A 57295-nucleotide genomic window follows, 5' to 3' on the forward strand; every position below is an offset into this window, starting at 1 on the left:
CACCCAGCAAAATCAACCATCTTGCCGCCAAGTGCGACGTGAAGGTCATACAAGGGCGTGCGCTTCGGTGTGGTCATTTCTTCAACCTTTCAATCAGCGGGACTGGTCGCGAACGACCATGACAGTGCAATGCGCATTGCGCACGACACGGGCCAGGTTCGGGCCAATCTCGTAGTTCGGGAAATCGCCCTTGGTCGATGCCATGACGATCAGATCAAAGCCTTCCTTGTAGGCAAGCTTCAGGATTTCGCGGTAAACACTGCCTTCTTCCACATGAACCGGCACGTCGGAAGCCTTGGCATGATCCAGAATCGCCTGAACCGCACCCCGCACGTGGTCTTTGGCGCCGGCACCATAGTTGGCGGGCAGGTTCGGCAGCTGGATGATCTCGGGGATGACGGCAACCGCATGCAGTTCGGCGCCGTAGAATTTGGCCTGCTCCAGCGCGACCGGCAGGGCCAGTTTCCACGAGCGGTCGTCGGTGTGATCAATGGGCAGCAGGATTTTCGTGGCCATCACGTCTCTCCTCGAGATATGGAATTCTATGTCTAAGGCGGGGGGCCGGGTTGGCCCCCCGTTTTGGTGGGGCCGAGCTTATTCGGCAGGTGTGCCGCCCGGCTCTTCGGACTTGCCGCCCGAGGCGAAGAACTCTTTCGTCAGTTTGAAGACGATCGGGCTCAGCAGCGCCAGGGCGATCAGGTTCGGGATGGCCATCATGGCGTTCAGCGTGTCTGCCAGCAGCCAGATGAAGCCCAGATCTGCAGTTGCCCCGAAGTAGATCATGACGATCCATAGAACGCGGTAGGGCATCAGAGATTTCACACCCAGCAGGAACTCGACACATTTCTCGCCGTAGAACGACCAGCCGAGGATGGTGGTGAAGGCAAAGATCGACAGAGCGATGGCGATCAGATACCCACCGATACCCGGAAGCGACAATTCGAACGCATGGCTGGTCAGCGCCGCACCGGATTCACCCGATGTCCATGCCCCCGACGCGATGATTGCCAAACCGGTGATCGAGCAGACGATGATGGTATCGATGAACGTCCCCAGCATCGCGATCAGACCCTGGTTGACCGGACCCTTGGTCTCAGCCGCTGCGTGTGCGATTGGCGCAGAACCCAGACCGGCCTCGTTCGAGAACACACCACGTGCCACGCCAAAGCGGATGGCGGCCCAGACGGCTGCACCCGCGAAACCACCTTCTGCGGCGGACGGGGTGAACGCATGGGTAAAGACCAGTGACAGCGCATGTCCGATGTTGCCAATGTTGATGAGCAGAACCAGCAGGCCTGCGATGATATAAGCAACGGCCATGAAGGGAACCAGCTTACCGGCAACGGCACCGATGCGGGTGATGCCGCCCAGGATGACAGCTGCGGTCAGAACCATCAGAACAACGCCCGTGACCGAGGTGTTGAGACCGAAATTGGATTCCAGGACCTGCGCCACACCGTTGGCCTGCACACCGTTGCCGATGCCGAAGGCAGCAACCGCGCCGAACAGGGCAAATGCAACACCCAGCCAGGCCCATTTCGCGCCCAGACCGTTTTTGATGTAGTACATCGGGCCCCCGACATAGTTGCCCAATTCGTCTTTCTCACGGTATTTCACCGCCAGAACGGCTTCGGCATATTTGGTGGCCATGCCCACCAGGGCGGTCATCCACATCCAGAACAAGGCGCCTGGACCGCCCAGGAAGACAGCAGTGGCCACACCGGCGATGTTGCCTGTACCGATGGTTGCCGACAGCGAGGTCATCAGCGCGTTGAACGGGCTGATCTGCCCTTCGCCCTGCCCTTCACGGCCTTTGAACAATAGGCTGAAGCCCGTGCCGATGCGCAGGATCGGCATGAATTTCAGCCCGACCTGTAGAAAGAAGCCGACGCCAAGAATGAGGACCAGCATCATCGGCCCCCACACGACGCCATTGATGGCCCCTACGATTGAATTCAACGCTTCCATGGTTTCCCTCCCATTTGCGTTTGGTTTATGCCCCGGTCGCGATGGCCCGCTGGCGGGCTTGCTTGAGGGCAGTGAAATCTTCGTCGGCGTGGAACGACGAACGGGTCAGCGGCGTGGCTGACACGTGCAAAAAGCCCTTGGAACGTGCGATCTGCTCCAGTTGGGCGAACTCCTCGGGCGACCAGAACCGGTCAATCGGATGGTGTTTCGGGGTCGGTTGCAGATACTGCCCGACCGTCAGAAAATCGACATGTGCCGCGCGCAGATCATCCATCACCTGACGCACGTCGTTCAGGGTTTCACCCAAGCCCACCATCAGCCCCGACTTGGTGAAAATCTCGGGGTTTGCTCGTTTGGCATCGTCCAGCAGCCGCAGCGAGGCATAATAGCGCGCGCCGGGGCGAACCGCCGGATACAGGTGCGGGACGGTTTCCAGGTTGTGGTTGAACACGTCCGGCGCGGCGTCAAAGACGATATTTGCGGCGTCGCCCTTGCCCAGGAAGTCGGGGGTCAGAACCTCGACCGTGGTGCCGGGGTTCTGATGGCGTACGGCGCGGATCGTCCGGGCGATATGCTCGGCCCCGCCATCGGCCAGATCATCCCGATCAACCGACGTGATCACCACGTGGCGCAGGCCCAGCTTCTTGACCGCCGCCGCAACCCGGCCGGGTTCGAACGCGTCGAGCGCATCGGGGCGGCCGGTGGCCACATTGCAGAACGAACAGCCCCGCGTGCAGATCTCGCCCATGATCATCATGGTTGCATGGCGTTTGGACCAGCATTCGCCGATATTGGGGCAGGCCGCTTCTTCGCAGACCGTTGCCAGATCGTGCTCGCGCATCAGACGCCGGGTTTCGTAATACGCGGCGCTGTCGCCTTTTTTCTTGCGAATCCATGCAGGCTTGCGCGGGATCACGCTGTCGGCCTTCTTGGCCTTTTCCGGGTGGCGTGGTCGAAGCTGGATGGTCATCTGGCTGTCCCTCGTTATGCGTGGATTGCGCGGCCCATGGCATCGAGGCAGGCTTCCTTGACCGCCTCGCCCATCGCCGGGTGCGCATGACAGGTTGCTGCAACCTCGGCGACGGTCGCGCTTTTGGTCATGGCCAGTACCAACTCGGCGATCAGATCGCCGCCATGGGCACCACAGATATGGGCTCCGAGGATCTCGCCGTCGGAACCGGCCAGAACCTTGACTGCGCCATCTGTCTCACCCGTCGAACGTGCCCGCGAGTTGGCCATGAAGGCGAATTTGCCGACAACGTATTCGACGCCGGCGTCTTTCAGCGCTTCTTCAGTCTGACCAACCGAAGCCACTTCGGGATCGGTGTAGACCACACCCGGCACGGTGTTGTAATCGACGTGACCGGCTTCGCCGGCCAGCATCTCGACACAGGCAACGCCGTCCTCTTCGGCCTTGTGGGCCAGCATCGGGCCGGGCACACAGTCGCCAATGGCATAGATGCCGGGCACAGACGTTTGGAATGCTTCATCGACTTCGATGAAACCACGCGGGTTCACGGCCACGCCCAATTCTTCCAGCCCAAGCCCGCGGGTGACGGGGCGGCGTCCGACGGCGATCAGAACCTTGTCGGCCTCGATCACCTCTTGCTTGTCCTTGCCGACGCGATCCACGGTCAGGGTCAGGCCAGCCGCGGTTTTCTCAACCGATTTGAGGGCACGACCCAGGTGGAACTTCAAACCGCGTTTAGACAGCGCCCGCTGCGCCAGCTTGGCGATCTCGCCATCGATGCCGGGCAGAACGCGATCCAGATATTCGACCACAGTGACCTTGGCGCCCAGACGTGCCCAGACCTGCCCCAGTTCCAGACCGATGACACCTGCACCGATCACCACCAGATGATCCGGAACGCTCTGCAACGCAATTGCGCCGGTCGAGCTCAGGACGTCCCGCTCATCAATTTCAATCCCCGGCAGAGAGGTCGGCTCGGATCCGGTCGCGATCAGGATGGTCTTTGTTTCGTATACGCTGTCGCCGACCTTGACCTGACCGGGGGCCGGAATGCTGGCCCAGCCTTCGATCAGATCGACGCCGTTCTTCTTGAACAGGAACGCGATGCCCTTGGTCAGATCACCGACGATCTTGTCCTTGCGCCCCATCATCGCGCCGACATCAATGCTGGCCCCCTCGACCGCAATGCCATGGGAGGAGAGATGTGCAAGCTCGGCAAATTTGGCCGAGGAGGTCAGCAACGCTTTGGAGGGGATGCATCCGACGTTCAGACAGGTACCGCCCAGTGCGCCGCGCCCTTCGACACAGGCCACCTTCAGCCCCAGCTGAGCCGCGCGGATCGCGGCAACATAGCCGCCCGGTCCACCCCCGATAACGATGAGGTCGTAGGTATTCATTTCACGTTCTTTCAGTAGATCGGGTAGTTTGCACAGAGCGCGCGAACCTGTTCGCGTGTTTCCTTTTCGACGGTTTCGTTCCCGTCAGGAGACTGCCCGAGCGCCTCCAGAACATCACCGATCAGATGGCCGATCTGCTTGAACTCTTCCGGGCCAAAGCCACGGCTGCACCCGGCGGCGGTGCCCAGACGGATGCCGCTGGTGATGGTGGGTTTTTCCGGATCTCCGGGAACGCTGTTCTTGTTGCAGGTAAAGCCGGCCCGCTCGAGCGCGGCTTCGGCGTCTTTGCCGGTCACGCCGATCGGGCGCAGGTCGACCAGCATCAGGTGGTTCTCGGTGCCGCCGGAAACGATGTCACATCCGCGCGCCATCATGACGTTTGCCAAGGCCGATGCGCTGTCAACGACACGCTGCATATATTCCTTGAATTCAGGCTTGAGTGCCTCGCCAAAGGCCACCGCCTTGCCTGCGATGACGTGCATCAGCGGGCCGCCCTGCAAGCCTGGGAATACGGCCGAGTTGATTTTTTTCGCCAGGGCTTCGTCATTGGTCAGGATGATGCCGCCACGAGGCCCGCGCAGGGTCTTGTGCGTGGTCGAGGTCACGACATGTGCGTGTCCTACAGGCGAAGGGTGCAGGCCGGTCGCCACCAACCCGGCGATATGAGCCATGTCGGCCAGCAGCCATGCGCCAACCTCGTCCGCGATTTCGCGGAACCTGGCAAAGTCGATTTTCTGCGAGTAGGCCGACGCACCTGCGATGATCATCCTGGGCTTTTCCGCCCGCGCCAATTCGGCGACCTGTTCATAATCGATCAGCCCTGCATCGGTCAGACCGTACTGTACGGGCCGGAACCATTTGCCGGACTGCGCCGGTTTTGCGCCGTGGGTCAGATGGCCACCGGCGTCCAGCGACATGCCCAGGATGGTATCGCCCGGGCTCAGCAACGCCAGCTTGACGGCTCCGTTGGCCTGTGCGCCTGAATGGGGCTGTACGTTGGCGTATTCACAGCCAAACAGTTTCTTGAGGCGTTCGATGGCCTCGACTTCGACCTCGTCAACATATTCGCAGCCGCCATAATAGCGGCGGCCCGGATAGCCTTCGGCGTATTTGTTGGTCAATACCGAGCCCTGCGCTTCGATCACGGCCTTCGAGACAATGTTCTCCGAGGCGATCAACTCGATCTGCTCCGCCTGACGCTCTCCCTCGCGTGAGATGGACGCGGCAATGACGGGATCTGCCTCAATCAGCGACGTTTTGAACATGGTCTCCTCCATTTGCCCCGAATCCTCAGTACGAAACTTTGTTTCCTATAGGGGAATTAATGCGCTTTAGGCAACAAAAATCTCTTATTCAAGAAGTTGCGTATATACCGGGAGGCATGTAACCTTTGATAAAACAGGGGGAATTCAATGGGCGACGAAAGCCGAAATGATGTTTCCGGACAGGAAGATCTGGGTGAAGGTGAGGCTCTGGGCCGCTCCATCCGCGATGCGCGGCGCGCAAAAGGGTGGACTCTGGAAGAAGCCGGCCGCGCTGCGGGTATCGGGCGCTCGACGCTGTCCAAGATCGAAAACAACCAGACAAAGCCAAGCTTTGACATTGTACGGCGTCTGACTCAGGCCCTGGATATGAGCACGCCGCAGTTGTTTCTTCAGTCGGGTCAATCCGGCATTTCAGGCCGCCGTGATTTTACTCCGAAAGGCGAGGGGGAAATCAAGGATACGCCCACTTACCTGCATGAACTGCTTTGCCCTGAACTGACCAGCAAGCGGATGCTGCCCTATATCGCGACAATCAAGGCGCGCGACCTGTCGGAATTCGAGACGTGGATCCGACATTCCGGAGAAGAATTCATGTATGTGCTCAGCGGTGAACTCATCTTCGTGTCTGAACACTACCGCCCTTTGCCAATGAAGGCCGGTGACTCGCTCTATTATGACAGCGGAATGGGGCATGGGTGTATTTCGACCAGCGAAGAAGACGCCAAGGTGCTGTGGGTCTCGCTGGAATAACCTCCGTGGTTTTCCTTGGTTCTTGAGGTAAGCGGGCATCGCCATGCGCATCCCCTTCAGCCGTCCTACAGGCTTCGGTGGCGAAACGCAGTCGGCGTCTGGCCGAATTCTGCCTTGAATGCCCGCGTCATGGCGCTGGCGTTTTCATATCCGCAACGACCGGCGATTTCGGCGATGGATTGTTCGGTATCTTCTGCCAGATTGCGTGCAAGGTTCAGCCGCAGCCGGCGATACAGCGCTTGCGGCGTGGTTTTGAGTTCCGCCTGAACACGCATTTCGATCCGCTTTTGCGAACACCCGATCTTGCGGGCCAATTCCCTGATCGAAAGAGGTGTTTCAAGGTTCGCCTGCATGACAGCCAGTGCGCGATTGACCAAAGTGTCTTCGGATTTCAGAGGCAAAGGGTAATGATCCTGCCCATTTCGGCTCATCAGAAGATACCCGACTTCCATGGACAAAAGAGGCCCGTGATCCCGGCGGATCAGGGCCGAGGCCAGATCGAACGCGGCCATCGCTCCGGAACAGGTCAGTCTGTTGCCATCGATGACAAAACGTTCCTGCACCGCATCCACGGCCGGAAAGCTTTCTTCGAACCGGGAAAGTTCGTCCCAGTGAATGGTTGCCCGGTGCTCATCCAGCAAACCGGCGCGGGCCAGCAGCCAGCTGCCGGTATCCAATCCGGCCACTTGCCGGTGTTTTTTGGCAGCATCCAGCACGGTACGGGTGGTCGATCGCGTGTCCAGCTTGCGATACCCATAAGACGGCATGACCACCAGAACATCGCCTTGCTGGTCAGAGATTGAACCATTCGGTGTAACGACAAGGCCGCTGGAACTTTGAACGGGGTCTCCGTCAATGGAACAGAAACACCACGAATACAAAACCTGCCTCGACAGGTTGTTCGCAGCCCTGAGCGGTTCGACCATGTTTGCAAGGCAATGGTTCGAAAACCCGTTGAAGAGCAGAATGTTGTATTGTCGCGTCAAAAAATTCGAATTTGGCATGATCAGGTATCAACTCTGCATGTCGTGACCATGAGTGATGGCGTTTGGTTGGTCAACCACCGATCCAGGGAACACGCGCCATGCAGTTTGGTCTGACAGAAGAACAGGAAATGATCGTCTCGACGGTCCGCAGCTTTGTTGAAAACGAAATCTACCCGCATGAAGACGCGGTCGAGCGCTCGGGAACCGTGCCTCCTGAGCTGGGCGAGCAGATCAAGCAGAAATGTATCGATCTGGGCTTTTATGCCTGCAACTTCCCCGAGGAAGTCGGTGGTGCGGGCCTGTCTCATCTGGATTTCACCTTGGTCGAGCGCGAGCTTGGCCGTGGATCAATGGCACTGACGCATTTCTTTGGGCGCCCGCAGAACATCCTGATGGCCTGCAACGACGAACAGCGCGAACGTTATCTTCTGCCTGCCGTACGTGGCGACAAGATGGACGCCCTGGCGATGACCGAACCGGATGCGGGGTCGGATGTGCGTGGTATGAAATGCCAGGCGGTGCGCGATGGCGGCGACTGGGTTGTCAACGGATCGAAGCATTTCATCTCGGGCGCGGAACATGCGGATTTCTTCATCGTTTTCATCGCGACCGGCGTGGACGAAACCCCCAAAGGACCTAAAAAGCGCATCACCACTTTCCTGGTGGATCGCGGTACGCCGGGGTTCGAAGTGCGCGAGGGCTACAACTCGGTCAGCCACAAGGGCTACAAGAACTACATCCTGTATTTCGACAACTGCCGTCTGCCCGACGCACAGGTTCTGGGCGAGGTCGATGGCGGCTTTGCCGTGATGAATGAATGGCTTTATGCAACCCGCCTGACGGTTGCGGCATTCTCGGTCGGGCGCGCACGGCGCTGCTTTGACTATGCGCTGAACTATGCGGCCGAGCGCAAGCAGTTCGGCCAGCCCATCGGCAAGTTTCAGGGCGTTGGCTTCCAGATCGCCGACATGATCACGGAAATTGATGCCGCCGATTGGCTGACACTCGCCGCCGCATGGCGTCTGGATCAAAACCTTCCATCGAACCGCGAGATCGCCTCGGCCAAGCTCTATGCCTCGGAAACGTTGGCGCGGGTTACGGATGCCACACTGCAAATCTTCGGCGGGATGGGCTTGATGGACGATTTCCCGATCGAACGGTTCTGGCGCGATGCCCGGGTCGAACGCATCTGGGACGGCACCAGCGAAATCCAGCGCCACATCATCAGCCGCGATCTTCTTCGTCCCCTGGGCGCCTGACCATGAACAAAGACCTGACCCGGCTGCTGCGCCCGAAAACCATCGCCGTCATCGGCGGCGGCGCGTGGTGCCAGCAGGTTATTCTGCAATCCGAACGCATGGGCTATGCCGGCCAAATCTGGCCGGTGCATCCCAAAGCGTCGGAAATTGCAGGCCACAGGGTTTTTGGCCACATCGAAGACCTGCCCGAAGCCCCGGATGCGGTTTTCATCGGTATCAACCGCCACGCCACCATCGAGGCCGTTCGTGTCCTGTCCAGTATGGGCGCAGGCGGGGCGGTGTGTTTTGCCTCGGGCTTTTCCGAGGCCGTTGCCGAAGATGACACCGGTGGGGACTTGCAGGATCAACTGATTGCCGCAGCCGGAGACATGCCCATTCTTGGCCCGAATTGCTATGGCTTCATCAACGCGCTGGACGGGGCGCTGTTGTGGCCGGACCAGCACGGGGCGACCCCGGTTGACAAGGGCGTGGCGATCCTGACGCAAAGCTCGAACATCTCGATCAACCTGACCATGCAGAAACGTGGGTTGCCGATCGCCTATATGATGGCCTGCGGAAACATGGCCCAGACCAGCCAGGCCGAAATCGCCTCGGCCTTGATCGACGATCCGCGCGTAACCGCGGTGGGTCTGCATATCGAAGGGTTCAAGGACATCCGGCAATGGGAGGCGCTGGCCGCCAAGGCCTATTCCAAAGGCATCCCGCTGGTCGCCCTCAAAGTGGGCGCATCGGAACAGGCGCAGGCGGCCACCATTTCGCATACCGCGTCTCTTGCGGGCAGCGATGCGGGCGCACAGGCCCTTTTGGACCGGCTCGGAATCCCGCGCCTGTCCGCGTTGCCCGACTTTCTTGAAACGCTGAAACTGTTGCACTGCTATGGACCGCTGCCGGGTGGCAGCATCGCTTCGATCAGTTGTTCAGGGGGTGAGGCCAGCCTGATCGCGGATATGGCCGTTGGTACGGGACTGCGTTTCCCGCAGTTGAGCGATGACAAAAGGGCGCGTCTGCGCGACGCGCTCGGCCCCATGGTCGCGCTGAACAACCCGCTGGATTATCACACTTATATCTGGCGCGACGAAGAGGCGATGGCACAGGCATGGTCGGGCATGACGGGTGAAGACATCGACCTGACGTTCTCGATCGTCGACTATCCGACGACGGATCCGACTGACTGGAGTTGCGCGACCCGCGCTGCGTTGAGAGTGCGTACCGAAACCGGTGCTCGGTTTGCGATTGTTGCGACGCTGCCTGAACTTCTGCCTGAAGACGTCGCGCAGGACCTGATGGCCGGTGGTGTCGTTCCGTTCATGGGTCTGCGCGAGGCACTGGCGGCCACCTGCGCGGCTGGTCAGATCTCGTCCCCGTCCGCGCATCCTGTCTGGTTGCCTGGAACGGCTGAGGCGACCCAAACCCTGACCGAAGGCGAGTCGAAGCAGGCGCTGGCTGAATGTGGCCTGCATATCCCCCGAACCTGCACGGTTTCTGGGCCAGCGGCAGCCCTCGCAGCAGCGCAGGATATGGAAGCCCCCTTTGCCGTGAAAGGTGTTGGGCTTGCGCATAAATCCGAACACGCCGCTGTTCGGCTGGGCATTCAAACCAAAGACGTGGCCAGTGTGGCCGCTGACATCGGCACCGAAGATATCCTGATCGAAGAGATGATCACCGGAACCGTTGTTGAATTGCTGGTCGGTGTCGTCCGTGACCCGGCGCATGGGTTTGTCCTGACATTGGGGGCGGGGGGCGTGCTGACTGAAATCCTGCGCGATACGGCGTCGGTGCTGGTGCCAAGCGCGCCCGAGGACATCCGTGCCGCGCTTGGCAAACTGAAAATCGCCCCGCTTTTGGCAGGCTATCGCGGCCAACGGGCGGCTGATATGGATGCAATCATCGCCGCAGTCGACGCCGTTCAGGCCTATGTCATGCAAAATGCCGACACGCTTGGCGAGGTCGAGATTAACCCGCTCCTGTGCACGCCGGACAAGGCCGTTGCCGTGGATGCACTGATAAGAAAGGCCTGAGATATGGACCCGATCAAAACCCGCCGCGACGGAGCGATCCTTGAGGTGACGCTGGACCGGCCCAAGGCCAACGCCATCGATCTTGTCACCAGCCGCAGGATGGGTGAGGTGTTCGCCGCGTTTCGCGACGATCCAGAGCTGCGCGTGGCCATTCTGACGGGCGGCGGAGAGAAGTTTTTTTGTCCGGGCTGGGACCTGAAAGCAGCGGCCGACGGGGATGCGGTAGACGGGGACTATGGCGTCGGAGGGTTCGGCGGCCTGCAAGAGCTGCGCGACCTGAACAAACCCGTGATCGCGGCCGTCAACGGCATCGCCTGTGGCGGCGGGCTGGAGCTGGCCCTGTCAGCCGATATGATCCTTGCCGCCGATCACGCCACGTTCGCCCTGCCGGAAATCCGCTCGGGGACTGTCGCGGACGCGGCCAGCGTCAAACTGCCCAAGCGCATCCCTTACCACATCGCGATGGAGTTGCTGCTTACCGGCCGTTGGTTCGACGCAGAGGAAGCCAATCGCTGGGGTCTGGTGAACGAGATCGTCGCCGCGGATCAACTGATGGACCGCGCCTGGGAGCTGGCCCGGCTGTTGGCCTCGGGACCGCCCCTGGTTTATGCCGCGATCAAGGAAATCGTACGCGATGCCGAAGATGCCAAGTTTCAGGATGCCATGAATCGCATCACCAAGCGCCAGCTCAGAACCGTGGACGTTCTCTATGCCAGCGAAGATCAACTGGAAGGCGCGCGCGCTTTCGCCGAGAAAAGAGACCCGGTCTGGAAAGGGAAGTGAACTCTGATCGCAGAACGTGAATTTGCCATTTACTGATCCGCACAGCACGTGCACAGTTAGGCATGCCGTATTTCGAACGAAAACCATATGTTAGTGCATCTCGGGCGGTCAGCCCGATTGCTCCGCAGCCTGACAATCAACCGATTTCTGATATAGCGCGCCGCGTGCTCGACAGGGAACGGGGCCCGCAGCAGCATCTGGACGGTCCGTTCAGGTGCCGCAAAACCTGTCATCCCGGCGGCACCGCCACCATTCTGCTGTCCTTTGAAGCACCGGAAGGCGCGGCCCCTGTTCAGATGCAGTTCGAACCGGGTGATCTGACCAATCCGAACGGCGACATTCTGCCGGCCAACCGCATCAATGTGATCCCGCCACAAATCCAGCTTGAACCGGGGGAAGCAACGGATGTTGCTGTTGCCGTCACTATACCCGATCTCACCGAACCCGGTGAATATCATGGCCGGATCGCCTGTACCGGAACGGACCAGACCTCGGTCGTGGTGATTTTCGAGGTGGCGGGCGCTCAGACCTGACGGGTCACGAGATAGTCCATGAACTGTCCCAGAAACGCGCGCGGCGCGTCTTCTGTACCCGCGAACACCCGCGCGAACTCACTCCGGGCCGAGGCCAGCAGATCATTTGCCGCGTCTTGCGCATAGCGGATGCTGCCGTAATGGTTCATGCGCTCCAGCACCCAGGCGACATCTTGCGTCGACCGGGCATCGCGTGGGTTTGACAGCATCTCGGCCAACCGTGCCTGTTCGGGCTCTTCCGCCTTCAGGCCAAGCTGGCCCAGCATCAGCGTGCGTTTGCCTTCATAGATGTCCCCGCCGATTTCCTTGCCGTAACTGTCCTGAGAGCCGACGAGATTCAAGACGTCGTCCTGAATCTGAAACGCTGCACCCAGGAAAAAGCCAAAGGCATTGAAATCATCCAGATTAAGCGCACCGGACTCGACATCATGTGGCCGTGCAATCAGGGCCCCGATGCGCATCGGGTGAATGAAACTGTACCAACAGGTCTTTTTCAGACACATCCTCAGATAATCTGATGCATCGACGTTCAAACGATTGTCGCGAATCCAGCCAAGTTCCAACGCCTGACCTTCGATGGATTGCTGCAACAGATGGTCGAACTCATCAACCACGCGCATACCGGTTTCCGGGCCCAACGGTCCCAGGTTCTGACGCAGCAGGCGCAGGGCCAGCGATTGCATCCCGTCGCCGGTATTGATCGCCAGGGGAACCCCAAGCCGCTTGTGCATACATTCGCGCCCGCGCCGGAAATCGCTTTGATCTTCGATGTCGTCATGGATCAGAAAGGCATTGTGCAGCAACTCAAGAACTGCGGCCGAGACCCTCGCATTCTCGCTGTTTCCACCGAAGGCTTCGCATGTCGCCAGTAACAGCGCAGGCCTCAGACCCTTGCCCGAGGTTTCGATGTAATCGCGCATCGGGCCATACAGATAGGCCTGAGGCTCACCCGTCGGCAACAGGCCCAACAGCGTTTCGCGCGCCTGATCCCCGTAGGAGGTCAGGGTTTTCAGAAAATCCTGTTTCGCCGCAGGATCCAAATGCGCGGTTCCGGGTTTCACAGGCTCAGCCCTTCTGGGTGATGATCACGCGACTTTTGTTTTCCCGCGCACCGGATCGTTCCGAACCGGCGCCAAAAGCAGAAAGCGGTGCATCCGAAACGGGCAAGGCCCTGGACAGGGCACCTGATTGACCGCTGTCCCGACCCAGATCATACGCGACATCTTCTGCCAACTCATCCCCCGGGATCGGCAGATCGGCAGTGGGCTCGTAATTCGCGATGAGGTCGAACAGCTCTTTCGGGGGGCAGATCATTCGAAGCGCTTCGGCAATGGCTGGCTCCTCGGTGATACCGCCGGGTTTTGAGTATTCCGTTGCCGGTTCTCCTATGGCGGCAAGGGGGCCATCACCGCCACGATCAACTCCTGCCGTGTCCTGACCCATTTTCAGCGCGGCTTCGACCGCGACCGCGAACCGGTTGTCCCACGGAAGGCCAGCCTGATAGCGGGCGTAATCATAGGCCCGCAGCGGTTTGAGGATGTCGGGCTCGTGCAGATCCCAAATCTGGCAGGGCTCTGCATCCGATCCACTGCGCTGAAGGATGGCGTTGACGGCACGGCGCGCGGCCTCGTTCGCCCCTTCCATCGTGGCAAGGTCGGTGAAAGTGCGCACGTAATCCGATGCCAGAAAGAAATTCGGGATCAATGTGGCCGCGTCCGGGCGCAAGCGCCAGCTGTTGATACGGTTGACCAGCAAGGGTTCGACATTGCTTTGACGCTTGGGGTCGTTCGGGTCTTGAACGATATCGGGATCGAGGAACCAGTAATGCATATCCTCGTCCCGCAGAACGGTTTGGCCATCCACGTTGATGCCGCGCTTGACCTGTTCCCAAACCTCGCTTGCAATCTCTTCCCGGCTGCAATTTCGCGCTGTCTTCCCGTTCAGACCGGGTTTGTCCCATTCGGAAATGTCGATCGACAGCAGGCCTTTGGTCTTTCCTTCAGCCCAGTTGTCGAAATCAATCTGGTGCCAGAACTGTTTTTGCGACACAGCCGTCAAAGCCCATGGGCTGTCGATGAAAATGACGTGGCCATGGGTCAGTTCAACTTCCTTGGTCAGATAGAACTGAATGCCGTTCATCCATTGCACGTCATTGGCCAGCAAGGGCAACTTGGCAAGTGCGGGGTCAACCGCCATCATTTCCGGGGTCACAAGCGGTGCCATGCGTTCAATCGGCATGGCGCTGATGAACCAGTCCCCCGTGACCTGCTTTTCTTTACCATCCTGTTCGACTGTCGCGCCGATAATCCGCCCGTTCCGGCACTCGATTCCGGTGACTTTGGAGTCAAAATTGTACACGACCCCCTTGCTTGTCAGATAATCCAGCCACGGTTGAATCCAGACAAGATTGGTGGGCCCGTTCAGCAGCCTGTTGCAGTGTGGCTCGGGCGTGGCGATGCCCAGCTGAAGCTGAATCGCAATGTCCCCCACTGTCTTCGTGCTTGCCGTCGTGGCCTTGGCGGCCACCAGCGAACGGGTCAGGCCGATGGCAAGGAACTTCTGATAGGCTTCCGAACGGTCCTGCGCGCCGATGAAATCCCACCAGCCGATCCGTTCATATTCGTCGAACCGGCGTTCCTTGCAAGAACTCGCGATCCGCCACATGCAGGCGACAAAATGTTCGACATCCTCATACGCAATCTGGTCCCTCGGCGACAGCGCGAAGGCAATGGTCTTGAAGGCATCCGCGACATCCTTGAGCGTGCGAGGAAACCGTTCCGGGACAATGATGCCGGGCTTGTCGAACTGGCTGACCAGAACCTGAGTGGTCGGGACCAGATTGTCAAAGCATGTGCCCTTGTCGTAATACGGCGTGCGGGCCATCGTGTCGGTGATATGCCGATAAAAGTTCGGAAAGAACCTGAACCCATGTTCGCCGGGCAGCCAGGGGCGTTTCACGCCGGGCGGATAACTGGCCCCATCCATCTTGGCCCATTTCTCCAGTGCCTTGATGTGTTTTGCTTTTGAGCCATGGTCCCCTTCACCCTTCATTACGGGGATGCTGCGGGCCTTGCCGCCGGGGATCAGCTGGCGTTCGTGGACTTCGACCTCGAACCCGCGTTCAATCAGTTCGTGCGCGGCGCTCATTCCGGCCACGCCGCCTCCAAGAATGACAACCTTGTCAGGCATCGGGAATTCCTTTCGCGGAATAGACGTCAAAGCGCAGGGTGATGTCTGACAGGCTGGCTTCGCCAATGCCAAAACCCTGCACCCGATTCATCCAGCTGAAATGCGGATTCGAAGTCAGGTAACGCGGCGCAAGCCGTACCGGAGCCGAAGCGGGCAGATTGCCCTTGGCCAAGGCCGCATATCCGTCCGGGCCGAAGTCACACACACCCGTATCTTCGAACAGGATCGGAGCATTCCCGGTGGACGGTCTGATAAGCGCCTTTGCATGAAGCAGCCCCACGCCATCGGGCCGAACGCGCATCCAGTCTCCTCCGATCGGTTCGATCACCCCTTTCAGATGCGGGCCTTCGACGGTGCCACCTTCTTTGATGGCGAAATGCAGCCAGATCCCATCCGGTGTTTCTCCCGACGGGTGAAAGCTGCTTTCGAACGGCACCACAAATTTGGCAACATGTTCCAGTACCGGCGACGTCACTGCGGTTTTTGTCGGTTCCGGTGCGGCAGGTTGAACTGCTTTTTCCGGCCCGGGATCATATTCGCGCCCTCCCGACGTCAGCACCGGACGCCAGGACAGGGTTTTTTCCTGTGTCACGGACGGCAAAATAGCTGCGAATTGTTGAAACCCGGTTTGCGGGTCTCGCAACACGGGCCACCCGCGAATGGCACGCTCGGGGCCGCCTTCTTCCGAACAGATCAGACGTAGCGAGTCATGCGACGACACGGATGGACCTGCTTCCACCAGTACCCGACTGAGACCGTCTGCGTTGATCGCCTCGGACCAACGCAGGGTAACGCCCCGATCTGTAAACTCGCGCACGACCCGATCTCCGGTCAACAGGTTATCGTGCGGACGGCCTCAGCTTCTTTGATCCTGAGATGGAACTTCTGCTGCACGCGGAAGACGTGCTCGCCCTCGGCAGAGGTTTGCAGGTACTTCACGGCGATATCCGAAGGCACGACGATTTCAACCGGTGCACCCAGCAGGGACACAAGCACTGCCTTGTTCGCGGGCAGGGTGCTGGAACGCAGCAACGGCCCGTCCAGGAACGGAAGAATGCTGTCACGCGGCAGCACCATCGAATTCGGCAGCGGAGTCGTGACCGCACGGAACAGACCATTGCCCATCACACAGGCATAAGGGCCCAGATAGCCATGCGTTTCCAGCTTGCTGATGCCCTCGACGACGGCCTCGAAAACCTCGGTTCCGGTATAGTTCTTTTTGGTCGCGGAATTGGTTTTGCCTTCGCCTGCTTCAAGCAATCCCGGATATTTGCCACCGCCGCTGATCGTATAGATCTGCGGCAATGAGTCGGGCGCGCCGCCAGCGTGTTTGGGGGCCTGTCCGGTGCCGGGTTGACCGTTGAAAATGATGTCATCCTCTACCCGTGCCACAACGGCGGCCGCTCGGCGGAACATGATCTGAGCAGCCGTCAGTTCCGGATCAGCCACCTGTGCGCCTTTCAGGTACACGTTCACCGATACGGTGGTAAGGCGCAGCGTGTCATAATCGTTCACGTCAAGCCGCTGCTTGGATGCACCAGATGAGTTGTCGACCAGATCCAGCTTGTTCAGCGGAACGGACTGCGTGTCAGCGGGCAGCGGTCCGTACAGGGGCAGGAAACTGGCGGCCACCCGGGCGCGCAGTGCCTCGTCATGAACGGCCTTGTTCACGGCGCTCCACTGATCTTCGTTCCAATCCAATGCATCGGTCATTGTAAATCCCTCTCGGTGCTGCTGCCCAATTCGGCGGGGCAGTCAATCTTGTTCATTTTGCTTCTTTCAATCTGTCCAGCAGATCACGGGCCCGCTGCTCCTGAACAACTCCACGGCAATCCCGGGCAAGCGAAAGCGCTTGTTCCGCCTCGCTGATTGCAGCGTCCAAGTCCCCTTTTGCGGCAAAAGCCTTTGCTCGCACACGGTGATATTCAGGTTTGTTCAACATCTCGCCGCGTTCCCAGCCGGGAATGCAGACGGCTTCGAGCCGGTCCAAAGCCTGATCAACATCTCCGTGATCAATCATCAACTCAGACAGAACAATCTGATTCTGTGGAAAAGTAAAGTTTCCACCAGATTTGGAGATCAGGTTCATGCATGCCTCGATGCGTTCCGGAACGCCTGCAATATCGCCTTTCCCGGCCTGCGCGAGACCCATATAGATGTCCTGCATCGCGTGAAGGTAAAGAAACCCTTCCTCATCCGCGACTTTTCTGGCTTCTTTCATCGTCACATCAAGCCGGTCCCATTCCCCCGCATAGGGCAGGAACATGCTGCAAGCGCCCATGACGTAGACAAGGTTGGGTGCGTGGTTCAGCGGCCTGCTGACCTCGATGGCTTCCAGGCGCGCGGCCTCGGCTTTTTCGAGCTTTCCCTGCTGCCACAGCAGGCATCCCTGAATGGCCAGCAATGACGCGGCCGTAGAAGACTGGGTCATGGGCATCATGGCCATATCCAGCTCGGGCGTGATCAGGGCGAATGCGCGCTCCAGCTGTTGTTCGCATTCCGCAAGTTCCCCGCGGAAGTAATGCGTAAAGCTCAGGGCCCGTGCCGCAAGCACATTGGCGACGGGGTCTTCGGTCATGCCGGCCATCATATCCAGCGCCTGTCCCATTTCCATCGCGCGGTTCATCTGACCGGCAACAAAGAAATGGGTCCAACGGCAGAAGGTTGCGGCGAAAAGCGTCTCGCCGTCGCCCAAAGTCTGGGCCAGTTCCATCGCCCGGGCGGCAGTTTCGCCGACCTGATCGGACGACCACCCGTAGATCGCCATATACGCGGGCAGAATATTCATCTGAACCCGAAGCTCGAAGCCATCGCGATCTGCGTTGGCCTTCATGGTTCCGATGTTGCGCAGGGCAGCCCGGAAAGCGGAAATCGCAGGCAGGTTCGCCAGCCGGGACAACGCCAGTTCACCTGCCGTGACCCAATTCGCAACGGCCTCATCCTTCAATCCGCCAAGATCGCAATGATGCGCGACGGTATCGGGGGCCGGACTGCCGAATGCATTGTGACCGTCCAGCAAGGCCCGGGCGATTTTCAGATGCACCTTCTGCCGGTCTTCCCGCAGCAACGAATTATAGGCCGTATCCTGAACCAGCGCGTGGTTGAACGTGTATGTGGCCGACCCTGAATCGCTGGTGATCAGCACGACGCCAGCCGCCATAAGCTGCATGAGGGCGCTTTCCACATCCATGTCTTCATGCGCCACAGCGTGGATCATCTGAGCGGTGAAACTGCGCCCGATAACCGATCCGAGCTGAGCGACTGGCTTGGCATGTTCCATTCGGTCAAGACGCGACATCAGCGAGTCCTGAAGGGTGGCCGGGACGCTTAGTGTATCCAGAACCTCGGCATTGATCGGGGCATCCTGGGGCAGCTGGTCCAGAACCGCCTTTGTCATTTCTTCGATATACAGCGGCACGCCATCCGCCTTCTCGATGATTTGCCTGATCAGGATGACAGGCAAGCTGTACGGCTCGGCCACGCGCCGGACCAGTTCGGATGCCTCGGTGTTGCCAAGCGGAGACAGATCAATGCGCGCGGCTCGGCTCTCGAAATGTTCCGGAGGTTCGTATTCAGGTCGGTGCGACAGAACCACCAGTACCGGAAAGTTGCTCAAGGCGGATGCAAGCGCATCCAGTACATCCAACGTGGTTGCATCGGCCCAATGAACGTCTTCGACCACCAGCAACAACGTGCCGCGCCTGTCACACAGGCTGCCCAGACTGCGCAGCATCACGTCAAGGGATTTGCGCGCCTTCTTCAACGGGTCGGATTCTGTCGGGGCGCCGGCCTCGACACCTGCCAGATCCAGAAGAACGGGCAAGTCCGCGTCACTCAGCCGTGAGGCCGATTGCACGAAGTCCGAAATCGCAGCCCGGATGCTGTCATTTGATTTATCGCCAGAAACGCGCCTCAGTTCCCCTACGATCGGGTGCAGGGGAAGACTGGTCAGGTGCGGGATGCACTGCAATGTAAAGGGTTTGACCCCTATTGATTCAGACAGTGACTTGATCAGCCTCGACTTGCCGATTCCCGCAGCCCCCCTGACAAGCGCCAGCCGGCCCGAGCCTTTCTGCGCTTCGTTCCAAAGCCGGGTCAGGGTTGAAAGATCGTCATGCCGGGCGACAAGATCGACCGCAGATTGACCCACCCGTGCGTCGAAGCGGCTGGAGGACATGATTTCCGACACCACGCGATAGACTTTGCGCTGATTGTCAAAGCCTTTCAGCTCGTGGCTGCCACGTGGTTCGAATTCAAAGGCACCCTGGGTCAGCCTCCAGGTTTCTGAAGAAATGATCACTTCACCCGGTTCGGCCAGCCCCTGAAGGCGGGATGCAAGATTCGCCGTTTCACCCACCAGAAAGTCCTGAGACCCCAGGCTTTTCGAAGAAACGACGCCCACGACAACCATGCCGGTCGCAATGCCTGCCCGCAGGTCGAGCTTTTCTCCAAACTCGTTTTCAAGGTTCTGAACGGCCTCGATGGTCTCCAATACGGCTCGTACGGCCCGTTCGGCATCATCTTCCATGGCCTTGGGGTATCCGAAATACACCATGATGCCGTCGCCCTGCCGATAGGCCAGATGGCAGCCGTGCTGTTTCAGGGTGCCGATCGCCGTATCCAGATACAGGTTCATGATCTGCATCAGGTCTTCCGGATCATATCGCTGAGCCAGCCGGGTCGACCCCACAAGATCGCAGAAAACCAAAGTCAGCTGCCGCCGCTCGGCCTTGGACTGGACTTCGGGCCGCTTCGACGCTTCCTGCGATTTCAGCCTGGCCTGCGCCTTTCGAAAGCGCTTCCTTTCACCAACCGTCAACCCGAGATCACGCAGTTCCGGATCCGTCAATTCGTCCAGAATCTCGTCGTCTACGCCCTCTCTCTGAAACAGAGTGGCATAGTCATTCAGATCTGCCAGATGAAGGACTTTTGAAATGCGTGGTGATGCCTCAAGGACTCGCGTCATTGTCTTGCGACTCCTTCCATAACTGTCCCCCTGTTTTCCCCTTAATACATATACATAATGTATATGTATAATCCAAAAGTAGAGAGGTATTCATGCTGAATCCATAGCAGGAACAGGCGGCACTGTTAACTTGTTACATTGATTGACCGGTTTACTTCAGAATTTCCACGTCGTCACGCGCATTTCCTTGGAAATCATAAGGTTCAAGTCTCAAGTTGACTTTGTTGGCAAGGTTTCAGGGCGGCCGAACGACCGGATAGGCAGGGCTGCGCCTGACGTAACGTCAAGGCTGACAGAGGTGCAAAAGTGCCGTGGCCGACATGAGATACCGGACAGAAAGGCAGACTCAACCCGAGCACCAGCAAGAAGCCGACGCCCGAACGTGCTTCGAATGGAAACATCTAAGCTCCAGGCGCATCCCGTGTTTTGCCCTGCCCGTTCTGCCCGGGCATCCCGGCACCATGGAAAGCGGCTCAAAGATCTGAGACGAGGCAGGAAACATCCGGTATCTAGGGCGGATCCGGCCGTGGATGAAACCCTACTCCTCGGCCACGGCTTTCACATGGGCCGCAAAGGACGGGGCCAGCATCAGTGCTTTGCACCGCTCGAACCGGTTGGTGGCATAGGCCCAGAAATCTTCGGCGGGGTTTTCATCCGCATGCTGGATCAATCCCCACAGCGTCCACAGCAGGTCGCACATGGCTTTGTAGATCACCATGCGCCCGATCTGAGCCTCGCTCGGCGGGCCGTCGAAATAGGCCGTCAACATTTCCAGTTCCTGTTCGTCGTTCAGCCCGGCTTCGACCGACAGATCACCCAGATCCCAAAGGGCATCGTTCATGCCTGAATACTCGTAATCCACGATCCACATGCGCTGGCCGTCATCCAGAAAATTCTCGCACAGCGGGTCGCAATGACTCGGGACCAATGCTCCGGGTTTGTCCCGCAGCACCTCGCGGATCGGGGCCGCCTCGGCCACGACGTCCGCGTAACCCTCTGGCAGGGTAGCGTTTTTGTCCGCAAGTACCTTCATGTAGTCGTTGATCATCGAAAACAGCTCGAACCGAAACTTGAACGGTTCGGGGGCATCATGAAGCTGTCTCAGCGCCTTACCCGCTCGGGCGGCAGACCCGGGACGCGTCGCAAACATCTCGGGTGTCATCGTGACGATGTCGGGTACGCAATCACTGATCATCACGCCGGATGCCGCGTCTGCCCACAGAACTTCGGGGCCGACCCCGGTTTTCGCCGCCACCCGTGCGTTGTGGATTTCAACTGCGCGGTCGATATAGGCTTCGGTGCCTTCACCGGGGATGCGCACGATCACCGTCCTTGGCCCGCCTTCGACGCGATAGACCAGATTGGTCAACCCGCCCAGCCGCTGGGTGTGAATGTCCGCCTCGGCAAGGGTTTCGAACCCCGCCACGTTGCGAAGGGCCTGAATAATCTCATTTGTTGGTTCATTCTGCATCGCTCTCTCCCTCAGGCTTTCAACCGGCTGTTTGCCGGGTCGTAAAGCGGCCCGTCCACGCGGCGGATGGCGTGGCGTTCGCCGAACACCTCCACTTCGAAATCTGACCCACCAGCCAGTCCCGCAGGCAGATAACCGTAGAGGATGCTCTTGCCGACGGTAAACCCATAGCCACCGCTGCACGCCAGCGAGACTGTTTTGCCGCAATGCAGTATGGTCTCCCCTCCGGTGATCGGCAGCCGCACGTCGGTGATGAATGTACAGAGCCGCCGGTCGGGACCCTTCGCTTTCTGCGCCTCCAGCTCCGGTCGCCCGATGAAGTCCTGTTTGGATTTCAGATGTACCCGCGCGCCAAGGCCCGCTTCGATTGGCGAATAGTCGGGAGTGATGTCGGCGCTCCAATAAAGATAGCCTTTTTCCAGCCGCAAGGACTCGATCGTGCGGTAGCCGATGTCGCGGATGCCGTGGCTCTGACCGGCTTGCCAAAGCAGGTCATAGACATGCAGGGCGAACTCGGTCGGAATATGCAGTTCCCATCCCAACTCTCCCACATAGCCTATGCGGATCGCGCGGACCTTTGCCGTTCCCAAGGTGATCTCTCGGGCCGTTGCAAAGGGAAACGCAACGTTCGAGACGTCTTCTTCCGCAACGGCCTGCATCACATCCCGCGCTTTGGGGCCGCAGATGTTGATGACGGCGCGTGCCGACGTCATTTCGATCAGCTGCGCGCGCCCATCGCGGGGCAGGTGACGTCGGATCCAGTCCGCGTCATGCACGCCGAATCCGGACCCGGTCACGATATAAAAGTGTTCCCGCCCCAATCGGGTGACGGTGATATCGGCTTCAACGCCGCCGCGATCATTGCACAATTGGGTGTAGATCACCGCGCCATCCGGCTTGTCCATGTTTGAAACGGCGAGGTTTTGAAGGGCCTCCAGCGCGCCGGGGCCGATCAGTTCGAACTTTGAAAAACTGGTTTGATCGATCAGAACGACCCCGTCGCGCGCGGCCTTGTGTTCCTGCTCGGCATAGGCTTTCCAACCCGGAGACAGGAAATCCAACTGATCCACCGGCTCTACACCGGCCGGAGCAAACCAGAGCGGCCGTTCCCAGCCATTCTTGGACCCGAATACGGCACCATGTTGTTTCAGCCGCTCATGCAGGGGCGACAGACGCAGGTTTCTGGCCGTTTCCGCCTCCTGCCCCGGATATCGCATCTTGTAATGATGCGCGTAATGCTCGACCGCGCGGGGATACATGAAGGCGCGCGTGGCGTGATGCGGACTGAACCGGCGCACGTCCAGAGGCCACAGATCAAGGCTCGGGCGGCCGTCGACAATCCACTCGGCGATCATCTCTCCTGCGCCACCACCTGCCGCGATGCCGTACAGAAATCCGGTCGCCAGCATCAGGTTTCGCAGCTCGGGCGCCCATCCCATGACAAAATCGCCATCCGCGGAATAAGGTATGGGGCCGTTGATCACCTGCCGGAGTCCAACCGTGTTGACGACCGGCGTTACCTGACCTGCCAGTTCGGCAAGGGGGGCAAACCGCTCCAGGTTGTCGGGCAACAACTGCCGGACAAACGCGCCCGGAATGCCCCTGTCGCCGAACGGCAGCGTGTTGTCCTCATACCCGCCGATCACAAGCCTCCCGCCTGCATCCGGTTTGTAATACACCAGCCGCTCGGGATCCCGCAGGGTTGGCAGGCGTTTTACAAGATCGGGGTCGGGCAGGGGTTCTGTTACGATGTATTGATGCTCGACGGCGCAGGCCGGGACAACGACCCCGAGTTTGGCGGCCAGTTCGCGGCTCCACATTCCGGCGGTCAGAACGACGGTGTCCGCTTCATAATCCCCTTCCGATGTCATCACTTTGGTGATGCGATCGTTATGGATTTCAAAATCGGTGACCTCTACGGATTGGCGGATCCGGGCACCGTGCATCCGGGCGCCGGTCGCGATTGCCTGACACAGGCCTGCGGGATCGACATGACCGTCCGAGGGGATAAAGGTCGCGCCTTCCAATCCCTTCGCGTCGATATAGGGAAACAGTGCTTTGGCTTCTGCCGCCGAGATTATCTCCATCTCCAGATCAAAGCTGCGGGCCATTGTCGCCAGACGCTTGGCTTCCAGAAGCCGCTCTTTGGTTGCCGCCAGGCGCAGGCTTCCGACTTTCTTCCAATCGAACTCCATCCCGGTTTCTTCGGCCAGACGATCATACAGCGCCACGGACCGTTTCAGCATCCGCGTCGTGTTGCGTGATGACCGCAACTGCCCGACAAGCCCCGCCGCATGCCAGGTGGCCCCCTCGGTCAGGGACGCCCTTTCCAGAAGAACAACATCCGTCTCACCGGACCGTGCGAGGTGATACGCGATGGAGCATCCGATGATGCCGCCGCCAATGATGAGATGTCTGACCGACTGCGTTGTCATGCGTCCACTCACTTCAGGTGATATGCTGTCATCAAAAATCTCAAAACAACAAAAAGCAACATAAATGTTTGAAAAGTGTTGAAGTAAGTCGCTTGAACAGCGTCATTCTTGCAAGTAACCTGATGAAATCAACAAATAACGCGGCGCTATATGTCGAAATACGAGCAAGAGATTCTCAGCACGGTAAACCTGCATGGGCGAATTTCGGTCATGGAACTGGCGCGCATTCTCCAGGTGTCGGACCAGACAGTAAGGCGAATCGTGAAGCCGATGGTCGCCAAAGGCAGCCTGTCCAAGGTGCATGGTGCATTGGTCAGCACTCAAAACGTGTTGGATCCACCGTTTCTGGCCCGCATGGCGCAGAACCGCGCCGCCAAAGTCGCGATAGCCGATGCCGTTGCGGGGCGGATACCGGACGGTTCGGCCATCGCCATCGACACGGGTTCGACCTCGGGCTTTATTGCTCAGGCACTTCGCGCGCGCAAAAACCTCACGGTGGTGACAAATTCGGCCTTCATCGCCGCCACGTTATCGATGGAAGAGGGCAACAGGGTCTTCATGGCGGGAACACAGTTGCGCAACCACGACGGCGCCGCTTTCGACCGGGCCGCTTATGACGTCATCGCAGGGTTCTCGGCCCGAACGGCCATATTGTCGGCATCACTGGTGCATCCCAGCAAGGGCTTCATGGTCTATGATCAATGCGAAGCTGACATGGCCCGCGCGATGTCCGATATCGCTGACCAGACCTTCATGGCGGTTGATTCAACAAAATTCAACGAGGCCCAGACCAGCCCGGCATTGCGCCTGCCCGGGTTGACGGAAAAGGACGTGCTTTTCACCGATCGCACATTGCCCGCAGCCTTCCGGTCCTTGCCCGGAGACGCGGAATTGGTGATAGCGGGCGTGAAAACACAAGCAGACAGCAATTGACTTGGTGACGAAACTGCCCGGCCCGACGTAACAAGCCGGTTCCACCGAAACGGTGAAACCGGCTGTGTTTCAGGCCGTCGCGCCCTTGATGCGAATGGCAGTGCCCAGGCTTCCTGCACAGATGCCGACCACAATAGCGATGATCAGTTCCAGTGGCTCTACACGCGCAAACTGGAAGCCCGCAAAAACCAGCGTTTCAAATACGCCGACTGCGCCGCCCAATGCCGCGCCCAGCCACAGCTTGCGGGTCATCATGCCCAGCGCCAGACCGAGTATGCCGGGCAAGCTCAGGACGTTTCCACCGATGGTTCCAAGTAACTCTAACATCTCTGCCCCCACATCAATTCGAGCTGTTGTTCAGGAAATCGCGGATGTCGTCACCCGTGGCAGCAGCGTGCTCCTGCGCATCTTCCTCTTCCAGTGCGGCAGTCACCTTTTCGTATGTTTCCAGGTAGTTGGGTGGCAGGCTGTGGGCGATGCCCTGGTGGCAATCGATACAGGTCATGCCGCTGTCAATGGCGCGTTGGTGTTCCGACGCGGCGCGTGTTTCCTGAATGGTGAAGTCCATGTAGTCAAAGTTGTGACAGTTGCGGCACTCGCGGCTGTCAGACGCTTTCATCTTCTTCCACACGGCCGAGGCCATCGCCAGGCGATGTTCCTCGTACTTCTCGGGTGTGCTGATCGTGCCCGCCAGTTCATGATAGACGTCCTTCACGGCCATGATCTTGGCTTTGATCTTGTGGTTCCACTCATCCGGAACGTGGCAATCGGAACAGATCGCACGCACGCCCGAGTGGTTGTTGTAGTGGACCGTCTCGCGATACTCGCCCAGGTTCGTTTCCATCGTGTGACAGGACACACAGAACTCTTCGGTGTTGGTCAGTTCCAGCGTCCAGTGAAACCCACCCCAGAACAGGATACCGGCCAGAAAACCGGCGAGGATCAGAAAGCCCGAACTGAACATCACTGCCGGTGTCCAGATCGCGTTCCAGAGGCGACCAAGCAAGCCGCGTTTTTCAGGGGAGTCTGCCATGTCGGTGCTCCTTTCAGTCTTGCGTTGGATCAGTTGCCGGCGGAGGGCTGGAACACGTTGTCGACCAGCGGCGGTGCGTCCGCCTGCGGTACGTGGCACTGATTGCAGAAGTACCGGGTTCCGGCAATCTTATCCAGTTCGTTGCCATCGCGATCCAGGTAGTGGGTCATCGACAGGGTCGGTGCGTTGCGCTCGCCCGCCTTGGTCCAGTCATGACAGGACAGGCATTGGTTGGTCCGAACGTCGATCTGGTATTGTTCGACCGAATGGGGGATCAACGGTGGCTGCTGGCGATAATTGCGCTGCTGCCGCCCTTCGACGTTGCGGTGGATCTGATCCAGTGGCACCGGCTCGTCAACGCCGGCCCCGCGCAGGGATTCGACCTGTGCGGATTGCGCAAGGGCCCATCCGCTCAGCAACACTACGGGTAGAAGGGCAATTCCGCCTGTAACGATTGTTCTTTTCATCTTGGCACTCCCCTAGATAGGTCTGGCAGCGCGCGGCTCAGGCGCGGCAACTGGATCGGAAGGTTGAACGACATGGTCGTCGAACCGGTGAGTAAAGTTGAAGACGTCGACTGCGCAGACATCGATGCAGCGCCCGCAGTTTGTGCAGTCAGGTGACAGGATCAGGGGCGAGCTTCCCGGCTTGCCTTTCAGCGCGGGTGAGATCACCTGGTTTTCAGGACAGACCGCATAGCAATCCATACAGTCATCACAGGCCGTGCGATTGGCTGCACTGACCCGCAGCAGGCTTTTCGACCCGATCAGCCCGTAGAACGCGCCCACGGGGCACAGATGGCCACACCAGCCATGGCGTGAGACGAATACGTCAAACACGAAGATGGCCGCGATCATGGCCCAGACAAAGCCCATGCCGAATACCAGCCCGCGATGCAGCATGGTGATCGGGTTGACCAGCTCCCACGCGATGACGCCACTCAGGCCCGAGACCAGCAGCACGGTTGCCAGAATCCACAGCCGGGTGCCGCGCTTGGGTTGCCAGCCTTTCGGCAGGTCCAATTTGCGATGCACCCAATTGGCCGCGTCCGTTACCGGATTTATCGGGCAAACCCAGGAACAATAGACACGCCCGCCAATCAGGGCATAGACCACCAGAACGATCAGCCCACCGATCAGCGCGGTCACCTCGGGCCAATGGCCCGCGACGAAGCTTTGCAACAAGATGAACGGATCGGTCAACGGCAACACGCCAAGCGTCAGTGACCCCGCCAAAGTGCCCTCGACAATCCAGATGCCGAACCATGGGCCCAGCAGAAACAGAACCAGAAAGAACAGCTGACTTGCACGACGCATCAGCAAAAAACGATGCGCCCCGATCCACCCTTTGCCTTCAACGGCCTCCTGACCTACGGGCATATGTGTGCGGGCACTCATTGTCCCACCCCCGGCAGATCATATTCCGGCGCAAACCCGCCGGGTGCGGCAAGATTGTCGGTTCCCGGCCCCGGCAAACGGTCGGGCAGATCGATGATCCCCTCGACGACCGGCGCACCTTTGGCGGCCTTTTCCTCCCACCCCTTACGGTAATGCTCTGCCGAGCTGCCGCGCGCCAGCCGGGCAGGCAGAACCTTGATGGCGGCCTCGGGCAGAACACAGCTTTTTTCGCACATGCCGCAACCCGTACAGTGGTCGGCATGGACGGTGGGAATGAATAACGCATGATGACCCGACCGGGTATTGTGCGCCGTCTCCAAAGTGATCGCCTCGTCAATGACGGGGCAGACGCGGTAACAGACGTCGCAACGCAGACCGAGGAAATTCAGGCAGTTTTCTTGGTCGACCAGTACGGCAGTCCCCATTTCGGCGTCGTCTATATTCTCCAGCCCGGGGTCAAGTGCCCCGGTCGGACATGCAGCGACACACGGAATGTCGTCGCACATTTCGCAGGGAACATCCCGGGCGGTGAAGAATGGTGTTCCCGTCGCCACCGCATCCGAGCCGAGCTCGGCCAGTTTCAGGGTATCGTACGGGCAGTCCCGCACGCATAGACCGCAACGGATGCAGGCTGACAGGAACTCTTTCTCCGGCAATGCGCCGGGCGGGCGCAAGGCATCGGCCGGCAGGGCGCGGGCGTCGCGGGCCAGATAGGCCAGCAACGATCCGGCGACCACGCAGCCGCCCGCCGCCCGCGCCGAGTCCTGAAGGAACCGGCGCCGCTGCGGCGAAAGGGGTTTATCGACAAGAGACATGGGAACGACCCCTACGATCCTTTCTGGTTACGCGCGCTCGACTTTACATGCGCACTTCTTGAAATCGGTCTCTTTCGACAGCGGGCAGGTCGCATCCAACGTCAACTTGTTGGTCAGCTGGCTTTCGTCGAACCAGGGCATGAAGACCAGACCGCGCGGCACCTTGTTCCGACCCCGGGTTTCGACACGGCTGGTAACCTCGCCGCGACGGGTTGACAGAACAATCTCCTGGCCCCTGCGCAAGCCGCGATCCTTGGCGTCCTGCGGATGCATGTAGACCACGGCGGCGGGGTAGGCGCGGTGCAGTTCCGGCACCCGGCGTGTCATCGACCCTGAATGCCAGTGTTCCAGCACGCGACCGGTGCACAGCCACAGATCGAACTCTTCGTCCGGCTCTTCTGCCGCAGGTTCATAGGGCGCAAAGATGATCTTGGCCTTGCCATCCTTGTGGCCATAGAATTCCACGCCGGCACCCTCGGACACGTAGGGGTCATAACCCTCGCGGAAACGATAGAGCGTTTCCTTGCCGTCCACGACCGGCCAGCGCAGACCGCGGGCCTGGTGATAGGTTTCGAAGGGTGCCAGATCGTGCGCATGGCCGCGCCCGAAGTTGGCGTATTCCTCGAACAGACCTTTCTGCACGTAAAAGCCGAAATGCTCGGATTCGTCATTGTCAAAGCCTTCGGCGGTTTCCGACAGCGGGAACTTGTCGACGCTTCCATTGGCAAACAGGACGTCATACATGGTCTTGCCGCGGTGCTCGGGCATGGTGGCCAGCAATTCTTCGCCCCAGACCTCTTCGACGGTGAAGCGCTTCGAGAACTCCATCACCTGCCACAGGTCCGATTTGGCCTCGCCCGGGGCCTTGACCTGTTGCCGCCAGAACTGGGTGCGGCGCTCGGCGTTGCCATAGGCGCCTTCCTTCTCGACCCACATGGCGGTGGGCAGGATCAGGTCGGCGGAAACCGCAGTGACCGTCGGGTAGGGGTCTGAAACAGTGATGAAGTTTTCCGGGTTGCGATAGCCCGGATAGCCTTCCTCGTTGATGTTCGGCGCAGCCTGCATGTTGTTGGTGCACTGAACCCAATAGGCGTTCAGATCGCCATCCTTCAGCTTGCGGTGTTGCAGCACGGCGTGGAAGCCGGGCTTGGCCGGAATGGTGCCCGCAGGCACATTCCAGGCGGTTTCGCAAATCTCGCGGTGCTTGTCATTCATGACCACCATGTCGGCGGGCAGGCGGTGCGCAAAGGTGCCAACCTCGCGCGCGGTACCGCAGGCCGACGGCTGACCAGTCAGCGAGAAGGGCGAGTTGCCGGGTTCCGAAATCTTGCCCACCAGCAGGTGCACGTTGTACATCAGCGAGTTCACCCAGGACCCGCGGGTATGCTGGTTGAAGCCCATGGTCCACAGGCTCATCACCTTGCGGTCGGGGTCGGCATATTGCTTGGCCAGACGCTCCAGCTTGTCAGCCGGAACACCGGACAGCTCCGAGGTGTATTCCAGCGTGTATTTCGAAACGGCCTCGGCATATTCCTCGAAGCTGATCGGCTCCAACTTGCCCGAGTTCGGGTTTTCAGCCTCTTGTTGCAGGGGGTTGTTCTCCCGCAGGCCGTAACCGATATCGGTGGCGGTTTTGGTGATGTTGACGTGGTTCTTGACGAACTCTTCGTTCACCGCACCATTCTGGATGATGTAATTGGCGATATAGTTCAGGATCGCCAGATCGGTTTGCGGTTTGAACACCATGCCATTGTCGGCCAGCTCGAACGAGCGGTGTTCGAAAGTCGACAGCACATGCACTTCGCAACCCGGTTTCGTCAGGCGGGTGTCGGTCAGGCGCGACCACAGGATCGGGTGCATCTCGGCCATGTTCGACCCCCACAGCACGAAGGTGTCGGCGTGCTCAAGGTCGTCATAGCACCCCATCGGCTCGTCAATGCCGAAGGTGCGCATGAAACCAACCACGGCCGAGGCCATGCAGTGACGCGCATTGGGATCAATGTTGTTCGACCGGAACCCGGCCTTCATCATCTTGGCGGCGGCATAGCCTTCCCAGACCGTCCACTGCCCCGAGCCGAACATGCCCACGCTGGTCGGACCTTTCTTGGCAAGGGCCTCTTTCCATTTGGCGGCCATCACGTCGAAGGCTTCATCCCAGCTGACCGGCTCGAACTCACCATTCTTGTCATACTGGCCGTTGGTCTTGCGCAGAAGCGGAGTGGTCAGGCGGTCTTTGCCGTACATGATCTTGGACAGGAAATAGCCCTTGATACAGTTCAGGCCCCGGTTCACCGGTGCGTCCGGGTCACCTTGCGTCGCGACCACGCGGCCGTCCTTGGTGCCCACCAGAACCGAACAGCCTGTGCCACAGAACCGGCAGGCAGCCTTGTCCCAGCGAATATCGGGTGCGCCGACCTGAGCGCTGGCCTGACCTGCGGCCATGGGAATGCCCGCAGCCGAGGCAGTGGCTGCCGCTGCGGACGCTTTCAGGAATGTACGACGGGATTCAGAGATGGTCATTGCATGGGCCTCCTGCTGGACGGTTGGCTTGGAGCATCAGGACGCGGAGCCGTCTCCGCGAGATCTTCGAAATGGTGATAAGTCAGTGACAGTGAGATCACTCCGGGGATCTGGTGCAGATCCATGATGGTGTCCGAGGCCAGCCGGTCGGCCGTATCCTCGACAACAACTACGAAACGGCCGTCCTCGGCTTCGGCATGAAGCTCGACGCCCTGGGTTCCGGCCATCGCCGCGCGTGCGGCATCGGTGTAATCGGGGGCGATGTGGACCAGGCAGCCACAGATGTTCATTGGTTCACCTCCGGGTGTTGTAGGGTGGGGCGGTGCATCACGATCGCCCCGGCGGGGCAGGCGGAGGAACAGCTTCCGCAGCCGATGCAGGTTTCTGTTTCAAGCGCCGGTTCCGCGCGTCCGCCCAGTTGCAGGCGAAAACGGATGGCATCCTGTTCGCAATTGTCCTGACACAGACGGCAGCTTACGCCGTTCGTCGACAGGCAGCTTGCGTCGTCGACCTGCGCGCGCCATGGCCACTCGGCAACGCGTTCGGGCAGCAACGCCGGTGTCGGGCAAATGTCAGCGCAGTCACCACACAAGGTGCAACCGCCTGCGGACAGGTCCAGAACGGGGAAACCGCTGTCGTCGAATGTAATGATGTCTTCGGGACAAGCCGCGGCGCAATCTTCGCAACGCGTGCACAAATCGCCGAAACCAGTTGCGACTGCCCCCGGCGGACGGATCGCATCAGGGTCCTCCCGCAGGACACGCGCGCTTAGAAAAGCGCGTCTGGTTGTCAACTGGCTCATGGCTGGCGACTCGTATTTGGATAGATAGGTTCGCGTCTTTACTTCCTAGCTGCCTTCAGCAGCGCACGAATTGACCTATATCATACTTTTCGCGAATTTTTTTTGATCGGGCTGAGATTTCTACCTGTTCGTCATACGTTCAACTCGATACGGGCGTCGGGGAAACGTACTACGATCTCACTCGCTTTGTCGGCGGATGCCGCGCAAAGTGCAGTGGACAGCCCATCCGCGAGTGCCGCTTCCGGGGCAGAAACCGAAACGGTCCTGTCGTGGCTTGAGGGCCCATCCAGGGTAATGATGTGCCCGACCCCCGGGCTGAGCTGAGTCGCCAGCGTTGAAGATGTCGCCACTGCCCGATCGCTCAATTCAATTCGTTTCAGAACCGTTTGGTCCGGCGCCGCCAATCCAACTTTCCAGGGCGCACCGTCGCCACGCGCGCCCAGGGCGGCTATTTCCCCCAAATCAACCATAACATCACTCAGACCAAAGCCACGCAGCAGTGCGGCGATCCGATCAGTGATCGCGCCCTGCGCAATACCGTTCAACGTCAGCGCGGATTTTCCGGGCACCGGAAGGCGAATGGCCGAGACGTCGAAAGATACTCTTTCCCAGCCTATTGCCTGTTGAACTTCAACCAGATCGTCAGCGCGCGCGCCCGTAGCCAATGCATACCAAAGGGGCTGAATGCTCGGATCAAAGGCGCCATCCGATGCCTGATGCAGCGCGGTGCAGAGACTCAGCACGTTCAACAATTCAGGAGCAGGCGCCGTCAGAACACCGTCGCGATTCAACCGGCTGAGCTGCGATTGCGGGCGATACAGGCTGAAAATCTCTTCCAGCCGGGCAACCTCGGTCTCAACGGCGGCTATGATGGGTGCAGCTTCGACATCCGTCAGCCCGACCAAACGCAGGCTTGCAGCGGCACCCAGCGCGGTGCCGTGCCAACGCGCGTCAGAGGCTGCGGCCGGTGTGGCCGCAGCGCAGGCGGCTGAGATGATCAGAAATCGGCGGCGGGACAGGGCGGTCATACGGGGGTCTCCAATGACAGTTCAAGATCGACAGGGCCAAGCACTTCGGTATCCGGGATGTCCGGAAGGCCCAGTGCCGTCCCGCCGTAAATCTCAATGAATGCCTGAGCATCGGCAGGATCGGCAAATGGCACCACTTCGCGCGCACCCATGCCGCCCGCCACATTGGCGCCAACAACAAAGGTCGCGTCATCCGCGGCGATCCAGTTCGAGATACCCGGCTGCCGCCAGCTTGGCGCAATGCCCATGTCGCTGACATAGACGGCTGTGATGTCGGCATCACGCTCAGGGCTTTTGAGATATGCCACCATGTCGCGCACCTGCGCGAAGAACAGCGGTGCGGGATATCCCTTCAGATGGATCTGGCCCTTGGGGCCGCCGTGCTCGGCGATGTTCATCTGGCAGAAATAGCTCAGCGCGTCCGGGGTCAGATCCACCGGATCGGGGGCTTCGGCCAGGTCTTCCTTGCAGGCCGCCAACGCGATCAGGGCAACCAGAACGAGAGGTTTCATGGCTCGACCCTCCGGAATGCAAGCCGCGCGAGGGCAAAACCGATCACTGGCCAGATCAACAAAGATGCCGGCGCGGCCCACACAGGCAGGGCCTGCGCGGCCCCGGTCATGCCCGAAGCCATTGCGACTCCTTCGGTCGCGGCGATGTTCCACAGACGGAATGCGTCGGCCGGGTTGGCCACCATCACCCATGGAAAGACGGATTGGGTAAAGGTGCCGCCCTTGTCCATGACGACAGCCCCCAACAGGCCCAGATCATAGAGGACAACAAAAACCAGCCAGAGCCCGGCCGACAGACCTGCCGCCGCCGTAGCCCCCTTAGCCAGAGCAGACAGCAGGTATCCCAGCGCCAGAAACACGGCGCCCAGAAGGATGGATGTGAGGATGAGACGGACCAACGCCATCAGGCTTTCCGGCCCGGCACCACCAAAGAAGGCCGCCACCGCGCCGGCGGTACCGAAACCGACCGTCATGGCGAAGGCCAGCGCTGCAAGGTGTGCGGTGAATTTGCCCAACAGGATTTCTCCGCGCCCTGCAGGGTAGGACAACAGCAGTGACAGGCTGCCCCGGTCCACGTCACCGGCGATGGCGTCGAACGAGATCATCAGCGCCAGAAGGGGCGCGAGGTAGACCGAAAGCGTGGTCATCGACGCAACCGAAACGGTCAGCATGTCAACGCCCAGCGTGCCGGTAGGCGCGCTGCCCGCAAAGGTCAGCGCCAATGCGAACAGCACCATGATAACCGTGGCGACCAGCAACCAGCGGTTGCGGCGCAGGATCAGCATTTCGGTACGGGTGATGGCGAGAAAGCGGGTCATTGCAATCCCTCCTGCGCGTAGTGACGATAGAGATCTTCAAGCTTGGGCGGGGTCATTTCCACATCCGCGACCGCGTCGCCCATTCCGGCGATGCGGCGCAGAGCCTCCATCTTGTCAGCGGGGGTGCAAAGCAGTTCCACCAACGCACCGTTGATCCGGTTGCCGCCCAATTCAGCAGCCAAGGCATCGGCGTTGGCGCTAGCGCGCACTTTCAGACGGATCGGCAGGCCTGCAAGGGCCGACAGATTGTTCAGCGTATCATCAGCCACCATCCGGCCCTTGCGCATGATTGCGATCCGGTCGGTACGGGCCTCGACCTCGGTCAGTGCGTGGCTGGCGATCAGCACGGCGATGCCCTGCGCGGCCAACTCGTCAATGATGGCATAGAGGTCCTGGCGCGAGATCGGGTCCAATCCACTGGTAGGTTCGTCCAGCAAAGCCACTTTCGGTTGACCCAGCAGCACCTGTGCCAGACCCAGACGTTGTCGCATCCCTTTGGAATAGGTGCCGATCCGGCGATCCAGCGCATCGCTCAGACCTACGCGCTCCAGCAGGCCAGCCACATCCGCCCCGGCGCCGGACAATTTTGCAAACAGGGTCAGTTGCTCGCGCCCGGTCAATGCGGGATGAAACGAGACCGCCTCGGGCAGATACGCCGTTTCCCGCCGCGCCTGGGCGCTGCCGGGGGTGGCGTCTCCGATCCGAATTGCTCCGCCTTGGATCGGCGTCAGGCCAAGGATGGATTTGATCAGGGTCGACTTGCCTGCGCCGTTATGGCCCAGCAGCGCAACGCGCTGACCGGGGGCAAGAGACAGGGTGATATCGTCAAGAACGCGGGTTTTGCCCCGGTCCTTGCTGACATGGTCAATAGTCAGGGCCTTATCCGTCATGAGGCACCTTTTTCATAGCTGGGGGTTCAGGGGGTTGCATCAATGGATTGCTGTCCATCACGCCACCGGGCAACAGTGCCGGAAAGGCGGATTGCGACCAGCGCACCAGCTGCACGGCAGGAGAGCCGAGCAGCAGTTTGGCTGCGGGTTGGGTCCACAGCACATGGTCCATACTGTCATTCGGGCGATAGGGGGCATCGGCGATGCCGTTGCCATCCACATCATAGGCGGCAAAATCGGACCAGTAGTTGCCGCGCCCGTCTTCCGACCACTCGACCCATTTGGTCGAGACGTATTTCACCTGTGTCCGGTTTCCGATGAAGGAATTGCCAACGATGCGGTTGCGTTCGCTGCCGGCGGTGAAGTGGATGCCGATGCCGCATCCCTGGAACCAGTTGTCGGTGAATTCGTTCTTGTTGGAGTTATAAAGGAAGGTGCACTTTTCCTTGGCGCCGATCACCACGTTTCCGGTGATCTCACTCTTGTTGGCGTAGTTCAGCATCACGCCATGTTCACGGTCACCGATCGAGACGTTGTCTGCGACCTTCACATTGGTCGTGAACATGACCGCATAGCCCAGATCGTTGCCGATCGAGACATTGTCGCTGACCACTGAATTGTCGGCATACATGTAGTGCACCGCGAACCGAAGGTCGCGGAACAGGTTGCCTGTAAAGGTGTTCTTCTTGGACGAGTTCACGAAGATCCCGTCGCGCCCATAGCGGATGTCATTGCCCTCGACCACCGCGCCCGGTGCATTCCAGACATAGACGCCATTGCCGCGGTCATTCATCCGCTGGTCCTGACGCCCTTCGATCCGATTGCCGCGCACGATGCTGTCCTTGGCACCGTGAATGTCGATGCCGTAAAGATTGCCCAGCAGCACATTGTCTTCGACCACCGGCGCGCGGGCCGTCTTGGTCAGTTGGATTCCGCTGTCGATCCCGTCATGACTTGAGCCCGAGCCGATCACAGTCAGACCGCGCACGGTCACGCCCGGCCCGGTCACGGTGATGACGCTGCCGATGCCTTGCCCGTCAATGGTGGCCTGGCCCTGCCCGTCGATGGTGACGGGCCGGTCCAGAACCAGATGTTCGGCATAGACGCCGGGGCTCAGGCGGAGGGTGTCTCCATCCGCCGCCTGCGCCAGTGTTTCATTGATGGCCCCCGCCCGGTTGGGCACATCCCAGTCCGCCGCCCAAAGGGGCGAGCCGAGCAGGAGCGGTATGAGCAGGGGCCAACGCATGGGTTATGCTCCTTGCGGTTCGACCAGCATCCGGCCGCGCATTTCCATGTGCAGCGCGTGGCAGAACCACTGGCAATAGAACCAGTGCACGCCCGGACGGTCAGCGGTGAAGGTGACCGAGGCGGTTGCCAGCGGTGCGACTTCCATCGCGATGCCGTAGTTGCCCAGGCAGAAGCCGTGGGTCACGTCGTCCACGTCATCCAGGTTGGTGATGTAGACCGTCACCTCGTCGCCCTGTTTGACGGTGAACTTCTCAAGGCTGAAGGTCGGCGCCTGCGAGGTCATGTAGACGCGTACCTTGTTGCCGTCCCGGATCGGTTCTTCCGCACCTTCTTCCAGATCGATGCCATCGGCTTCGGCCTGTTTGCGGGCGTCTTCCCAGGTAACATCGTTGCGATCCCAGACGTTGACCGGGTTTACGATGTCGCTGCGAACGATGATCGAATCGTGCGGTTCGGCAAAGGTGGGGCCGTCATGCACCACTTTCATCTCATCCGACGAAATGTCGATCAGCTGTTCGTTCTCGGGCTTCAGCGGACCCACGTTCAAGAACCGGTCTTTCGAGAACTTGTTCATCGAAATCAGCCACTTGCCGTCGGCATCCTTGGTCTCGCCCATGGAAGTCGAATTGTGGCCCGGCTGATAGTGCACGTCGACCTTCGAGATGATCGGGTCCACATCAGCACCACCGTACGCTTCGATTGCTTTATCGATGTTCCACTTCACGATCTGGCTGTCCAGGAACAGCGTGGTGAACGCGTTGCCCTGACCGTCATAGGCGGTGTGAAGCGGGCCAAGACCCAGCTGCGGTTCACCCACGATGCAGGACCGCGGGTCGGCATCGCTTTCGAACAGGGCGTCCAGCTTGGTCACATCCATGATCGACACGGTCGGCGACAGCTTACCGTTGATGCAGACGTGCTTGCCGTCCGGCGCGGTGTTGATACCGTGCGGCGAGTTCGGGATCGGGATGTAGCGGGTGTACTTCTTGTTCTGACCCTTGCGGCCGTCCAGAACCTTGACGCCTTTCAGCTCCTGATAGTCACCGGCTTCGATACCCGCTTCGATTTCCGCGAGGTTGAAGACAACGACGTGGTCCAGCTCGTTCTCGGTCATCTCGGCCAGGTTCATACCCATTTCCGAGTTGTACGAGGTCGAATAGGCGTATTTACCCTGATAGTCGCAGTCGGTGTTGTCGAGGTTACCCGACACGATCACCTGCCATGCCACTTCCATGGTGTCGCCGTCCAGCGCGGTGAAGATGTTCACGTATTGCGACGGATCATCCAGCACGCTGCCATCGTTGACCAGCGGTGTTTCATCTTCACCATTGGCAAAGACATAGCCGGTGCGCGGGAATTTCTGCGGACGCAGACCGTGGATCGCCTTGGCGTTCGGGATCTCGGTGATCTTGTCGCATTTCATCACGTCACAGCGCACACGGGCGACGCGGGTATTGGCCTTGTCGTTCATGAACAGATAGCGACCGTCATAGGTGCCGTCGGTGAAGGACATATGCGGGTGGTGAAGGTCGCCGTTGTCATAGGTCTTCATGCCGCGCTTGGCGAGAAACTCCTTGGTTTCAGGCAGCAACCCTTCGGTCATGATCTTGAGTGACTCGTTGGTCTGACCCCAGCCCGTAGCCGAGCAGCGGTTGAACACCGGCACCCGCATCAGTTCGCGCATGGACGGGAAGCCCAGGATGCGCAGCTCGCCGGTCTGACCCGAAGACCAGAAGCCGTAATACTCGTCCAGCTCGCCGGGCTCGAGATTGGCATTGGCCGCGGCGCTCGCCTGTTTCGCGGTCATCAGGGTCGAGCCCAGACCGGTCCCGGCCAGCACGGCGCCGGTTGCAGTTGCACCCAGCATCCCGCGGCGTGTGACGGTTAGCTTGTTGTCATGTTCCGACATGTTCGTTCCTCCTTTTAGGAAACGGATTGCGGTTTGGCGTTCGGATGGTTCGCCGGTGGTTGTCCGAGTGGGGTCTTCATCTGGACCGACCCTGTCTTGGCCCGCCGTTTCAGTTGGCGGATAACGACGGGACATTTGTCCTCGGACTGGTAGAGCACCTGACAATGCAGGCAGGTGACGCACTCGTTCGGATTGATCTCACCGGTGGGGTGGATCGCCTGAACGGGGCATTCGTTGGCGCAGGTCTGACAGGGGGTGCCGCAATCCTTGTAGCGGCGCAGCCAGTCGAACATGCGGATACGGGCAGGGATCGCCAGTGCTCCACCCAGCGGGCAGAGATAGCGGCAGTAGAACCGTTCGATGAACAGCCCGATTCCCAGCAGGGCCAGCGCAAAGACCACAAAGGGCCAGTCGCGCATGAATTTCAGAATGATCGCCGTTTTGAACGGCTCGACCTCGGCGTATTTCTCGGCCAACGGGATCGAGACAAAGCTGAGGCCGAAGAGACCGAGGAAGATCATGTATTTTGCAGGCCACAGGCGCTCGTTCAGTCCCCAGGGCAGCGTCCATTGCGGTACTTTCAGCGCGCGGGCGATCTTGTTGGTCAACTCCTGCAACGCGCCAAACGGACACAACCAGCCGCAATAGGCGCCTCGCCCCCAGAACAGCAGCGCGGCAGCGACAGCGAACCACTGGATAAAGACCAGCGGGTCCAGCAGGAACGCATCCCACGAGAATCCTGTGCGCAAGCTGCCCGCCAGCGCCATCAGGTTCACCACGCTCAGCTGCGCGTTGGCGTACCAGCCGATGAAGAACAGGGTCATGGTCAGATAGCCGATGCGGAACCAGTAGAAGACCCGCGCATTCATCGTCGCGTGGAATTGAAAGAAGAACGTCGCGGTCAGGACCAGCAGCATGACGCCGAGAATGGCGATTTCGACGGTGCGATCCTTCCAGATGCGTTGCCACAGGGCGGCCTTGGCGGCGGCTTCGCCGGTTGCATCCTCGACAACCGTTGGGGCTGCAACGGGCAGCAGGTAGTGGTTGGGCAGTTTGTAGCCCAGATCGAATGTCAGAAAGGTTTTCTCAACGGCACCCACGGCACGCTGTACCAGCAGTTGCAGGCGGAACGGCTCGGTCGGGTCAAACTCGGCATCGGCGGGAATCTTGAAGATGTCCAACTCGGTGAAACTGGGCGCATCCGGGGCTGCAACCTTGCCAAGGCGTACTTGCTGTTTGTCGAAGAACCGGACCGAGTTGTCGCCCTGGATCAACTGGATCCGATCGAAAATCCCGCCGCGCACATAGCCTGATCCCTTGAAGCTGTAGGATCCGCGACCCAGCACTAGAATGGCCTGTTCGCCCTCGTCCAACCAGTTCACAAGGTTCCGGTATTCGGCGTCGCCCAGCAGTGACTTGCCGATCGACGGAACCGAGACAAGCGCCATATGCATGTCGATGAAGGTGTCATCCGGTTCGCCCGGCTCGGGGCGCTTGATCGCGCGCTGGTCGCCGGTGGCCTCGAAGGCGGCGTTGACCTGCCCGACATCCAGCGTCAACCGTCGGATCGAGCCGTCACCTGACAGGGTCGACCAGTCATAGACCGCATTCTGCGCCATATCGACTTCGCGCTTTGGCCCGTCGGCCTGCAACGGGGACAAGCCGCCCAGACCCAATGCACGCGCCACTTTGATGCCGCCACGCACAAGGCTGTCGTCGATCACCATGATCGTGACGGTCGCGCCCGAGATGATGTCGAGGTCGTGCCCCTCACCCCCGGTTTCAGCTTCAACCTTCAGGTCAAGGCCGGCATAGCCTTCGGTCAATTCAACCATGCGGGAATTGGGGATGCCGATCAGCACGATGGGTTCCGAGTGCTTGACCAGTTGCACTCCGGTCAACACGGCATCGTTATCGATGGCGGCAACGACATGGATCGGCTTGCCGGAATAACCGGTCGTACCAACAAAGTCCGAGGTCAGGAATGCCCAGGCAACGGTCTCGCCGCCCTTCAGGACGGGGGCGACCTTGACGTCATCGCGTACCGGGCCAAAGGCATCGGCACCGGGGGCCAGATCGGCAGGTTCGATGTCGGGCAGGAAGCTGGCCAGGCTGTCGGCATGGGCGCTGATCGCCATCAGGCAGGACAGGGTAAAAGCCAGTAGGAAATGGATTGCGCGACTTACGACCACGGCGCACCTCCGTTTACTTGAGTGAACGCCACGGACGCGCGCAGGGCGCGTTCAGATTCTTCTTGGGTCGCAACCGGGGGCCCTCGGGTTTCGGGCCACAGTCGCCTTGAGTTGTACAAAATGCACAGATCCCCGATTGCAGCGGGTACAATCTGTACATTTCCGGATTGCGTCAGCAGCGGCAGGTCTGGCAGCGGGGCTGCCACTGTCACCGCGCACAGCGCGCAATCGGCGCATTTCGGGCAAGGTGCGGTCGGGTCATCAGTGCCTTCCTCAAAGTCCACTTCAACCCAGACCGCCCCTGCCTCCGAGCAGATCTCGATCCACATGCTTTCCCCGGGACTCGCCAGCACCGGGCCAAGCATCTGCAAAAGCAACAGGAAAATACCCACCAAACCGCACACCGCGCGGGACACGCGATCAAACAGGCTATGCGGGGGGCGGACGGTGGGCATTGAGAATCCAGCTCGGCGTTCTTTTCTGAACCGTAGGGGATTCTTCCAGGCGAAGACTTGACTTAGGTCAGGTGCCTGAAAATTTGAATCTACCCGTCGGCCTCGTCCATCAATCCGCGCAGCCACCGACCGGCCAGCCATGCCGCAGGAATGCCCAGCGGAATCGACCAGAGGAGAGCCGGCACCGGTTCGATTGCACCGAACCCGACGCTGTGCAGGATAAGCCCGAGCAAAAACAGGTTGATGGCCACGGTCAACGCCGTGGCCGGATACAGCAGAATGGCCAGTTTCCAAACCGGCCATTTTCCCTCAGTGGCTGGTTCCTTCCGAGAAGGTGATCTTGTTCCAGACATTGTATTTCCCCGAAGGTTTGCGCATCGGCAGGCGGCGGATTTCTTCCAGCGTCTGCGCGTCATAAACGATCACCGCGCCGTCATCTTCCCAGATCGAAACCAGCGCGTGGCTGCCATCCCTGGTGAACTCGACATGGGCCACGGTTTTTCCGGGAGCGGGGCGCAGGGTCTTTACGATTTCAAGGCTTTGCTTGTCGATGACATGCATTGCGTCCTTGTTTGGGCCAAAGAAAACATCGGCCCAGACATAAGGCGAGTTCTCATGGCTGCGCATGAAGAACCCGGGGCCCTCGGTCTTGATCCGTTTGACGGTTTCCCAGCTTTCCATGTCGATCACCGACACGGCGCCGTCTGTCAGGTGCGGCGTGGCCATCACGGTCGTATCGCCGTGTTTCCATGTGATGCCCGAGCCCAGATGCGGCATTCCGGGCAAATCCAGATCGGCCACCTTGTGCCCGATCACCAGATCAATCACTTGTCCGCCCTTGCCATCGCGGGACGCTCCCATGACATATTCATAACTCTGGTCGAAAAAGAAATCGTCCAGATAGTCAGGCGTGGTGATCTTGCGCACCGGGAAGGGGTCGGGGTTCTTGAACTGACCTTCGATGCGGAAATCATGACCAAGCCCGGATTGCGGGGGATTTGCGCCGTAGAACACTTCCCAAATCTCGGGCACATCCTTCAGCGCCAGAACAAAGCTTTCCCGCGGAGGGGCCTGGTAGACAGCCGAAACGCGGCTGGGCACGCCCTTCTTGCTTTTGACCTCGATGACCTTTGCGACTGAAAGGTCTTCGGTGGACAACACCGTCAGGCTGTTGGGCAGATAGTTGGCTACAGCCACCCATTTGCCATCGCCGGACATGGCGATGTTACGGCTGTTCAGGCCGGCACGCACACGGCCCACCTGCTTCAGGGCCCAAATGTCGTACTTCTGTACCCATCCGTCGCGGGACATGATGAAGACATACCGCCCATCCGGGCTGAACTTGGGGCCGCCATGCACGGCGAAGGGGGTTTCGAACCGGTCCAGAACCTCGAACGTGTCGCCATCCAGAACGCTGACATGGTGATCTCCGGTTTCCACCACCAGCGTGATGTTCATCGGGTCGCTGTCCCAGACGGGCGCATCCACCGGCACATATTCCTCGTCCAGCGTCCGGCTGGCCAATATCTCGGCCTCGCCCCATTCGGGGTCGGATTCCAAAGGCGATTTCAACCAGCCCGCCAGCTCTTCGATTCGCAGAGCATCCAGCTCGTGCGAGAAGGCCGGCATTTGTGTCGCCGGGCGTCCTTCTGCAATCACGGCAGCTACCCGCGGTCCGCGCATGCGTTTGAGCGTTTCCGGGATCAGCGCGGGGCCAACCCCGCCCAGACGGTTTTCGCCGTGGCATGAGGCGCAATGCTCAGCGTAATCCGATTGCGCATCCGCCCAGGCGACACCCGCGCCAAGGATCGAGCATAATGCCCCAATCTTCATCTTTTCAAAAATACTCCCGCCGGAGGTTCCCGCACGCGCCACAGGCGCAGCGGTTGAAAGCCTCGCACTTACGGTGTCAAAAGAACTGATGCGCCGGATCATGGCTTTTCCCCCGAAACGGTGTGACCTGAAGGCGTTCCCCTGCTTCATCCACACCGATTTCCTGGTTGGACAGGTAACAGGCCGGATCCTCGGCCCATGGATCACCGGTCAATTGCAAGGCGCGGATGCGGGTATTGCCGCCGCACACGTCCTTGAGTTCGCAGGCTCCGCAGCGCCCCTTCAGCGGGCGTGGGCGGGTGCGGAGCATGGCAAGCATCGGATCATCGCTGGTCCAGAGTTCGGAAAACGATTTGGTCTTTACGTTGCCCACCGTGTAATCGGACCAGTAAGTGTCTGGATGGACCCGGCCAAGGTTGTCGATATTGGCGACGCCCAAACCACTTGAGTTCCCGCCCCACGCGGCCAGGTGCGCGCGCACATGAGCCGCTTTTTCGGCGTCGAAATGCGTGCGAATCCAGTTCAGGAAATACCCGGCATCAGCGTCATTGTTCCCCGTCACGATATCCAGCGGACGACCGCCCGATGCGGCTTCCCAGGCGCGTTCCAGCAACAGATCCAGGCCTTTGCGCGTGCGCTGATGCGCGGCATCTTCGCCCCGGTTCTTGTCGCCGCGCCCCGCATAGACAAGATGCGACAGGTAGAACTTGTCGACACCTTCATCATCACAAAGGCTCAGCAAGTCAGGCAAGTGATGTTGCGTGCCTTCGGTCAGGCAGAACCGCAGACCAACCTTGATGCCGCGCTTTTTGCATTCTCGCACGCCGCGCAGGGCGTCTGCAAAAGCCCCTTCGACGCCACGGAACCAGTCATTCGTCGCTCCGATCCCGTCCAGCGAGATGCCGACGTAGTTGAAGCCCACATCCGCAATCATATCGGCGGTTTCGTCGTAAATCCGGGTCCCGTTGGTCGACAAGGCCAGCATTGGTACCAGATCACGGGCCCGTTTTGCGATGTCGAAGAAATCGAACCGGTCCAGCGGTTCCCCACCCGAGAGGATCAGGGCCGGGACGCGAAATTGGCCCAGATCCTCAAGGGTTACCATGGCTTGCTCATGGCTGAGCTCACCCGGGAACGCGACATCCGCCGAGACGGTGTAGCAATGGCGGCACTTCAGGTTACAGCGTCGCGTCAAATTCCAGATCACAACCGGCTTTACCGGGCCGGGGCGACGCTTGCGCACCGGAGTCGGTTTGACCAGTTGATGCATGTATTCGGTCAGGCGGAACATGTCTCAGGCTTTCTGTCTCAGGCGCAGCCCGGTCTTTTTCAGGATGCGCGTGGAATAGAGGATATCGCTGCCCCGGCAGGCCGATCCCAGAATAGCGGCGATCTGGCCGCGTTTCTCTTCGACCTCGTCGCGCGAGTTGCCATGAACCATGGCGAACAGGTTGTAGGGCCAGTCGGGCAGGGCACGGGGCCGTTCATAACAGTGGGTGACGAAGGGCAGTGCCCCGATATGAGCGCCCAGTTCGGTGATCATGTCATCCTGAACATCCCAGACGGTCATGCCGTTCGACGTCATGCCCAGCTTGTAATGATTGGGGGCCGCGGCGATCCGTCGGATCACCCCGCGCGCTTTCAGCGCGGCCAGCCGGTCCAGCAGGGTGGCTTCGGTCAGGCCCAGATCGGCAGCGACCTGCGCATAGGGCGCGGACACCAGGGGCAATCCCCCCTGGAGCGACTCGATAATCTGTCTGTCTGTTGTGTCGATCATGCCGCCACCCGGAAGCCGATGAAAAATTCCTGAAGTTTGGGGAAACGGAGAACACTGATCCCCGTTTCCCGTTCGATGGCATCGGCGGCGGCCTCGATCCCCTCGGGTGTTTCGGTGGCCAGCACGAACCACATGTTCAGCCGGTGCGTGCGTTCATAATTATGGGCCACCTCGGGATGTGCATTGACTTTGGTCAGGACGGTTTCGAAATCTTCGGCTGGAACGGCCATTGCGCAAAGGCAGAAAGCCCCACCCATGGCCGCGGCGTCGAAAAATGGACCGAAGCGCGTAATTGTGCGGTCATCTTTCATACGGCTCAGACGCGTCAGCAATTCCGCCTCGGACAGGCCAAGCTCGGCGGCGACGGTTGCGTAAGGGTGCGAAGTAAGCGGCAGATCCTCTTGCATACGATTCAGGATCGCGCGATCCGTTTGGTCCAGCGTCATGCGGCAGCCTCCTTGGCCTGAATCAGCGCGCCGGTCTGCTTGAAACAGCGGGTTGAGAAGAGAACCTTGTGTCGCGCTCCGGCCAGTTCGGGCAATGCAATCGCGCCGGCCAGAACATCCAAAGCCTCATTGCGTGTGCGGGCGTGGATCATGGAATACAGGCGATATGGCCAGACATCGGGAACCGGATTGCGCTCATAGCACAAAGTCACCCCCGGGAAGGCGGCCAAAGCGGGACCAGCGGTTTCAATCTGTTCTGCCGGCAGATCCCAGACCACCATCGCATTGGCCGACCAGCCTAGCGCCCGGTGACGCACGATGACGCCGAGCCGCGAGATTATTCCGGCGGCATGCAAAGCCTCGACCCGCTCCATCACGTCGGTGACATCCCGTTTCAGCGAACGAGCCAGAGCGGCGTAGGGTTCTGAGACCAAAGATAGCCCGGAACTCAGAGACTGTAGCAGGCAACGATCGCCCTCGCGCATGACGGATGCATCGACCTTTCGCGCTGTGGGCACGTTCTTGATGCCTCCAGTCATGCGAAAGCCAAGATCTACGTTGAAGGGACGCACCAGCCGCAGGTCCAGCACCTGCAATCCGGTGGATCGACTGATCCGCGCAAGGGTATCGTTGACATGCGCGCGATCCGGCCCGGTCGCGACAAACCAGAGGTTCCAGGCGTCTTCGCGTTGATAATTGTGATTCACGCCGGGTTCGGCATCGATCAGGGCGGCAACCTCCTCCAACCGATCTTCCGGAGCCGCCACGGCAGCCAAAGTGCTGGCCGTCACCGCGCCGGGTGTGATGGTTGCGCCAACCCGTGTAATGCGGCCTGTGGCGCGCATCCGGGACAGGCGATGAATGACTTCGGCTTCGTCCAGCCCGAGAGCGTTACCCAGTATCTGAAACGGTCTTTCGGTGATCGGGAAGTCGCGCTGAAACTCGTCCAGCAGGCGGCGGTCGATCGGGTCCGTGATATGTCGCATCGGTTACAGCCCCGTTCTGTGGGCGCGAGCAGTGAAGAAAATGCCGGACGGGCTGTCCGCGTCGATCTCGCGCAGTTTTTCAAAACTATGCGTGTCGTAGACCATGACCTTGTTGGCATCGCGCACGCTGATCCAGACCTCATGTCCGCGCGGCGTGAACTCCATGTGCAACACGGCCGGGCCGGGTTTGAATTCGTGGATGATCTCTTTGCTGACGCTGTCGATCACCTGAATGGTGTCATTCAGCGGGTGGGCGAAATTGACCCAGACCTGCCGCCCATCCGGACGCGCCATTGCAAAGACCGGTTGCCCGTGGGTTTTGGTCCGGCCAGTTTCGGACAGGGTATCGGCGTCGATCCACAGAACCTCGTGATGGCCGACAGCGGGCAAAACGAATTCGCGGCCCGTCAGCGCCCAGCCTTCCAGATGAGGCATCTTGTAGACCGGCATTTCTTCCTGCCCGCGCCCGTAATCGGGCAGAACCCGGATCGGTTCGGGTGTTTCGGCCCACAGATCCAGTGCGGTCAGGCCGTCCTCGCCAAACAGGCCGGTGATATAGGTGCGGCCATTGGCAGTGATCAGCGCGTCATAGGGGTTCTTGCCCATGTCCGGGATCTTGGTGATCTCTGGTGCGCCCTTTGCGAAATCGGCAATCCAGGTTTCCCCAGTGTCCCACATCGTGAAAACGAACCGCCGACCCGGCGCATCGACCAGACCGATGGTTTTGCTGCCGGTCGGGATGTCAGCGACCATCTCAAGCGTGTCCGCATCGAATACGCGCACGCCACCGGGTTCATAGTTCGACACCGCCACAAGCTTGCCATCGTCCGAAATCGCCCCGCCAATGGCGTTGCCGGCCTGCACGACGCGGTTCACGATCTGGCGGGTCACGATGTCGATCTTGGTCAGCCCGCCGTCGCGGCCAAACACATAGGCAAACCGTTCATCGGGTGAATAGACCAAGGACGCGTGCGACAGATCACCCAACCCCTCGATCCGGGCCAGAGCTGCACGGTCGGATTGATCCACCAGCAGAACCGAGCCCTTGGCGCGTTCGATGACCAGACCAAGATCGCCTGTCGCGGTTGGTTCAGCCTGGGCGGTGGACATCATCAATGTGGCTGCAAGGCCAAGGATAAAGTGTTTCATTGTGACTCCTGTTCCAGCAGGTAACGGGCGATCCACTCGGCTTCTTCTTCACTGATCAGAGGCCGCCACGGGGGCATCGCGGTGTCAGGGATGCCGTCAAGGATGACGCTGGTCAAAACATCCGCGTCGTAGTGTTCAAGTGTCTCACTGCGCAGATCGGGACCAAGGCCGCCCTTCAGGGACAGTCCGTGACAGGAACCGCAATCCTGATGCACAAGTCTTTTCAGGGTATCGGGATCGATGACATCCGCCGCGAAGGCGGAGGTCGCGGCCAGAACCGCAATGGTCAGACAGGTTCGCGCCACCCATCCCGAGCGCCCCGGCGACCTGTCGGTGCGTGTTGGGTCAATCCCTTGATCTCGTCTTCCCAGCTTAGCCATGGGCCTGTTCCAGAAGCTCGGCCACAGGCCGTTCGGCATAAAGCGAAACCACCTTGCCAATGATAAACAGCGTCGGCGCCTTCAGGTCGGCTGCGCGCACATCCGTGGCCAGCTGGTCAAGCCGTGACACAAGACGACGCTCATCAGGTGTCGTGGCCTTGCTCACCGCCAGAACCGGCGTCGAGCCCGGCAGGTTTTCGGTCATCAACCCCATGGCGATCTGACCGATATTGGCAACGCCCATATAGACCACCAGCGTCGAGTCCGGATCGGCAAGGCGTTTCCAGTCCAGATCCAGCACTTTGTCGGCCTGCCGATGCCCGGTGACATATTGAACCGAGGTTGCCAGCCCGCGATGGGTCAGCGGCACACCCGTCGAACAAGACGCCCCCTGGGCTGCCGTAATGCCCGGTGCGTATTCAACAGCAACACCGCGGGCCATCAGATAGGCAGCCTCTTCCGAGCCGCGACCAAAGATCATGGGGTCGCCACCCTTCAGCCGGGCAACCGTGTGACCAGCGCGGGCTTCTTCCAGCAGTATTTCGTTGATGCGGTCCTGCGGAACGGTGTGGCATTTGGGCGCTTTGCCGACAGGGATCAGCCGGGCGCCTTCCGCGTGCAAGTTCAGAATGTCGGCGGACACCAGCCGGTCATAAACCACGACATCCGCTTCTTGCAGCATCCGCAGTGCGCGCAGGGTCATCAGCTCGGGGTCGCCGGGGCCTGCGCCAATCAGAAAAACCTTACCGCTCATGTGCAAACTCGCTTGGTCTGAAAGTTTTCGAGATCCGGTATCCCATGCAGATCCATTGCGTTTGCAAGACGTTGCTGGGTGAGCCGGGCGTGTCATGGGGGAAGATTGGCCCAATCGAAAACCAACCTCCTTGACATAAGTTAAGGAGCGCGGGATTTGCGCCCGCGCTCCTTCATCTTGCCTGTATTGTGCCTTGTTTCAGGGTTCGACGGTGATCATTCCGATCATGTTCTGTGTCTCCCAATGCGGGCCGCACAGATAGTCCTGTGGACCGGGCGTGAGAAAAGTCAGTTCAACGGATTCCTCGGGGAACAGGCGATCACTTTCAGGTTGGCTGCCATCCTTCAACAGAACGGAATGGCTGGTGCGTTTGTCGACATTCACCCACCGGACAGTTGTGCCTGCCTTCACGGTCAATTCGGCTGGGCAGAAATTGTATTTGTACATCAGCACCACTTCAGCGTCTTCGACGGCCGACGAAGGCTGACCGAACAACTCGACATAGCGCTCTTCGGCCTCGGCGCAGATTTCGGCGGTCTCGTCCGCCCAGGCGGGCGCGGCCAGAAGCAGCAGCGCGGGAAGAAGGCGTTGGGGTTTCATGGTCCATGTCTCCTTTCCAAAAGTGGCCGGGGCCGGTTGACCCGGCCCCGATCCGTTATTGTTTGACCACGTTGATGAGCGCGCTGTCATCATCCAGCGCCAGGCTGGTATTCAGCGTCACGTGGTGGAACCTTGCGGCAGCAAAATCGTCGTGGATGGCAAAGCCAACGGTATAGGTCTTGCCTGCCTCCAAAGGCACATCACCGGGCGCACCCGCATTCAGGGGGCGCGTAAACACCACGGTCCACATACCGCCGGACAGCTCGGCCGATGCGGCGATTTCACCATCATTGACCACGCGCTGCTCCAACAGATAGCCATTGGTGGCGCTTCCGTCGGCGTAGACACGCATCAGGTCAAGATAGGTGCCGTCGGCCAGATACTGCTCGATCTGTTCCTCGGCCTTCAGCTTGTCCCAGCCACCCAGGGCCTTGCCGCGGCGACCTTTGACCTCAACATCCGTGCGGCTTTCGCTGATGTATTTGGTAATGGTGTCGGTGGCATTGAGGCGACCGGCAACATCCGCATTTGCCGCGATCGCATCCGCTTCGGGCGCAAAGGGCATATAGGTGTTGTCGGCGTGGCACGAGGCCCAGCAGCCCACCTGATCGCCCAGCTCGATACCAGTGCCGGTAATCATCATGGCAACCTTGATCTGGTTGTCCGGGTCCATCTTGCCGCCATCGACGAACGGGGCAGGGTTGTGACCCGCGTCCGGCCATTGCAGACGAATGTAGAGGTTTTCGTCGTCATGTGCCGCCTGAACGGTTGCGTCGATGACACCGCGTTTGCCCGGAATGGGAGTCGGTTCAAGATCGCCACCTGCAACGATCTTGTTGCCGATGGTGTCCAGTTCCTTGGCGTGGCAGGTGGTGCACTGATCCCCGCCTTTGGTCAGGGGGCGTGCGCCACCATGGAACTTGCCGTTCTGGACCCATTCGAAAGAGGCCTGACCGGGGTAGAACAGCTTCAGATCCGCCGCGGCCACTGCGTTCCAGTCAATGTTGGACGCAACGTCGCTTGCTCCGCCAGAGGGCGCTGCGGCCTCTTCACCGGAGGCTTTTGCGCGTTCTTCTTCCAAAGCAGCGTCAACAGCCGCTGCGATCTGGGCCTGAACGGCCTCTTGCTGAGCCTTCTTGGCGGCTTTTTCCGCTTCTGCTTCAGCGGCCTCTTTGGCTTCGATCTTTTCAAGGCTGGCCAGGTATTCCGGGGGTATCGGCCGGATGAAGTCCGGGTTCGGTGCTTCAAGCTTTTCCAGATACTCTTCGTCCGCCCGGTCGCGTGCATCCGAGTGTGCAATCCCCTTGTGGCAGTCGATACAGGTCTGTCCGACGGTCATCGCATTGAGGTGCTGCTGACGGGCGCGTGGTTTCTGGAATTCGGGCATCATCGATTCGAAATCGTGACAGTTGCGGCATTCGCGCGAATCGGTGGCCTTCATCCGCTCCCACTCGTTCATGGCCAGATGCACACGTTTGGCTTCGAACTTTTCGCGGGTGTTGATGGTGCCGACCAATTTGCCATAAAGCTCTTTGGACGCCTTGATCTTGCGGATCATCTTATGGGTCCAGTCTTTGGGTACGTGGCAGTCGGAACAGACAGCCCCCACGCCCGACCGGTTCACGTCGTGAATCGTGCCGGTATATTCTTCGTAGACAAAATCACGCATCTCGTGACACGAGATACAGAATTCCTTGGTATTCGTGGCTTCCATTGCGGTGTTGAACCCGCCCCAGAAGATGATGCCGGCGGCAAAGGCCGCGGCGATACCGGCCACAGGCATTCCCCATAGGAAATACCGGCGCCAGATCGGTTTTTTCTTATCCGGTTCGGAGGTCATATCCGGGCTCCGTTTTGGCTGTATTGTCTGGCCCTTGGTGGCAGGCCGGTGAGTTTGGCTGATGCCTCGAACAAGGAAAGGGCGGGCGAGGGGCCCGCCCTTTCCTGTGATGGTCTCACCCTCGTCAGGTGACGTGGTTCGACCGGTTGTAGACGTTGAACTTGCCGGTCGGGGCATAAAGCCCGTCGATGCGGCCGATCTCTTCCAGCGTCTTGGCGTCGAAGATCACGATCTGACCGTTGGGTTCTTTCGAGTCCGACAGGTTCCACTTGGAGACCCAGACCTCGGTGCCGTCGGCGTTGAATTCGAAGTGAACAGCAGCGCTGCCTTCGTCTTCAGTGATCTGGATCGTTTTCACGATCTCGCCGGTTTCTTTCGAAATGACCTGTACGGATTGCTGCACTTCCGGTTCCGGATGCTTGGTCTGGTCAGCCCAGATGTAATCCGAGTTCGGGTGGGTGCGGACGAACAGGCCGGGGCCATCGGTTTCCACTTCGTAGCAGACTTTCCAGGCGTCATCCGGACGGTTTTCAGGATCGTTGCCCCAAACGGTCACGGTACCGACACCAAGGTGGGTCGTACCGGCCACAGGGCCACAGTTCGGGTCGACCCAGTTGGCGCCCGGACCGGGGTGCGGCAGGGCAGCGGTGTCGATCATCGCCTCAAGCTTGTGGGTTTCGGTATCGACAACCACCATCTTGTTCGACGCGTTCGCGGCGATCTGGAAATAGCGGCCCGTCGGGTCAAAGAACCCGTCATGCAGGAACTTGGCGCTGTCGATCTTGTCGATTCGAAGGTTGTCCAGATCGGTGTAATCGACCTGCCACAGCTGTCCCAGCTCTTTCACGGCGACGATCCAGGTCGGTTCGTTCGGCGTGGTGTAGATGGCGGCCACGCGGCTTTCTTCGACATACTCGCCGTCCACGTTCACGCCGCGGGTCGATACGACCTTGAGCGGTTCCATGGTTTGCGCATCAACGATTGCAAAGTGCGGCGGCCAGTAGCCACCACCGATGACGTATTTGCCATCGCCGGACACGGCAACGTCGCGGGCGTCATAGGCGATCTTGACTTCGGATACCAACATCTTGTCCGGCGTCTGCCAGAGGTCGATTTTGGTCATCTTGCCGTCGCGGCCCATGGTGTACCAGAAGCGCCCGGGTTGTTCCGGCTCTTCCAGCGAGTGGTGCTCGGATGCTTTCAGAACGTGCACCGCATAACCGGTCGGAATGTGGGTCAGGACCTCTTTGGTGTCACCGTCGATCACGGCCACCTTGCCTACGTCACGTTCGATGACGACAAAGAAGTTTTCCCAGTTGCGGCCGTGCAGCGGCTCGGTCGGATAGTCCTCTTCTTCGACGTAAACCTTGCGGGTCGCCTTCATCTGTTCCAGCGACATTTCAGGCGGTTTCGGCGGCTCCATCATGATGTAGGTCGCCATGTCCTTGATTTCCTGCTCGGTCATGATGTCCGAGAAGTTGTTCATGCCGCCTTCGGTTCCCCAGGCGATAATCTTTTCAAGGCGTTCCTGCCCCAGTTTAAGGGTGCCGCCTTCGGTGACCGTGCCGTCGGCTGCGGTCTTCTTCCAATGCGGTTCCAGGTTTTTACCCGTGGCCCCTTTGCGCAAAACGCCGTGGCAGCCTGCGCATTGTTCGAAATAGAGCTGTTTAGACGATTCAAAGGCTTCTTCGCTCAAAGTTGGCTCTTCGGCGAAGGTCGGAGCAGCGACGCTGCCCAACAACATTGCCAATCCGACCCCAAAGGCGCGGCCGGGTTTGTTGTAGCTGATTCCAAGTGACATGATCACTCTCCATATGCGTGGTGAGGCGCTGCCGAGAGTGAAACATCACGTGGATGTCATCCTTGACCAAAGTCAACGGGAAGGGCGCAGACCAGGCACTTTGGACAGAAAACACGGATCAAAACCCCCAATAAAACTTGTGTTTTTCACACATGTTTAAGCCCGGTCTTGATTTTGGTTAAGGGCGCCGGGTCGTGAAGGAACTACACGTTGCCCAACGGCGGGAAAAGCTATGGAGAGCAGGCATGACAGCTGTAATCGCACGTGTTTTCAGTGAGGGGTTCCGGGTCTTTTTCCTTTCGGCGGGTCTTTACGGCGTGTTTGCAGGGGTCGCGTGGGGCGTGTGGTTGGCGTCGCTCGACGGCCTGATGCCTTACATGGACCAAAGCTATGCGATGCCCCCGGTCATGTGGCACGCGCATGAGATGATTTTTGGGTATGCAACGGCCGCCTTGGGGGGGTTTTTTCTGACCGCCGTGCCGAACTGGACCGGTGCGCCCGAGGCGCGGGCCCGCTTTATCACGCTTGTCGCATTGATCTGGATGGCCGGACGTCTGGCGGTCTGGTTTTCCGGAGTGTTGCCTCCCTTGTTCGTCGCAGTCGTGGACCTGATCTTTGTTCCCATTCTGGCGCTGAAAATTGCCAGTCAACTGGTTCGTCGACCCAAGCCCCAGAATATGGTGTTTCTGTATCTTCTGGTTCTGATGCTGGCCTCGAATGTAATGGTCCATTTGGAATGGATGGGGGTCACGGTGGATACGTTGAACACCGGCATCCGGGCCGGGCTTTTGACATTGTGTTCGATGATCGCGATCCTGGGCGGCCGGATTACGCCCGCTTTTACTCGCAATGCCATGAAAAGAGCGGGTCAACCCGAAGCATCGTGGCCGGTAACCGTGGCCTGGCTGGACAGGGCGACGATGATTCTGGCGCTGCTGCTGCCCCTGCTTGTGCTTGCACTTGATGTCGGGCCTGTTGCGGGAGCCGTAGCTTTGGTGATGGGCTTTGTTCAACTGCTACGCATGGCGCGTTGGAGAACAGGCTGGGCTTTGCGTCAACCGATCCTGATCGCCCTGCATCTGGGCCTCGGGATGCTGGCCCTGGGTCTGGTTCTCTGGGGGATGGCTGCCATTGGAATGGGAAATGAGATCGGCGCGCTCCACGTTCTGGGCATTGGTTGCGTTGGAGGCATGACCCTGGCCGTAATGAGCCGCGCCGCCTTGGGCCATAGCGGTCGACCCCTTGTCGCGCCAAGGCCCATGGCGATTGCCTATGGCTTGATGGCGGTTGCTGCGCTTGTGCGTTGGTTGGGATCCGACATGGCAGCAGGTTACATGGCGGCGATGCTGACTGCGGATGGTTTTTGGATCGCGGCAATGGGGCTGTATCTGTTCGCCATGTGGCCTGCCCTGACCGGCCCTCGCGCCGTGCAACAGACCTGACGCCTGTTCGGGCGGCGTCTATCGTCCAGCGATCAGAGGCCGCGCGTTCTTGATATGACGATGGACCAAAGCCCGAGCGCGTTTCCCTTTTTCCGGGATCCGTCTTGCGGCCGGCGGAACGTAATTGCGCTGATCCAATTCAGGGAACAGTGCAAGAATCTCCGCCCTTGCGTCCGGGTGAACAATGGACAGGGCCTGTGCGCCGGTGAGCAGGCTTTCGGAAGGTGCACTTTCCGCATAGATGATTTCATGACGGTCAAACAAAAGATGGACATAGGTCACCGCACGGGTGTCATCAGCGAATGAAATGCCAGGCACGCCGACAAGAATGTGAGCAGGAACAAGAACTTCTTCGGCGTCGAACATTCTGACCGCAATCGGCGACCGGACCAGCATGCGGTGTTGCGGTGACACGAACAGATCACGCTCGGGCAACTGATCGCCCAGTGAACCGGCCTCGATCCGGATGGGCTTCAGCCTGGGACGGGCGCGAAGCGCCGCTTGGTCCAGATGTCGCGTGCCAATCCAGCGTATGTGTTGCGGCCCATTGTCCGCGGTCAAAACGACATCGCCAACTTTCAGATCCTCGATCGGAGTTGGACCGGTTGGGGTCATGATCCGTGTTCCGGCAACAAAGCAAGGTACATCGACAATCGTGGTTGGGTCCGTCGTGTCAGGGGCGTTGGTCGGGGTAACGTTCGAAACCTGGAACGTATAGGTCAGGCCCGGAACCAGGGGCTCGGACGTGATGTAGCCAACCAATGTGCCCTCGACTTCGACCCGAAACACATCGATCGTTCCGCCCGATGGATTGGTCAGGGAATAGGATTCTTCAAGGTAGATGTCTCCGTTGGCAAAAGTGGTCGATCCGTCCAGGTTGGTCACCACACCTGTTTGCGTGGCGTCGTCACCGTTTTCGTTGTTGAATCGGTCACCATTGAACACAGTGCCGGTATCGGGCAGAGGGTTCGCCCCGTTCAGGATCGTTCCGCCAGCTGCATCGGTTACATCAAATACACGACGGTCTGTTGCGGGGTCGTAATTGGGGTCAAGCGTAATGAAATCGGGGCCGAAGTTGAAATCGACCGTAATGACCCCGGGGGCGTAACCAATATAGGAATAGTTTGCCATATTCTTACCTTTTAACCATTGGCGCTACCGAGGCACCGGAAATCTTGACACAGCAAGGAAAGTGCGCTGACTTTCCTTCCTTCCATACTGCTTGGCAAATACTTGCGTCAATTCAATGGCCATTCAATGGAGAGAACACTCAATACGGAAATGCTGTTCGCAAATTGACTGGCAGCTCTTCTTCCCCTGACGATCAGCCGGTCCAAATCGTTCAATTCTGAACCGTCCGGTTGATCTCGTGACAGGTCTTGACTTTCGTTAAGGCACTACCGCGTCCCGCCCGTCATGTTGCTGACACTAGCTAATCTGCGCAAAGGAGAGCGCAATGCGAGACGTCATGACAAAGAGCATGGCCCGCAATATTTTTTATGGCGGGTCACTGTTCTTCATTCTCATCTTTCTGGCCCTTTCGGCCCATTCCCACTGGTATATCGTCAATTCTGAAAATGCCGCGAAACTCGATGACAGTGTGGTTCGGGGTAAACATGTCTGGGAAAAACACGCCTGTGTGAACTGTCATTCGATTCTGGGTGAAGGGGCCTACTTTGCCCCCGAAGTCGGCAACGTGATGACCCGCTGGGGCGTGCTGGACGACCCGGAATCAGCCTTTGAATCCCTCAAGGGCTGGATGGAAGCACAACCGACCGGCATTCCCGGTCGTCGGCAGATGCCCAATTTCAACCTCAGCGACGAAGAACTCCGTGACCTGACCAACTTCCTGATCTGGACGGACAATATCGACGCGCAGGGCTGGCCGCCCAACGAGGCAGGCTGAGAAAGGGAACGAAACAATGAAATACGAATCCCAAAAAATCGCCTATGCCTACTTTGCGGTAGCCATGGCGTTGTTCGCGATACAGGTGATTGGCGGCCTTCTGGCCGGTTTCATCTATGTATTCCCCAATTTCCTGAGTGAGCTTCTGCCGTTCAACATCGTGCGGATGCTGCACACCAACTCTCTGATCGTCTGGCTGATCCTAGGCTTTTTCGGTGCGGCCTACTTCCTGATCCCGGAAGAAGCCGAGCGCGAGATCCACTCGCCCAAGCTGGCCTATCTGCAACTGATCATCCTTGTTGTCGGTACGTTGGGCGTGGTCGTCACCTATGTCTTCAACCTGTTCGAAGGCAACTGGCTGCTGGGCAAAGAGGGGCGCGAGTTCCTTGAGCAACCCAAATGGGTCAAGGCCGGCATCGTCGTGGCTGCATTGATCTTCCTTTACAACGTGTCGATGACCGTTCTGAAAGGCAAAAAGACAGCCATTACCAACATCCTGCTTCTGGGCCTTTGGGGTCTGGCGCTGCTGTTCCTGTTCGCCTTCTACAACCCGGGCAACCTGTCGCTGGACAAGCAATACTGGTGGTATGTCGTCCACCTGTGGGTCGAAGGCGTGTGGGAGCTGATCATGGCCTCGATCCTGGCCTACCTGATGCTGAAGCTGACCGGTGTTGACCGTGAGGTGGTCGAAAAATGGCTCTATGTCATCGTCGCCGCCGCGCTGTTCTCGGGCATCCTCGGCACCGGCCACCACTATTACTGGATCGGCACGCCGTCATACTGGCAGTGGATCGGTTCGATCTTCTCGAGCCTCGAGGTGATCCCCTTCTTCGCGATGATGGCCTTTGCCTTCGTCATGGTCTGGAAGGGCCGCCGGGACCACCCCAACAAGGCCGCGCTGCTGTGGTCGCTGGGCTGTGCCACGCTGGCCTTCTTCGGTGCCGGTGTCTGGGGCTTCCTGCACACGCTGCACGGGGTGAACTACTACACCCACGGCACGCAGATCACCGCAGCCCACGGGCACCTGGCCTTCTACGGCGCCTATGTCTGCCTCAACCTTGCGATCTTCAGCTACGCTATGCCGATCCTGAAGAACCGTGATCCCTATAATCAGGTTCTGAATATGGGTTCGTTCTGGCTGATGACCAGCGGCATGGTCTTCATGACCTTCGTGCTGACCTTCGGGGGAACCGTGCAGACTCACATGCAACGTGTCGTCGGAGACTACTTCATGGACGTGCAGGACCAGATCGCGATCTTCTACTGGATGCGTCTTGGCTCTGGTCTGGTCGTTGTCCTTGGGGCGCTGCTGTTCATCTACTCGATCTGGGTTCCTCGCAAAGAGGTCATTGAACCCGGCGCAGCCGAAACCCCAGCGGAGTGATGGATATGGATGGCTCCATGAACCTGAAAGAGGGGGCGGCAAACGCCCCCTTCTACCTGGCCCAGGGCGATGAATGCGATGTCTTCACCGCCGCTTACAACAACGATCTGCCGGTTCTGCTGAAAGGTCCGACGGGTTGCGGCAAGACCCGGTTTGTGGCCCACATGGCCGCGAAACTTGGCCGCCCGCTCTATACCGTAGCGTGCCACGACGATCTCGCCGCCGCCGACCTGATCGGACGCTATCTGCTGAAGGGCGGCGAAACCGTCTGGGTCGATGGCCCCCTGACCCGCGCGGTGCGCGAAGGCGCGATCTGCTATCTCGACGAGGTGGTCGAGGCGCGCAAGGACGTGACCGTGGTGCTGCACCCGCTGACCGACGACCGGCGCATCCTGCCGATCGATCGCACCGGAGAAGAGCTTGAGGCCGCGCCCGGCTTCATGCTGGTGGCCTCG

52 protein-coding genes (1 of these 52 cut by a window edge) are annotated in these 57295 nt (G+C 59.6%); 10 read left to right on the plus strand and 42 right to left on the minus strand.

Translation table 11 applies throughout. The features are described 5' to 3' along the window. Positions 1-93: 93 nt before the first annotated feature. The 5 genes from AC2FFD_RS12825 to glyA all read right to left on the minus strand — a co-directional run bounded on the left by AC2FFD_RS12825 (position 94) and on the right by glyA (position 5600). Positions 94-516: a universal stress protein gene (locus AC2FFD_RS12825; protein ID WP_171635830.1), complete on the minus strand. Its 423-nt coding sequence runs from the start codon at positions 514-516 to the stop codon at positions 94-96. 78 nt (positions 517-594) lie between these two features. Continuing rightward, complete coding sequence (locus AC2FFD_RS12830; protein WP_170345519.1) at positions 595-1968, minus strand: alanine/glycine:cation symporter family protein; 1374 nt, start codon at positions 1966-1968, stop codon at positions 595-597. A gap of 25 nt (positions 1969-1993) precedes the next feature. Further along, a complete protein-coding gene (gene lipA / locus AC2FFD_RS12835) occupies positions 1994-2938 on the minus strand; it encodes a lipoyl synthase (protein WP_496873247.1) in 945 nt (314 codons plus the stop codon). A 14-nt stretch (positions 2939-2952) separates the two neighbouring features. Next, on the minus strand, positions 2953-4335 hold the full coding sequence (gene lpdA / locus AC2FFD_RS12840) for a dihydrolipoyl dehydrogenase (protein ID WP_496873248.1): 1383 nt from the start codon (positions 4333-4335) through the stop codon (positions 2953-2955). Between the two features lie 11 nt (positions 4336-4346). Then, positions 4347-5600 carry a serine hydroxymethyltransferase gene (gene glyA, locus AC2FFD_RS12845; protein WP_496873249.1) on the minus strand — a complete coding sequence of 418 codons (1254 nt, stop codon included), beginning with the start codon at positions 5598-5600 and terminating at the stop codon, positions 4347-4349. Between the two features lie 147 nt (positions 5601-5747). Between glyA and AC2FFD_RS12850 the strand changes: the two genes are divergently transcribed. After that, entirely contained in the window at positions 5748-6350 is a 603-nt protein-coding gene (locus AC2FFD_RS12850; RefSeq protein WP_224856755.1) for a helix-turn-helix domain-containing protein, read from the plus strand. Positions 6351-6415: 65 nt separating this feature from the next. Here AC2FFD_RS12850 and AC2FFD_RS12855 read toward each other — a convergent pair whose 3' ends face one another. Beyond that, positions 6416-7354, minus strand: a complete 939-nt coding sequence (locus tag AC2FFD_RS12855; protein WP_425079517.1) for a GlxA family transcriptional regulator — start codon at positions 7352-7354, stop codon at positions 6416-6418. Between the two features lie 80 nt (positions 7355-7434). Between AC2FFD_RS12855 and AC2FFD_RS12860 the strand changes: the two genes are divergently transcribed. The 4 genes from AC2FFD_RS12860 to AC2FFD_RS12875 all read left to right on the plus strand — a co-directional run bounded on the left by AC2FFD_RS12860 (position 7435) and on the right by AC2FFD_RS12875 (position 11929). Then, entirely contained in the window at positions 7435-8595 is a 1161-nt protein-coding gene (locus AC2FFD_RS12860) for an acyl-CoA dehydrogenase family protein (protein WP_496873250.1), read from the plus strand. A gap of 2 nt (positions 8596-8597) precedes the next feature. Then, a complete protein-coding gene (locus AC2FFD_RS12865; RefSeq protein ID WP_496873251.1) occupies positions 8598-10613 on the plus strand; it encodes an acetate--CoA ligase family protein in 2016 nt (671 codons plus the stop codon). Between the two features lie 3 nt (positions 10614-10616). Further along, positions 10617-11396, plus strand: a complete 780-nt coding sequence (locus AC2FFD_RS12870) for a carnitinyl-CoA dehydratase (protein ID WP_170345511.1) — start codon at positions 10617-10619, stop codon at positions 11394-11396. A 164-nt stretch (positions 11397-11560) separates the two neighbouring features. Then, positions 11561-11929, plus strand: coding sequence for a hypothetical protein (locus tag AC2FFD_RS12875; protein WP_496873252.1), 369 nt, complete (start codon positions 11561-11563; stop codon positions 11927-11929). Here the strand turns inward: AC2FFD_RS12875 and AC2FFD_RS12880 are convergent. From AC2FFD_RS12880 to AC2FFD_RS12910, 7 genes are all read right to left on the minus strand, one after another. Continuing rightward, positions 11920-12990, minus strand: a complete 1071-nt coding sequence (locus tag AC2FFD_RS12880; RefSeq protein ID WP_480836835.1) for a polyprenyl synthetase family protein — start codon at positions 12988-12990, stop codon at positions 11920-11922. The two genes, AC2FFD_RS12875 and AC2FFD_RS12880, sit on opposite strands and share 10 nt — an antisense overlap. Before the next feature lie 4 nt (positions 12991-12994). Continuing rightward, complete coding sequence (locus tag AC2FFD_RS12885) at positions 12995-15118, minus strand: hydroxysqualene dehydroxylase (protein WP_496873253.1); 2124 nt, start codon at positions 15116-15118, stop codon at positions 12995-12997. Then, entirely contained in the window at positions 15111-15935 is an 825-nt protein-coding gene (locus AC2FFD_RS12890; protein ID WP_496873254.1) for a DUF3237 domain-containing protein, read from the minus strand. Before AC2FFD_RS12890 ends, AC2FFD_RS12885 begins: the two co-directional genes overlap by 8 nt. Positions 15936-15949: 14 nt before the next feature. After that, on the minus strand, positions 15950-16831 hold the full coding sequence (locus AC2FFD_RS12895; RefSeq protein ID WP_170345506.1) for an encapsulin: 882 nt from the start codon (positions 16829-16831) through the stop codon (positions 15950-15952). Positions 16832-16883: 52 nt separating this feature from the next. Continuing rightward, on the minus strand, positions 16884-20084 hold the full coding sequence (locus tag AC2FFD_RS12900; RefSeq protein ID WP_496873255.1) for an adenylate/guanylate cyclase domain-containing protein: 3201 nt from the start codon (positions 20082-20084) through the stop codon (positions 16884-16886). A gap of 538 nt (positions 20085-20622) precedes the next feature. Continuing rightward, positions 20623-21555, minus strand: a complete 933-nt coding sequence (locus AC2FFD_RS12905) for a phosphotransferase (protein ID WP_496873256.1) — start codon at positions 21553-21555, stop codon at positions 20623-20625. 11 nt (positions 21556-21566) lie between these two features. Then, complete coding sequence (locus tag AC2FFD_RS12910; protein ID WP_496873257.1) at positions 21567-23990, minus strand: GcvT family protein; 2424 nt, start codon at positions 23988-23990, stop codon at positions 21567-21569. Between the two features lie 150 nt (positions 23991-24140). On the opposite strand from AC2FFD_RS12910, the gene AC2FFD_RS12915 reads away from it, so the two are divergent. Continuing rightward, entirely contained in the window at positions 24141-24923 is a 783-nt protein-coding gene (locus AC2FFD_RS12915; RefSeq protein ID WP_496873258.1) for a DeoR/GlpR family DNA-binding transcription regulator, read from the plus strand. A 69-nt stretch (positions 24924-24992) separates the two neighbouring features. Here AC2FFD_RS12915 and AC2FFD_RS12920 read toward each other — a convergent pair whose 3' ends face one another. The 28 genes from AC2FFD_RS12920 to AC2FFD_RS13055 form a co-directional block, all read right to left on the minus strand. Then, on the minus strand, positions 24993-25250 hold the full coding sequence (locus AC2FFD_RS12920; RefSeq protein ID WP_170345501.1) for a hypothetical protein: 258 nt from the start codon (positions 25248-25250) through the stop codon (positions 24993-24995). A 13-nt stretch (positions 25251-25263) separates the two neighbouring features. Next, positions 25264-25956, minus strand: coding sequence for a NapC/NirT family cytochrome c (locus tag AC2FFD_RS12925; protein WP_170345500.1), 693 nt, complete (start codon positions 25954-25956; stop codon positions 25264-25266). Positions 25957-25985: 29 nt separating this feature from the next. After that, complete coding sequence (locus AC2FFD_RS12930; protein WP_170345499.1) at positions 25986-26423, minus strand: nitrate reductase cytochrome c-type subunit; 438 nt, start codon at positions 26421-26423, stop codon at positions 25986-25988. 12 nt (positions 26424-26435) lie between these two features. Beyond that, positions 26436-27353, minus strand: coding sequence for a quinol dehydrogenase ferredoxin subunit NapH (napH, locus tag AC2FFD_RS12935; protein ID WP_257601353.1), 918 nt, complete (start codon positions 27351-27353; stop codon positions 26436-26438). Further along, entirely contained in the window at positions 27350-28168 is an 819-nt protein-coding gene (gene napG, locus AC2FFD_RS12940; RefSeq protein WP_257601354.1) for a ferredoxin-type protein NapG, read from the minus strand. Before napG ends, napH begins: the two co-directional genes overlap by 4 nt. A 27-nt stretch (positions 28169-28195) precedes the next feature. Further along, a complete protein-coding gene (gene napA / locus AC2FFD_RS12945; RefSeq protein WP_425079529.1) occupies positions 28196-30688 on the minus strand; it encodes a nitrate reductase catalytic subunit NapA in 2493 nt (830 codons plus the stop codon). Then, a complete protein-coding gene (locus tag AC2FFD_RS12950) occupies positions 30685-30978 on the minus strand; it encodes a chaperone NapD (protein ID WP_170345495.1) in 294 nt (97 codons plus the stop codon). The genes napA and AC2FFD_RS12950 overlap by 4 nt, the downstream gene beginning before the upstream one ends. Beyond that, a complete protein-coding gene (gene napF / locus AC2FFD_RS12955) occupies positions 30975-31490 on the minus strand; it encodes a ferredoxin-type protein NapF (protein WP_496873259.1) in 516 nt (171 codons plus the stop codon). The genes AC2FFD_RS12950 and napF overlap by 4 nt, the downstream gene beginning before the upstream one ends. Positions 31491-31621: 131 nt before the next feature. Continuing rightward, the gene (locus AC2FFD_RS12960) at positions 31622-32518 is read right to left on the minus strand and encodes an FAD:protein FMN transferase (RefSeq protein ID WP_496873260.1); all 897 of its coding nucleotides are present in this window, start codon (positions 32516-32518) and stop codon (positions 31622-31624) included. Then, the gene (locus AC2FFD_RS12965) at positions 32515-33030 is read right to left on the minus strand and encodes a nitrous oxide reductase accessory protein NosL (protein WP_170345492.1); all 516 of its coding nucleotides are present in this window, start codon (positions 33028-33030) and stop codon (positions 32515-32517) included. Before AC2FFD_RS12965 ends, AC2FFD_RS12960 begins: the two co-directional genes overlap by 4 nt. Next, a complete protein-coding gene (locus tag AC2FFD_RS12970; RefSeq protein WP_170345491.1) occupies positions 33027-33848 on the minus strand; it encodes an ABC transporter permease in 822 nt (273 codons plus the stop codon). The genes AC2FFD_RS12965 and AC2FFD_RS12970 overlap by 4 nt, the downstream gene beginning before the upstream one ends. Then, positions 33845-34738, minus strand: a complete 894-nt coding sequence (locus tag AC2FFD_RS12975; RefSeq protein ID WP_496873261.1) for an ABC transporter ATP-binding protein — start codon at positions 34736-34738, stop codon at positions 33845-33847. The genes AC2FFD_RS12970 and AC2FFD_RS12975 overlap by 4 nt, the downstream gene beginning before the upstream one ends. Then, a complete protein-coding gene (locus AC2FFD_RS12980; RefSeq protein WP_496873262.1) occupies positions 34728-35984 on the minus strand; it encodes a nitrous oxide reductase family maturation protein NosD in 1257 nt (418 codons plus the stop codon). Before AC2FFD_RS12980 ends, AC2FFD_RS12975 begins: the two co-directional genes overlap by 11 nt. Positions 35985-35987: 3 nt before the next feature. Further along, entirely contained in the window at positions 35988-37895 is a 1908-nt protein-coding gene (nosZ, locus tag AC2FFD_RS12985; protein ID WP_496873263.1) for a TAT-dependent nitrous-oxide reductase, read from the minus strand. Positions 37896-37909: 14 nt separating this feature from the next. After that, complete coding sequence (locus AC2FFD_RS12990) at positions 37910-40033, minus strand: 4Fe-4S binding protein (protein WP_496873373.1); 2124 nt, start codon at positions 40031-40033, stop codon at positions 37910-37912. Between the two features lie 44 nt (positions 40034-40077). After that, positions 40078-40542: a DUF2946 family protein gene (locus AC2FFD_RS12995; RefSeq protein WP_496873264.1), complete on the minus strand. Its 465-nt coding sequence runs from the start codon at positions 40540-40542 to the stop codon at positions 40078-40080. A gap of 89 nt (positions 40543-40631) precedes the next feature. Next, complete coding sequence (locus AC2FFD_RS13000) at positions 40632-40895, minus strand: hypothetical protein (protein ID WP_170345486.1); 264 nt, start codon at positions 40893-40895, stop codon at positions 40632-40634. Beyond that, positions 40852-42477, minus strand: coding sequence for a cytochrome D1 domain-containing protein (locus AC2FFD_RS13005; protein ID WP_496873265.1), 1626 nt, complete (start codon positions 42475-42477; stop codon positions 40852-40854). The genes AC2FFD_RS13000 and AC2FFD_RS13005 overlap by 44 nt, the downstream gene beginning before the upstream one ends. After that, a complete protein-coding gene (gene nirJ, locus AC2FFD_RS13010) occupies positions 42452-43666 on the minus strand; it encodes a heme d1 biosynthesis radical SAM protein NirJ (protein WP_170345484.1) in 1215 nt (404 codons plus the stop codon). Before nirJ ends, AC2FFD_RS13005 begins: the two co-directional genes overlap by 26 nt. Before the next feature lie 3 nt (positions 43667-43669). Then, positions 43670-44152 carry a siroheme decarboxylase subunit beta gene (ahbB, locus tag AC2FFD_RS13015; RefSeq protein WP_496873266.1) on the minus strand — a complete coding sequence of 161 codons (483 nt, stop codon included), beginning with the start codon at positions 44150-44152 and terminating at the stop codon, positions 43670-43672. Further along, a complete protein-coding gene (locus AC2FFD_RS13020; protein WP_170345482.1) occupies positions 44149-44598 on the minus strand; it encodes an Lrp/AsnC family transcriptional regulator in 450 nt (149 codons plus the stop codon). Before AC2FFD_RS13020 ends, ahbB (AC2FFD_RS13015) begins: the two co-directional genes overlap by 4 nt. Continuing rightward, positions 44595-45584, minus strand: a complete 990-nt coding sequence (gene ahbB, locus AC2FFD_RS13025) for a siroheme decarboxylase subunit beta (RefSeq protein ID WP_480684814.1) — start codon at positions 45582-45584, stop codon at positions 44595-44597. Before ahbB (AC2FFD_RS13025) ends, AC2FFD_RS13020 begins: the two co-directional genes overlap by 4 nt. 3 nt (positions 45585-45587) lie before the next feature. Beyond that, positions 45588-46733: a cytochrome D1 domain-containing protein gene (locus AC2FFD_RS13030; protein ID WP_170345480.1), complete on the minus strand. Its 1146-nt coding sequence runs from the start codon at positions 46731-46733 to the stop codon at positions 45588-45590. Further along, entirely contained in the window at positions 46730-47113 is a 384-nt protein-coding gene (locus tag AC2FFD_RS13035) for a c-type cytochrome (protein WP_170345479.1), read from the minus strand. The genes AC2FFD_RS13030 and AC2FFD_RS13035 overlap by 4 nt, the downstream gene beginning before the upstream one ends. Beyond that, positions 47106-47867, minus strand: a complete 762-nt coding sequence (gene cobA, locus AC2FFD_RS13040) for a uroporphyrinogen-III C-methyltransferase (protein WP_496873267.1) — start codon at positions 47865-47867, stop codon at positions 47106-47108. Before cobA ends, AC2FFD_RS13035 begins: the two co-directional genes overlap by 8 nt. A gap of 198 nt (positions 47868-48065) precedes the next feature. Further along, on the minus strand, positions 48066-48467 hold the full coding sequence (locus AC2FFD_RS13045; RefSeq protein ID WP_170345477.1) for a cupredoxin domain-containing protein: 402 nt from the start codon (positions 48465-48467) through the stop codon (positions 48066-48068). A gap of 55 nt (positions 48468-48522) precedes the next feature. Beyond that, entirely contained in the window at positions 48523-50307 is a 1785-nt protein-coding gene (locus AC2FFD_RS13050; RefSeq protein WP_496873268.1) for a NapC/NirT family cytochrome c, read from the minus strand. A 124-nt stretch (positions 50308-50431) separates the two neighbouring features. Further along, positions 50432-52108, minus strand: coding sequence for a cytochrome D1 domain-containing protein (locus tag AC2FFD_RS13055; RefSeq protein WP_257601365.1), 1677 nt, complete (start codon positions 52106-52108; stop codon positions 50432-50434). 245 nt (positions 52109-52353) lie between these two features. Here AC2FFD_RS13055 and AC2FFD_RS13060 point away from each other — a divergent pair, with 245 nt between their 5' ends. Next, positions 52354-53550: an NnrS family protein gene (locus AC2FFD_RS13060; RefSeq protein ID WP_496873269.1), complete on the plus strand. Its 1197-nt coding sequence runs from the start codon at positions 52354-52356 to the stop codon at positions 53548-53550. Positions 53551-53568: 18 nt separating this feature from the next. Here AC2FFD_RS13060 and AC2FFD_RS13065 read toward each other — a convergent pair whose 3' ends face one another. Beyond that, positions 53569-54681 (minus strand): Hint domain-containing protein, encoded by a 1113-nt coding sequence (locus AC2FFD_RS13065; RefSeq protein ID WP_496873270.1) that lies wholly within the window; start codon positions 54679-54681, stop codon positions 53569-53571. A gap of 325 nt (positions 54682-55006) precedes the next feature. On the opposite strand from AC2FFD_RS13065, the gene AC2FFD_RS13070 reads away from it, so the two are divergent. The 3 genes in view from AC2FFD_RS13070 to AC2FFD_RS13080 are tightly spaced (at most 16 nt apart) and all read left to right on the plus strand, a layout consistent with a single transcriptional unit that may run on beyond the window. Continuing rightward, on the plus strand, positions 55007-55456 hold the full coding sequence (locus tag AC2FFD_RS13070; protein ID WP_152460362.1) for a c-type cytochrome: 450 nt from the start codon (positions 55007-55009) through the stop codon (positions 55454-55456). Between the two features lie 16 nt (positions 55457-55472). Then, the gene (locus AC2FFD_RS13075; RefSeq protein WP_496873271.1) at positions 55473-56840 is read left to right on the plus strand and encodes a cbb3-type cytochrome c oxidase subunit I; all 1368 of its coding nucleotides are present in this window, start codon (positions 55473-55475) and stop codon (positions 56838-56840) included. A 5-nt stretch (positions 56841-56845) separates the two neighbouring features. Then, on the plus strand, positions 56846-57295 hold the 5' portion of the coding sequence (locus AC2FFD_RS13080) for a CbbQ/NirQ/NorQ/GpvN family protein (RefSeq protein WP_374041635.1). It continues 360 nt past the right edge of the window; 450 of the gene's 810 nt are visible here — the first part of the coding sequence; the start codon lies at positions 56846-56848; the stop codon falls past the right edge of the window.

This window comes from Ruegeria sp. YTSC002 (assembly GCF_059609845.1).

Excerpts from the sequence above, each read along its gene's own strand:
- AC2FFD_RS12825 (WP_171635830.1), bottom strand. The coding sequence starts at position 516 with ATGGCCACGAAAATCCTGCTGCCCATTGATCACACCGACGACCGCTCG.
- AC2FFD_RS12830 (WP_170345519.1), bottom strand. The coding sequence starts at position 1,968 with ATGGAAGCGTTGAATTCAATCGTAGGGGCCATCAATGGCGTCGTGTGG.
- lipA (WP_496873247.1), bottom strand. The coding sequence starts at position 2,938 with ATGACCATCCAGCTTCGACCACGCCACCCGGAAAAGGCCAAGAAGGCC.
- lpdA (WP_496873248.1), bottom strand. The coding sequence starts at position 4,335 with ATGAATACCTACGACCTCATCGTTATCGGGGGTGGACCGGGCGGCTAT.
- glyA (WP_496873249.1), bottom strand. The coding sequence starts at position 5,600 with ATGTTCAAAACGTCGCTGATTGAGGCAGATCCCGTCATTGCCGCGTCC.
- AC2FFD_RS12850 (WP_224856755.1), top strand. The coding sequence starts at position 5,748 with ATGGGCGACGAAAGCCGAAATGATGTTTCCGGACAGGAAGATCTGGGT.
- AC2FFD_RS12855 (WP_425079517.1), bottom strand. The coding sequence starts at position 7,354 with ATGCCAAATTCGAATTTTTTGACGCGACAATACAACATTCTGCTCTTC.
- AC2FFD_RS12860 (WP_496873250.1), top strand. The coding sequence starts at position 7,435 with ATGCAGTTTGGTCTGACAGAAGAACAGGAAATGATCGTCTCGACGGTC.
- AC2FFD_RS12865 (WP_496873251.1), top strand. The coding sequence starts at position 8,598 with ATGAACAAAGACCTGACCCGGCTGCTGCGCCCGAAAACCATCGCCGTC.
- AC2FFD_RS12870 (WP_170345511.1), top strand. The coding sequence starts at position 10,617 with ATGGACCCGATCAAAACCCGCCGCGACGGAGCGATCCTTGAGGTGACG.
- AC2FFD_RS12885 (WP_496873253.1), bottom strand. The coding sequence starts at position 15,118 with ATGCCTGACAAGGTTGTCATTCTTGGAGGCGGCGTGGCCGGAATGAGC.
- AC2FFD_RS12895 (WP_170345506.1), bottom strand. The coding sequence starts at position 16,831 with ATGACCGATGCATTGGATTGGAACGAAGATCAGTGGAGCGCCGTGAAC.
- AC2FFD_RS12900 (WP_496873255.1), bottom strand. The coding sequence starts at position 20,084 with ATGACGCGAGTCCTTGAGGCATCACCACGCATTTCAAAAGTCCTTCAT.
- AC2FFD_RS12905 (WP_496873256.1), bottom strand. The coding sequence starts at position 21,555 with ATGCAGAATGAACCAACAAATGAGATTATTCAGGCCCTTCGCAACGTG.
- AC2FFD_RS12910 (WP_496873257.1), bottom strand. The coding sequence starts at position 23,990 with ATGACAACGCAGTCGGTCAGACATCTCATCATTGGCGGCGGCATCATC.
- AC2FFD_RS12915 (WP_496873258.1), top strand. The coding sequence starts at position 24,141 with ATGTCGAAATACGAGCAAGAGATTCTCAGCACGGTAAACCTGCATGGG.
- AC2FFD_RS12920 (WP_170345501.1), bottom strand. The coding sequence starts at position 25,250 with ATGTTAGAGTTACTTGGAACCATCGGTGGAAACGTCCTGAGCTTGCCC.
- AC2FFD_RS12925 (WP_170345500.1), bottom strand. The coding sequence starts at position 25,956 with ATGGCAGACTCCCCTGAAAAACGCGGCTTGCTTGGTCGCCTCTGGAAC.
- AC2FFD_RS12930 (WP_170345499.1), bottom strand. The coding sequence starts at position 26,423 with ATGAAAAGAACAATCGTTACAGGCGGAATTGCCCTTCTACCCGTAGTG.
- napH (WP_257601353.1), bottom strand. The coding sequence starts at position 27,353 with ATGAGTGCCCGCACACATATGCCCGTAGGTCAGGAGGCCGTTGAAGGC.
- napG (WP_257601354.1), bottom strand. The coding sequence starts at position 28,168 with ATGTCTCTTGTCGATAAACCCCTTTCGCCGCAGCGGCGCCGGTTCCTT.
- napA (WP_425079529.1), bottom strand. The coding sequence starts at position 30,688 with ATGACCATCTCTGAATCCCGTCGTACATTCCTGAAAGCGTCCGCAGCG.
- AC2FFD_RS12950 (WP_170345495.1), bottom strand. The coding sequence starts at position 30,978 with ATGAACATCTGTGGCTGCCTGGTCCACATCGCCCCCGATTACACCGAT.
- napF (WP_496873259.1), bottom strand. The coding sequence starts at position 31,490 with ATGAGCCAGTTGACAACCAGACGCGCTTTTCTAAGCGCGCGTGTCCTG.
- AC2FFD_RS12960 (WP_496873260.1), bottom strand. The coding sequence starts at position 32,518 with ATGACCGCCCTGTCCCGCCGCCGATTTCTGATCATCTCAGCCGCCTGC.
- AC2FFD_RS12965 (WP_170345492.1), bottom strand. The coding sequence starts at position 33,030 with ATGAAACCTCTCGTTCTGGTTGCCCTGATCGCGTTGGCGGCCTGCAAG.
- AC2FFD_RS12970 (WP_170345491.1), bottom strand. The coding sequence starts at position 33,848 with ATGACCCGCTTTCTCGCCATCACCCGTACCGAAATGCTGATCCTGCGC.
- AC2FFD_RS12975 (WP_496873261.1), bottom strand. The coding sequence starts at position 34,738 with ATGACGGATAAGGCCCTGACTATTGACCATGTCAGCAAGGACCGGGGC.
- AC2FFD_RS12980 (WP_496873262.1), bottom strand. The coding sequence starts at position 35,984 with ATGCGTTGGCCCCTGCTCATACCGCTCCTGCTCGGCTCGCCCCTTTGG.
- nosZ (WP_496873263.1), bottom strand. The coding sequence starts at position 37,895 with ATGTCGGAACATGACAACAAGCTAACCGTCACACGCCGCGGGATGCTG.
- AC2FFD_RS12990 (WP_496873373.1), bottom strand. The coding sequence starts at position 40,033 with ATGGCGATCAGCGCCCATGCCGACAGCCTGGCCAGCTTCCTGCCCGAC.
- AC2FFD_RS12995 (WP_496873264.1), bottom strand. The coding sequence starts at position 40,542 with ATGCCCACCGTCCGCCCCCCGCATAGCCTGTTTGATCGCGTGTCCCGC.
- AC2FFD_RS13000 (WP_170345486.1), bottom strand. The coding sequence starts at position 40,895 with ATGTCTGGAACAAGATCACCTTCTCGGAAGGAACCAGCCACTGAGGGA.
- AC2FFD_RS13005 (WP_496873265.1), bottom strand. The coding sequence starts at position 42,477 with ATGATCCGGCGCATCAGTTCTTTTGACACCGTAAGTGCGAGGCTTTCA.
- nirJ (WP_170345484.1), bottom strand. The coding sequence starts at position 43,666 with ATGTTCCGCCTGACCGAATACATGCATCAACTGGTCAAACCGACTCCG.
- ahbB (WP_496873266.1), bottom strand. The coding sequence starts at position 44,152 with ATGATCGACACAACAGACAGACAGATTATCGAGTCGCTCCAGGGGGGA.
- AC2FFD_RS13020 (WP_170345482.1), bottom strand. The coding sequence starts at position 44,598 with ATGACGCTGGACCAAACGGATCGCGCGATCCTGAATCGTATGCAAGAG.
- ahbB (WP_480684814.1), bottom strand. The coding sequence starts at position 45,584 with ATGCGACATATCACGGACCCGATCGACCGCCGCCTGCTGGACGAGTTT.
- AC2FFD_RS13030 (WP_170345480.1), bottom strand. The coding sequence starts at position 46,733 with ATGAAACACTTTATCCTTGGCCTTGCAGCCACATTGATGATGTCCACC.
- AC2FFD_RS13035 (WP_170345479.1), bottom strand. The coding sequence starts at position 47,113 with ATGGCTAAGCTGGGAAGACGAGATCAAGGGATTGACCCAACACGCACC.
- cobA (WP_496873267.1), bottom strand. The coding sequence starts at position 47,867 with ATGAGCGGTAAGGTTTTTCTGATTGGCGCAGGCCCCGGCGACCCCGAG.
- AC2FFD_RS13045 (WP_170345477.1), bottom strand. The coding sequence starts at position 48,467 with ATGAAACCCCAACGCCTTCTTCCCGCGCTGCTGCTTCTGGCCGCGCCC.
- AC2FFD_RS13050 (WP_496873268.1), bottom strand. The coding sequence starts at position 50,307 with ATGACCTCCGAACCGGATAAGAAAAAACCGATCTGGCGCCGGTATTTC.
- AC2FFD_RS13055 (WP_257601365.1), bottom strand. The coding sequence starts at position 52,108 with ATGTCACTTGGAATCAGCTACAACAAACCCGGCCGCGCCTTTGGGGTC.
- AC2FFD_RS13060 (WP_496873269.1), top strand. The coding sequence starts at position 52,354 with ATGACAGCTGTAATCGCACGTGTTTTCAGTGAGGGGTTCCGGGTCTTT.
- AC2FFD_RS13065 (WP_496873270.1), bottom strand. The coding sequence starts at position 54,681 with ATGGCAAACTATTCCTATATTGGTTACGCCCCCGGGGTCATTACGGTC.
- AC2FFD_RS13070 (WP_152460362.1), top strand. The coding sequence starts at position 55,007 with ATGCGAGACGTCATGACAAAGAGCATGGCCCGCAATATTTTTTATGGC.
- AC2FFD_RS13075 (WP_496873271.1), top strand. The coding sequence starts at position 55,473 with ATGAAATACGAATCCCAAAAAATCGCCTATGCCTACTTTGCGGTAGCC.